The following is a 57671-nucleotide window of genomic DNA, read 5'->3' as shown; positions in this document are numbered from 1 at the left end:
GCGACGGCGGCGTCGAGTTCGTCGTGGATTTGCTTGAGGATGCCGATCAGCGCCCGCTCGTGGAACGCCCGTTCTTTTTCGGTCAGCGGCTTGCTCTCGCTCGCGGCCCTCACCCTGGCCTCCGGCCGTCCCTCTCCCATAGGGCGAGGGATGTTTTCCTCCCCTCCCCCCGTGGGAGAGGGGCTGGGGGCGAGGGCTCTTCCGGTCGTGAGCGCTTCTTGCCCCCCTCTCCCCATGGGAGAGGGGCCGGGGGTGAGGGCTTCCCCTACCAACACCAACGCACCGGCCAAGTCGTTTTCCACTTGTTCTGCCGTCAATCGCAAAACCCGCCAGCCCAAGCTTTCGAGGAACTCCTGTCGAACGAGATCCGCCTCCCGCTGTTGCTCGTGAATGGGTCCGTCAACTTCCACGATTAGGCTTTTCTCGTGACAGAGGAAATTCACAATGAACGGATCAACAGGGGCTTGCCGCCTGAATTTGCAGCCCATCTGTTTTCGGTTTCGTAAAGCCTGCCAAAGAATCGTTTCCGATTGCGTTTGGCGTTTTCGTAAAACCCGTGCTGCTTCGATTAGTATCTGAGAGGAAAACCGTTTTTCTTCGTCTCCTGCTGTCGCGGCCCTCACCCTGGCCTCCGGCCGTCCCTCTCCCATAGGGCGAGGGATGTTTTCCTCCCCTCTCCCCGTGGGAGAGGGGCCGGGGGTGAGGGCCCGCAACCGCGCCAGCGCGTTGTACATGGCCGTAAGCGTCGCGCCCGGAAACTCGGCCTGCACGCGCTTGCGATGCGCGTCCAGCCGCTCGCCCAGTTCGCGGATACGCGCCTTCTGCTCGTCAGTGCCGTCAGGGAAGGGGAATGGGTCGAAACAAGTGTTGTTCCGGTAACGCGGCCGGTCTTCAAGGGTTGCGCCTACATTTAGAGACCAAACATGGTGATAACAACTCGACACGACTGCGAAGTAGAAGGCGTCCTCAACGGCGACACCGATAGCGCCGTGTTCGATGAGGACATCAATGTCCATAAAGATAAACGGCATGTGCTTCGAGGTCTCGGGGATCGCGATGTAGCGGCGAAGACCCTGAAGCGCTTTCCGAAGCCCCGGACGTTTCTCCCCGAACAGCCACCAGTTTACTTTAAGAGCTTTTCGACGGTTGTTGTCTCGTTCCGGTTTCACGTGGTCGAGGAGGTGCTGATATGGCTCGGGGTAGCGTTGTGCGGCCTCATCGGCCGTTAGACCGAAGAAGTCGATGACGTACAGGCCGCGATCCTTCTGGACGATGTCGCGCGCGTTGACCAGGCGCTTCAGTACCGGTGCGTTTCGTCCGCCGCAGAGCAGGTCCCGGTACTCGTCCTCGGTCAACACGAAGCCGCGCCCTGCCAGCATCATCCCGAAGGAGGAGAGCCCTTGGTTGGCCTTCAGGGTCACAGTGGAGGTCAGGTCCGCGCCTGCGGCGAGGTTGGCGTGGATGCGGTCGACTCTGCGGTACTCGATGTCCACGCGCCTAGCCTGCGGCTCCTTGAACTGTTCGCGCTCTTCATAGGCGATCCTGCCCAGTAGGGGCTTGGCCGCGAGCTGGTCTGCCCGTGTGCCCACCGTCATAGCGATCCGCACGTCCGCCCCGGCGTCCACCCACGGGTGATCCGGGATCGTCCACGCGACGGCTAGCGGGTCGTCCTTCGCGTTGAGGCGACGATCCAGCACGCCCCGGTTGAAGGTCTGGGTGACGCTGTTGGTCGTGATGAAACCGAATCGTTTCAACTTGCCCTCGCGCACCAACCCGGCGGCCTTGTCCCACCAGTACATCACGAGGTCCGAGTGCCCCATACCCGGGAAGGTCGCGCGCAGGGTCTCCACGTAACCGTCCCCGAGGGCGAAGCGCATCATCTTGTCGCCCACAAACGGCGGGTTGCTCACCACGTAATCCGCCTCGGGCCACTCGGCAGGGCGGGGGTTCACGTAATCGTACACAACCACACGGGCGGTTTCGTCGGGTACCTCCTTGCCGGTGACCGGCGAAACCTTGTGCGTTCGCATGTCCCAGACAGTGACGGGCTTGCCGTTCTCGTCCAGACGCGGCGTGATGTCGTCGTAATCCAGCACCGCGTCGCGGCACTCGATGTTCTTATAAGGCTGCAAGATGGGTTCGGCGGGCGTCTTCTCGCCAAACGTGCGCCGGTGCCACTGCAGGTAGCCGATCCACAACACCAAATCCGCAATCGCCCGCGCCCGCGGGTTGATCTCGATGCCCAAAAACTGGCCGGGGTTCACCGTCACGCCCTGCATTTCCAACAACGCCTGCGTTTCGCCCAGGTCGGTCAGTTCGCGCAGCACCTCGGCCTCGATCTCCTTGAACAAATCCAGCGTCACATAAAGGAAGTTGCCGCTGCCGCACGCCGGGTCGAGCACCCGCGTATGCACGAGCCGCTCGTGAAATTCCCGGATCACCTTCGCCGCTTTTTTCCGGTCGGCGTCCGTGAGTTCGGCCCTCACCCTGGCCTCCGGCCGTCCCTCTCCCAAAGGGCGAGGGATGTTTTCCTCCCCTCTCCCTGTGGGAGAGGGGCCGGGGGTGAGGGCCCTTTCAGGGGTGAGGGCCCTTTCAGGGGTGAGGGCCTTCTCCAAAATCTGCCGCGCTTCAGCCTGGGCGATCTCCCATTCGACGCGCAGCGGTTCGATGACCGTGGGTTTCACCAGCCGCTCGATGTACTCGCGCGGCGTGAAGTGCGCACCCAGCTTGCGGCGCTCGACCGTGTCGAGGGCGCGTTCGATCAGCGTGCCGAAGATGGCGGGTTCGACGTTGCCCCAATCGCACTCGGCAGCCTCCAAAAGCATGTGCAGTTGGATTTGGGTCATCGGCAGCGACTGCCACGTTGTAAACAGGCCGCCGTTAAAGCGCAGCAGCTTGCCCACGAAGCCGAAGGGCAGGCCGTCTCTCATCGCCTTCCAAAGCTGCTCGACCCCGCTTTGAAAGACACCAGGATTAGGAATCCAGTGCTCGCGGATGGCGTTAGTGAACAGGTTCTCGGGCAGCAGGCCGACATCTTCGCAGAACATCGTGAAGATCGCCCGCATGAGAAACTGGGCGACCAACTCGGGGTCGTGCTTGTCGGCCTCCAGCGCCCGCGCCAAGTCCGCCAGGTGCCCGGCGACCTCCCGCGTCACCCGCTGTGCGTGCCGCGCCGGGTCGAGTTCCCACGGGTCGGTGAAGATTTTGACGAAATAGTCGAAGACCTCGGGGTCGGCGAGCTGCGAAAGCTCGATGGTGCGGCGTGCGCCGTACCCGCCGTAGTCGCCGGAAAAGCCCGTCCAGACCTCGAACACGTGCCCGATGTCGCAGGTCATCAGGAATGGCGGTTTGCCCTCGGGCAGGTACGAAGCGTATTTCAGCGCCTGGCCGAACGCCCCGCGCATGGCCTTGTCCCATGTCGCTGTGCCGCGCCTGGCGGTGCCAACGGTGCTATCGCCGGACACGCTGCCCTGCTTGGCTTCGAGGGTGAAACAGCCTTTCCGGTAGAAGTCGGCGAACTGCGTGGTCGAGCGACCGTCCTCATGAGCGATTACAACCGGCTTTTCGAAACAGTAATCGGGCCGCGCCTCGGCCGAGGGGTCCGGCCGCTCCACGCCCAGCAGATCGCACAGTTCGACAAAAAACTGTTGGTACACGGCGTGCTCGGCGGCGCTGCTGGCCGCCCAGCGGTCGACAAACGCGGCGACCCGGGCCGGGTCAAAGGCGGAGGATGTCGTCATACGTCCAACTTCGTGGTGATGGGGTGCGTGTTGATCTTTCTATTCGAATTGGTTGCGCCTTGGCAAGTAGCCCTCACCCTGGGCTGCGCCTGGCGACGTCGTTGTCACCGCGACCGCTCCCGTTGGTCGCTCGGCGGGCCCGGGCAAGGTCCTGGGGTAAACCGTGACGTCCCGTTCGGGTTTTCCACGAAGACAAATCGGAAATCCGACAGTTGCTTGATCGCGGGTTAATGTGTTTAAATTCTCTTGCCTAGTCATACCGCGCAGCACAAGCGCCTTTCTCGAATCACTAGACGGAGATTCTGTCCGTGAAAAAAGCAACAGTTGCACTTGTCGTACTCTTAGCTATCGGACTGTTTGCCTCCTTTCTTCTACTCGATCTATCTAAGCCTCAAGAACCGGTTAGCCTTAACGAAGACACCCCTCTTAAGTGCGACCTCCTTGCTTCGCAAGAAAAACGTTGGGTAAACAAATGCCCGGTCGGTGAAATCAGCCGTCAGTATCTTGAAGTGGAAAAAAGACTCTGGGCGAATCCCCTGTGGAGTAATGACTGTCGCTTGGCTTACGAGGCATTCCGTTGGCGAGAGTGCGAGTGCTCACAAGGATATCTCGATTTCCTAAAAACCGACTACGCCCGTAAACACGGCCGACACATTTCCGAAACAGAACGACAAGAAATATTCCGGCGCGCCGCCCATCCGGCTTTTCAAGTTTCCACTCCGGATACGCTGCCTAATCGCATTGCCTCTTGCCTCAATGTATCAGGTCTCATTGAAAACGTAGAACTATCCGATTGCCGCGTTCAGGAAATCTACGCTGTAGAAACAAAAAACTTTCGGCAAACCGAATTCATCATGTCGAACACATATACCGGTGCAAGTCGCGCAATTCTCCTTGAACCGAAAACCGGAGTGTTTGACACATTGGTACTATGCTTGCCCGGCCACACGCAGAAACCCGAAGAGTTTCGCGATGCATACCTTGCCTCATTCGGCAAACTGGACAAAGTAGCTTTCCTGATAATCGCCTGGCGGGCCATGTGCGCCGACGATCGCGAAGAAAACGTGTCAAAGACCCTGTTCATGCATGGACACAAAATGCTCGGGTTACAGGCGTGGGAAGTCTTCCTTTGGCGACAATATTGGAAGAACAAGCAATTCAAAAAATTCGCGCTCATGGGACATTCCGGCGGAAGTGTCATCGGCTCCGTTCTCTTCTGGTTGGACCCCGAATTCTCAACCATCGTCGTAGATGAAACGGCCGGCCAATATATCGGCGGAAGCTCGTTCTATCACGACAAGGCACCCTGCCTGTGGAAGATGAAAGATGAAATCTACGACCTAGAAAAAAGCGGAAGAGATACGTTGAGAGTGCCCTACGATTACGATTCAAACGGTGATCGCCGGAAGATACTCAATGAGGTAAAGGCATTCTGGAAAGAAAAATTGCTTGACTAAGAAGGCGGCTATTCGGGACTTTGCCCGTACGATGAAATCCGCCGACAAAAAAACCGACGTACCTCGCGCAGCATTCTCTTGCCGTTTACCGGGCGGCGCTGGTAGCGTGGGGGCATGAGCACATCGCGGCGGCAATTCATTGGTCGGGAGGTCGAGGTGGAGATGGGCGGCGACCCGCCCAAACCGGCCCGCGTGCGCGACGGCAAGCGCGAGTGGATCGTCGCCGAAGTCGAGCGCGTCTGGTTCGACACCGGCCACGGCGGCATCCCCACCCGGGCCCGCACCTGGCGCACCCGCCGCCACCGCAAACGCTTCACGCTCCTGGCCGAAAACGGTGACCGCCTCGAACTCTACTTCGACTACGCCCGCGACGACCGCCCCGTCTGGCAATTGGTCACCATCGACACGGCCCGGTAGCCCTCACCCTGGGCTGCGCCCGTCCCTCTCCCATTGGGCGAGGGATGTTTTACTCCCCTCTCCTTGTGGGAGAGGGGTCGGGGGTGAGGGCTTCACTCAAAAATCTTTTCGCCGTCGGCGTCGGCGTTTATGGCGTCGGCTTCGCTGTCTCGTTTGGCGGCGCGTTCGGCTTCGATTTCCTTGAGGTATTCGTGTTGGATCAGCAGGTTCATGATTTCGTTCGTGCCGGTCCAGATGACGGTCAGCCGGGCGTCGCGCAGCATGCGTTCGATGGGGTAGATGTCGGTGTAGCCGATGCCGCCCATGATTTGCATGGCGTGGTTGATAGCGTTCCAGCAGGCGGTGGTGGCCATCTTTTTGGCTTCGGAGACCATGCGGCGCGCGTCGAGGCCGGCGTCGATCCGTTTGGCCGCGGCCCAGACGAGGGCGCGCGCGGCGTCCAGTTCGCTCACGGCGTCGGCGATGCGGAACGAGACGCCTTCGAACTTGATGATGCGTTTGCCGAAGGCTTTGCGCTTGGTGGCGTAGTGCGCGGCGATTTCCAGCGCGGCGCGACCCAGGCCGAGCGCTCCGCCGGCGCTGGTCATGCGTTCGGGGATCATCATCCGGTTGAACACGATGCCGCCGCCGTCGAGCGGGCCGATCAGGTTCGCGGCGGGCACGCGCGTATCTTTGAAGACGATGCGGCCGGTGCCGCCGCCGCGGGTGCCCATCAGGCCGTAGACGTGTTCGACCAACACGCTCTCGTCGCGCTCGACGATGAAGGCCGAGAGCGACTTGTGCGGGTGGGCGTCGGGCGCGGTTTTGGCGTAGACGAGAAAGATATCCGCCCCTTCGGCCCCGACCACGAAGCGTTTTTGGCCGTTCAAGATGAAGTCGTCGCCATCGCGCACGGCCTGCGTCGTCGCGCCGAAGAAATCGGAGCCGCCGCGCGGTTCGGTGAGCGCCTCGGCACTGCGGATCTCACCGGCGATCAGCGGCCTGAGCCATTTTTCCTTTTGCTCGTCGGAGCCGAAGGCGTGTAGGCCTTCGCCGACGATCGAGGGCATGGAGAAGTGGCAGCCCAGGCTCATGCCCAGAATGCCGATTTCCTCCAGCGCGCCGACCTCGGCCGTCCAGCCCATGCCGTGGCCGCCGTATTTCGGTTCGAAACGCAGGCCCAGCAGCCCCTCGGCGGCCAGGTCTTTGACGAACTGGTGCGGGTACTGCACTTCTTCGGCGTCCATTTGCATCAGCAGTTCCTTGGACACCTTTTCCTTGGCGAAGCGGCGGGCGCGTTCTTGGACTTCGAGTTCTTCGGGGCTCAGCAGTTCGGGAAACATGGCTCACTCCTCGTCGGGCAGGTCCCAAAGGGGCAGCCCGGTTTTCGGTTCGACGTGGCGCACGAGTTCCACGTCGTCGTAAGCGGTGATGTGAAATTCGCACACGAACACTTCGGCGTCGACCAGGTGGCCGGAGATCATCTTGACCTCGTCGCCGATGTGGTAGCAGGCGTTGATGTGCAGGTGGCCGAACAGCTCGCCGTCTTTTTGCGACAGGTTGCCCTGGAGGCTGAGCACTTCGGTCATGCCCTCGCGGGCGATGGGTTCCTTATACTGTTGCGCGGCGAGGTCGAATTCGGTGACGCGCAGCTTGGTCACCCCGCCGATCGCCCACACTTTGCCCGCGTGCACGCCGTGTTTTTTCGCCACGGCCAGCAGGTCGTCGGGCAGGCGGTCGAAGCGTTCCAGGCGCCCGACAATGTGCCTCACGGTGCCGGCTTCGCGGCTTTTCATGACTCGCCTTGCTCCTCACGCAGCGTGAAGCGCCAGATGCAGGCCGTTTCGCCGCAGTCGTCGGGCGGACATTGGATGCATTCGGTTTCGATACGCGGGTCGATGGTGCGCGCGAAGCCGCCGTATTCGACCATGCCGACGGGTTTGCAGGGAAAATCGGCCAAGCCCTTGCGCCGCCGGGCGGTCTGCACGCGGCAATCGCGCATGTGGTAGATCAGCGCGTCGCCGTCCCACGAAATTTCCTGCTCGTTGACGCAGGCGTAAAGCCGGTAGCTAACGGCCTTCTCCAGCGCCTTGAGGCCGCCGCCGGGGGCGATATCGAAGGTGCGCATGATGCGCTTGGCCTCGGCGACGGTGAATTGCCGCCACGACTCGATATCCAGTTCGATGGCGGTCTCCAAATCGTCGCGGTTTTCGCACGCCAGAAACCAGCATCCGTCGTGGGCCAACCAGTTGTGAGCGTACACGGAAAGCAGCTTGAGCAAGCCCTCACGATCCAAATGGGCGAACTTTTGTTGCAGTTTTTCTTGTGACATGAAATCTCCAATGGGGTGTAAAATCCGCCTTTGTTTGTAACCAAACCAACCCCGCAGCGCAAGCCCCGGCGGCGATATTGCCCCAATAACAAAGGCTTTTCACATTGACACCGGCCCCTTGCGGCGGTAGTGTACGCCTCGAATTTTTAGTCGACGGAGTGTGACATGCAGTTCAAACATTTGCTCGTGGTAGTCGTCTTGGCGGCTTTGGCAATTTTTCCCGCGGCTTGCGAGCCCAAAGGGCCGATGGCTCAAGTGGAAACGGCCGAGTTCGATTTCGGATCCGTGGATCAGAACGACAGCGTCTCCCACGTATTTCAGCTAAAAAACATCGGCGATCAGGAGCTGGAAATTACGCGCACGCGCAGCACCTGCGGCTGCACCGTGGCCAAGCCCAGCAAGAAGAAATTACAAGCCGGCGATGTGTCGGAAATCAAGGTGACCTTCAGCAGCGGTCGGCGGCGCGGCGCCCAAACCAAGCGGGTCACCGTGTACACGAACGATCCGAATAACGACGCCATTGTGTTGACGTTGACCGGCACCGTGCTCGAACGCTTGAGCTTCGAGCCCGCGCGCCTCCGCGTCAAAGGCGTGGCCGTGGGTGAAGAAACCGACGTGGAGACCGTGGTCACCAACGCCGGCGCCGCCCCGGTGACGGTCAAAGAGATTCGTTTCTCCGAGAAACACGCCAAAACCCTCAGCGTGGCAAAAACCGACGACGCCGCTCCGTTGACGCCCTTCACGTTGGCGCCGGGCGAGAAAAAGACCCTGCGTTTCGCGCTGAAACTTGCCGAAGGCCAGAACTTCTTTCACGGCAAAGCCGAATTTGTTTTGGACGGCGTTAAGGCGCCGGCCTATTACTACATCTCGGCGAGCATGAAGGGCGCGATCAAGACGATCAAGCAACCCAGCGGCATCGGCGGCAAGCTGAAATCCGGCAAACAAGGCGCGGACATCGTCTCGGGCATCAACAAGAAACTCCACCAGGGCGTGGTGAAGGTCAAGAAGAACGCGGCCGATAAAGCGGGCGAGTAAGAGGGTCGGGTTCGACCACCTGCTTAGGTCGTGAAATTGCTGTCGCCGCAGATCGGGCAGCGCCGGCGCAGCCGCGGCACTTCGCCCTTCCATCCGCACGACACACACTCCACGGCCACGGTGTCCACCACGTCCTGCGCGCGACTGCCGCGGCCGAGCGTGAAAGCCTTGAAGGTCGTGAACACGATACCCAACGCTATCGTGGCCATCGCCGCGTACCAAATCATGTGGGGAAGACTCATGGACTCCATAGCTGACCTCTCCTTCGGCGATATCCCGCCGATATTGTGCGAACCGCGTGCCCGGCTGTCAAACCGTCGGAGACTCGCTTGAGACCGGTCACCGCGATTGCTACCATGCGCGCCATGAGAACTCTCGCCATCATGATGATCATCGCGCTCGCTTGTTGTTTGACGGCCTGCGAAAAAACCCCCGAACAGGCGCTTGACGATTTGGGTGCCGACGACGCCGGCGTGCGCGCCAGGGCCATTGAAACGCTGGCCCGCGACGGCAAGGATTTCACGGCGCAACTGACCAGCGCGCTCTCCTCGAACAACCCGCAGGAATTGGAAGCAACCTTCGAAGTCTTACGCCGCCTGGGCGAATCGGCCATGCCGGAGATGCTGGCGAAGATCGGCTACGTGTGGCGCAGCAAAGATGTCCTGAACGGTTTCCGCGAATATTTCGAAAGCCTCGGCGACAAGGGGTACGAAGCCCTGCTCGCGGAATTTCAGCGGCTGGGCGAGGCGGTCGGCAACGAAGCGACGGCGGACGGCTCGATGGTCAAGATGGAAGGCCTCTATCACCAATTCGAATCGGTCAGCCTCGTGGCCGAAACCATGCAGAGCCGCAAGGATGTCGGGAACGTGCCGGCGCTGCTGCACAACCCCTACTCCCGCGTACGCGCGCGCGCCGCCTACGTGCTGTGCCTGAAAGGCTGGTACCCGAAAGACAAAGTCGACCACGTCATTTTTCTCAGTCACCTGGCGGCCACCCTGGAATGCTCGCAGATACCCGAGCCGGTCGACGATGCCGCGCGCTTGGCGGCCGAGGATCTCGCGCTGTTTCTCGAAACCGACAAAAAGTATCCGCCGCCGTCGAACGCGACGTATCAAATCCTCGCCGCGGCCGGCACCGAGGAAGTAGCGCGTCACGTCTACCAAGAAGCGCGCAAATCGAAAAACGAGTTTCTCGTGTTCAATCTCTTCGGCGTGCTCAAGAAAATGAATAACGAGATCGGCCATCAGTACGCTCGCAAACTACTCGCCGACCCGAAATTGGGCCGCAGCATTCGCTCCATCGATCCGCAAGCCGTGGAAGACCTCTAGAGATTTATCGCCTGGTCAGGATGAGGGCAACTGAATCAAGAACTGCGCGCCGGCGTGTTCCGCCGCGTGGTAGAGCAGGTTGCCGTCGTGTTCGCGGAAGATTTGGCGCGCCACGGCCAACCCGGCCGAAGGCCCGGTCAACGTCGGCGTAAACAGCTCGGCGGCTTCGATCTCCGTTTCCTCGCCGATGGGCGCGGCGATGAGAAACTCCACGTCCTCGCCCGCTCCCCGCGCGTGCGCGGCTACCTGCCCGCGTTCGCCGACTTCCTCCAGAGCGCTGAGCAACACCACAATCAAGGCGTAGGTAAGATTGCCGACGTTCCCGGCAATGGCCGGTAGGTTGTCCCGGATGTGTAGTTTCAACGGCGTGTGTTGGCGATCGAACGCCGGCTGCACGATTTGCGCCGCGTTTCGCAGCAGCGTGCCCGGATTGATCCGCGACGGTTTCGCCGCGGGCGAATTGAGTAAATCGTCAAGCTGCCCCGTCATCGCCAGCGCCGCGTCCAACTCGGCAATCCCCTCGTGACCGGACGTCTTCTTTCGCAGCGCGACGAGGCGGTCGTTCAACTCCGGCAGCAAGCTGGCCCCGACGCGCCCGAATTGGTAAAGCCGATCTTCTTCGTAAAACGGCCCTTCGGTTTTTTCGGCCCGCTTCTCGGGCGTCGCGCAAATCAGCCACCCGGCGCCCAACGGCGTTACGTCAGCGCGGAAAAAGACATTGCGCCCGTCGGAAGTGCGGGCCGACAGCGCCAACCCAAACGCGGCTTCGTCACTGCGGCGCGTGCGGTCGATAGCCCGCCGCAACGCGGGATCACAATAGTTCTTGTAAGGTTGGCTCCACACGTGATTGCGGGCCAGGACAAAAAAGTCCAGCCATTTGTTGTTCAACGCGACGGTGCGGCCCTTGACGTCGACGATCACCGCGGCTTGCGGCAAGGCCTCGAGCACCAGGCCGGAGTCGGGCATCCCGCCTTCGTCCACCACGCCCCGCAGTCGCGCTATCGTGCGCAGCATCGCCCAAAAAGCCACAAAAAAAGAATAGAGGAGCGTCGCGCCGCCGTAAGCGAAGAGCGCCGGACGCGGGGCGGATAAGAAGGCCAGTGGTACCGCCACGCCGATCCACAGCAAGATAAACAACACCATGATTCGCGTGGGGGTCAGCCGGGCGATGCGGCGCAATAATCTTCGCAACAGCACCTCTCGTATGGCGGGTTTAGTGAACTCCGGGTGGGATGTCCCACACCAAATCGACCTGGCCTTCGATGCCGGTCACCCGCAGGGTCACCGTGCCCGACTCAGTCACGAGCGGTTGGCCGTCCGGCCCCTTACGCGGGAAAATCACGCGGTACAGCCGGCTCCAACGGTCGTAATGCGGAAAGAAAAAATATTCCTTCTTGTGCCGAACGCGCAGCCGCTGGATCCTCGCCGCGTCGACCTTCGCCCCCTTGGCGTCGATCAACCACAAGCGCCACGAACTACCGCTTTTGCTCAAGTCGTTGTGCTGCACCTTCGGAGTGTAGAAGCTCAGTACGAACTCGACCCGGTTTTCGGCAAAGGAGATCTGCTCGGCTAGGATGCGTTGCCGCTCCTCGGGCGGTAGATCGAAAGCGCGTGACCACTCGGCGGCAAAGACGCGGCGCATCGGCAGCGACATGTACGTGGCCGATACCAAACCGTGCGTGCCGAAATTGCGGTAGACCTTGCCGGTGCGCGTCCAGTTGTCGGCGATTTTTTCATAGCTTTCATACGAACTGCGATACGTCATGTCCGGCTTCACGCTGGTCCCCGAACACGCCGCCAACGCGCATACGAGCGCCGGCACCAACAGATAGATCGGCAAACGTCGGATCAAGTTTGTACCTCCAGCAAGTGCGATCAAGCTACCATCTGGATTTCCGCCTCGCAAGCAGCCGCTACCGGAGATGCTCCCAATGAACCGTCACTTGACGGCCTACCGAAAGTTCCGAACCGATGCCGTAAGGGCGGTGAGTCATGATGTTGCGCCGGGGGTCCAGCGGCGCCAGGCCCGGCTCGGGTTCGTGGCTGAAAAACAGCATCCGGTGACCGGACCGGCCCACCGACGTATCGGGCTCGAACTCCGCCCGGCGCCGGCCGGCGGTGGTCTCCACCGGAACCCAGCCGACCCGCGGCAGGTACACTTCCACAATCTTGTGATACACGCGGTCGTAGTGGTGCCGCGAAAACGTCCCGGTCTTCACTAGCGATCCCGCCATGTAACGCACCGGTAGGCCGAGGCTGCGGGCCATGCCGATCATCACAAAAGCGTGCTCGGTGCAACTGCCGTGACCCCATTGCAGCGTCGTGCCCGCGTCGACTTTGCGCCCGTCGAGAATGTAGGTCAGCGATTGGTGCACGTAACTCAGAATGCGCGTCATCATGAAGAAGGGACGCCGCTCATCGCCCACCGCCTCGCGCGCCGCGGCCTGCACCACCGGATCGTCCATGCCGTAAAAGGGGCCGTCGATGAGGTAGTCTTCCCGCACCTGGGCGGGGATCTCCGACAAGTCGCCCACCTCCTGCGGGTCGACCGACCAGCGGATTTTCCCGACCGACACGTAGGCGTCGTAGCGCAGCGAAAACTCCCGGCCGCGAGCCAGCGGGCCGAAATCAAACACGGCGATCTGGTAACCGTAGCGGCTGTGCAGGATCTCCACCGGCGCGGGCTGCATGCGCGACGTGTACACGCGCTGGTAGGCGTCGTCGGCCGGCAGCGGCAGGTAGACGCGCACGTTCTCGCCCCGCGGATTTCGGCGCACGGTAAAGTAACCGTCCACGCGCACCATGTACCGCTGGCTCCAGTCGACCGTGCGTTCGAACGTGGAGGCGCCGGGAAAAGGGTCGGCGGCGCGGTACCCGAGCTTCCAGAAGTCGGCAATCGCCGCCGCGGCCGTCGCCGGGAAGGCGACGCCGATCACCAAGAGTAGTAGGACCGCGCCTCGTTTCATCATTTCAAGGTGCGACAGCGCGGCGCGGCGGTCAACCGTTTCGCGTTAATCGTCGCAGCGAATTTCCTCGGGGTTCTCGACGTTGAAATCCGCCGCGTAGAACTTGTCGCGGGCCTCGAACAACAGGTAGACGGTCCCACCGGCCACCGCGATACGCGCGTCGCTCATATGCACGACGCCGGACGAATACTCCTCCGGGTTCGCCTCGCGCAAGGCTATTTCCTGGGTTTCCCATCCGCCGCTTGCGTTGGTGACGTGGAACACGCCGTCTTCATGATCTTCCGACTCCGCGGCGAACACCACGTGAACGTTACCCTCGGCGTCCAGCGCCATGTCGCCGCCGGCCAGGTAATGTCGCAGGCCGGAAACGGAGGTCGATTCCCACTCGCCCGATTCGTTGGTCACGACGTAGAACTGCTCGTCGTCCCAATTGTCCAAAAACAGCGCGTAGATGTCGCCCGCCGCCGTCATGGCCATGGTCTGCAGCCAGTTCGTTTCCGGCAGCGGCACGGCTTGCGACGTCCACTCTCCCGAGGCGTCGGTTAGGTACGTGAAATCCCCGAAGCCGCCCAGGAGAATGTGCAGGGCGCCGAGCCCGTCGATCGCCAGTTGCGTGTTCTTGTCGGCCAACACCGCCTCGCCGCCGATTTCCACGGCTTCCCGTGTCCACTCGCCGCTTTGCAGGCGCGCCACGTAGAGCGGAATCGGCTGGTTTTCACCCAGGCCGTAGACGATAACCGGCCGACCGCTCGGGTCCAGCGCAATCGGGCTTTGCCAGCCGATGTAATCCGTGTTTTCGACAACCTGGCTGCTCGGGCCGGCGGGATCGGTCGTGCCGTAATATTGATCGCACGCTGGGTAGTTGCCCTTTCGGTAGGAAACATGCAGGTAGCCGGCGTCGTCGACCACGCTGAAAAACTGCGAGTTGTCGCGGCTCAGGGTAAGCCAGGGTTCCAGCACCCAATCGCCGTCGAACAAGCCGCCAGTATACAAGGTGCGCGAGCCGCCTTCGAGGGTCTGCAGCAAAAGCATCGCCCGCACGTCCTGATGGCTGTTCGTCTGCAAGGCATACGCCCCCGCGTTCCATTCCTCCGGCGCGAAGAGAACTTCGCAATGGGCGGCGTTGTTGTCGTCATCATCGTCGTCGTCGCCGCACGCCGCGACAAAACAAGTAACCAACAAGAAAATGAAAGCGAGAAAACTGATGGTCCTGAAATTTCGCATCGTGTACCTCGGTCTGTAAAAAAAGGGGCTATTCTAATCCGCGACTGATTTTCTATAGCATACCGTCGCTGCGCGACCAATCTGTTCCCCCAAATTTGCGCCGCCGGCCTTTTTGGTTGACGCTTCGGGCGCGTCAATCATATTCTGAGGCAACCAACACTTCGTGAGGCACTATGCGAAAAGTCGGAATGGCCGCCATATTGCTACTTTGCGCCACGTCCCTGGTGTGGGCCGGCGGTGAAGGCGGCGCCGACTACGCCTATCCCTTCGCGGCGGGCGCTATTTTGCAGGAACACCTCGGCGCCAACCCCCTGGCCACCGTCACCGTCGTGGAAATCACCGGCGCGGACCTCGTGGCCCAAGGTGCTGAGACCGCCGCCGACGCCCTGGCCCTGGCCCCCGGTGCCTTTTCCTATCAGGCCGACCGCTGGCCCGGCCAAGGTGGACGCCATGTCCGCCTGCGCGGCGCGGGCCCCCGCGGGCTGGTCGTCTACGTCGACGGCGTGCCGCTCACCCACGGCTACCTGGGCGCGGTCGACCTCAACGCCATCCCCGCCGATCAAATCCGCCTGATGCGCGTCTACCCCGGCCCGGCCCCCTTCGTGTTCGGCGCTGAAAGCGGCGGCGGCGTGGTGGAGATCCTCACCCGGCAGGCCGGCGACCGCATCAAGACCCGCTTTGACGGCCGCTTCGGCGACCGGCGGCGAAAACTTTTCTCCTTCGGTATCGGTGGCGACCCGGAATGGGCGTCGTATTGGGCCTCGGCCTCCTACGACGGCGTAGCCGGTGTGCCGCTGCCGCTGGGCTTCGACCGCACGCTGAACGAAGACGGCGGACGCCTCGACGGCTCCGGTTACGCCCGGCACCACTACCGCGCCCGCTTCGGCGGACGCATCGGCGAAACGGGTGAAGTGCACGGCTCGGTGTTTATGGACCGCACCGACCGCGACGTGCCCTACGACGTGGTCAACCCGCTAAACGAAGTGCGGCGCTTCCCGGAAGACCAGCGCCTCGGCGGCGTCATCAACTGGCGGGCCGGCGGCTTCGGACCCTTTCACGCCGGCGGCGAGGCCTACATCGTCGAGTTTTTCGAGCGCCGCGAAGATTTCGCCGACCGCGACTACCTCGCGCTTCTGCGCGAACGGCGCTACCGGCACGTGCGCAGCGGCCTGGGCGTGACGCCCTTCTTCGACTTCGGCCAGGAAAGCCGCGTCACCACCCGCCTGAGTTTGCGGCAGGATGAAATCGAAGCCTTCGTGCAAGACCTCGACGCGCCCCGCGATCGCTTCACGATCCAACGCTTCGAAGCCCTGCTCGGCGACGACATCGCGCCCCTGCCGTGGCTGCAACTCAACTTCGGCGGCGGCTTCCGCTCGGTCGACCCGGTCCGCGCCACCAACTTCGAGCCCGGCGATCCGGTGACCGGCCCCTTCGCGCGGGCGGGCCTGGGCTTCGGCCCCTTCTCCGGCCTCGCCTTGCGCCTGGCCTACGCGCAGCATCCACAATTCCCGACCGTGGAAGAGTGGTTCGACGAAGACCTCGGCAACCCCGACTTGGACGCCGCGGTGATCGATAACGCCGAACTCGGTGCCACCTGGAAAACCGCCGGCAAAACGCGCGTCGATCTCGTCGGCTTCTGGCGGCAAACCCGCGACGACATCGTCGTTGTGCCCGACGAACAGCGCGACCGCTTCGCCAACGATCTGAACTGGGTGACGCTCGGCGCGACCCTCACCGCCTCCACCGCCCCGCTCAAGGGGCTGTACCTCGGCGTGCAGGGCACCTTCCAAGATTTCGACGACCCCGACGCCGACGAGAACATGCAGTTGATCTACACGCCCAACGCCTACGGCGCCTTCGACGCGCGCTATCGCTTCGGCTTCGGCCTCGGCGGCGCGTTGCAAGTGCAGGTCGTGGGCGAGCGCAGCGATTTCGAGGCCGGGCGCGACGTCACGCTCGAAGCGTATTCGCTGACCAACCTTCGCCTCTTTTACAGCTATCGGGATTGGGTGGAAGTGTACGCCCAGGGCAAGAACCTGTTCGACACGGCCTACGAAACCAAGCGCTTTTTCCCCGAACCCGGCCGCATCGTCACCGCGGGTTTGAAGCTCACCTACTAGCTACTGCACCGTCTTATTGAAGCGCAGGCTCGCCAGGCCGAACAGCGCCGCGCCCAGCGCGAAGAGCATGCCGAATTGCGGCGCCAGCACGGCCCACCCGTTTCCTTTAAGGATCACGCCGCGCACGATAACCAGGAAATAGCGCAGCGGGTTCAGGTACGTCAGGTACTGCACCGACTCAGGCATGTTGTCGATGGGAAACATGAAGCCGGAAAGCAGAATCGCCGGCAGCAGCACGAGGAACGAAACGAACAGCGCCTGCTGCTGCGTGTGCGAAATCGTCGAGATATACAGCCCCATCCCCAGCGTCGTAAACAAAAAGACAATCGACGCCAGGTAGAGCAGCGGGATCGAACCCACCAGCGGCAGGCCGAAATGCCCGGTCGCCAGCGCCAAGATCAACGTCACGTCCACCAGGCCCACCAGCGCGAACGGCAGCATCTTCCCCGCCAAGAGTTGATAGGGTTTGATCGGCGTGACCATAAGCTGCTCCATCGTGCCCACCTCGCGCTCCCGCGTGATGGCCATGCTGGTCATCATCATCGTGATCACCAGCATGATCATGCCCAGAATGCCGGGCACCATGTACCACGCCGATTTCAACTCCGGGTTGAAGCGAAAGCGCATCTCGGCCTCGACCAGCGGCACGGTGCGGCGCGCGCCGCCGCTTTTGATGATCAGTTGCTCGACGCGCCGGTCGACGAACTGCGAACTCTGCGCGACGAATATCTTGCTCAGGTACCCCACGGCGACGTTGGCCGAATTCGACTCCGCGCCGTCCAGCAGTATTTGCAGCGGCGCCGACCGGCCCGCCGCCAGATCGTCCGCGAAACCCGCCGGGATGACCAGCACGACGTCCGCCGTGCCGCGCATCAACGCGCGCTCGATGTCGGCGTCGGAACGAAGCATGCCGGTCGAGACGAAGTAGCCCGAGTTCATCACCGCCTCAATCAAGGCCCGGCTGTTGCTCGAGGCGTCTTGATCCATGATGCCGATTTCGATGTTGGTCACGTCCGTGGTCACCGCGTAGCCGAACAAAAAGGTTTGCAGCAGCGGCGCCAAAAACAAGATGGCGATCATGCGCGGGTCCTGAAAGCCCTGGATGAATTCCTTGCGGGTCATATGCAGGATGCGACGCATCGTCCTCTCCTAAAGCTTCTTCTTGAAGGCCTGCATGGCGCACGCCGATACCACGACCGCCACGATGAGCAAAAGTCCCGTCGGCGCCAGCAAGCCCCAAAGCGACGTGCCCTTGAGCATGATCGCCCGCGAAATCTGGATGAAGTAACGCGCGGGCACCGCGTAGGTGATGACCTGCACCCAGCCCGGCATCGACTTGATGGGAAACATGAATCCCGACAACAGAAAGCTCGGCAGCATCGTGACCAGAATGACGATTTGATTCGCGAGCATCTGGTTGTCCGACATCACGCTGGCCACCATGCCGATCCCCAAGCCCGTGAACGTGAAAATCAACGCCGTCAGCGAAAACGCCAAAATGCTCCCGGCGAAAGGCACGCCGAATACGAACACCCCGATGCCCGCCACCAGCGCCGTGTCGGCCATGGCGATCACCAGGTAGGGTATCGTCTTGCCGATGAGAATCTCCTGCCGCCGCACGGGCGTGGCGAAAAGGCCCTCCAGGCTGCCGTTTTCGCGCTCGCGCACTACGGTCAGGCTGGTAAGCAGTGCGGCCATCATTACGATGATCACCGCCACCAGGCCGGGCACGATACTGGTCGGCGAGTCGGCGGTGGGGTTGAACCACACCCGCACCCGCACGTCGAGAGGCGGTAGGCCTTCGGTCGAAATCCCCACTCGCGCCATCGTGTCCTTGAGCAGGTCGAGATTGTATTGCTGCACCACCGCCGCCACGTACCCGCTGCCGATGGTCGCCGTGTTGCTCTCCGACCCGTCGATGATGACCTGAATCGTCTCCGGCTCGTTTCTCTCCAAGGTCTTCGCGAAGCCCTCCGGGATCGCCAGCGCCACCTGCGCCGTCCCGTCTTCCAGCAGCCCCGGCAACTGCTCGGGGTGATGCGGCCGCGCGGTGATGACGAAGTACTCGCTGGCCGACAGCCGCCGAATCAAATTGCGGCTCGCCTTGCTCTGGTCTTGGTCGGCCACCGCCACGCGCAGGTTTTTGATGTCGAAGGTAATCGCGTAGCCGAACAGCAAAATGAGAATCGTCGGCATCACGAACGCCATCGCCAGCGTGCGCCAGTCGCGAAGAATGTGCGTCATTTCCTTGCGTGCAATGGCGGGGATGCGGCTTCTCATCGCGCCCGCCCCCCTTCGGCTTCGATGCGGGCGTCTTCGCGCTCGATCAGATGGATGAACGCGTCTTCCAACGTGGCGCGCACCGGCCGCACCTTCGCCTCCGCCAGCGCGGCTTCGGCCAGCAGCGCGCGAATTCGGCTCTCGCCCGCGTCGCCCGGCTCGGTCGATACCCGCGCGGCCAGGCCGAAAATCTGCGCGCTCTCGATGCCCGCCCGCTCGTTCAAGGCGGCCACGGCGCGTTCGGGATCGACGCCGGAAACTTCGAACATCGCCCCGGCAAGCACGTCGTCAACCAGCCGCCGCGGCGACGCCTCGGCGATTTTGCGGCCCGAATAAATCAGCACGAGTTCGTCGCAGTTTTCCGCCTCGTCCATGTAATGCGTGGTCACGAAAATCGTCGTGCCCTGGCGTTTCATCTCGTCGATCAAATCCCAGAACAAGCGGCGGTTCACCGGGTCCACGCCCGCGGTCGGCTCGTCGAGAAACACGATCCGCGGCTCGTGCATAATCGCGGCGCCCAGCGCCAGGCGCTGCCGCACGCCGCCGGGTAACTGCGCCGCGCGCCGGTCCGCCTCGTTCTCCAAGTTGGCGATGGCCAGCGCGTGCGCGATGCGCGCCTTGCGCACCCGACCGGGAATGCCGTAAATGCCGGCGTAAAAATCGAGATTCTGCCGCACCGTCAAATCGCCGTAGAGCGAAAAGCGCTGACTCATGTAGCCGATGCTTTCCTTGATCTTCTCGGTCTGCTTCCGCAGGTCGTAACCCAGCACGGTCGCCTCGCCCTCATCGGGCACGAGCAAGCCGCACAACAGGCGGATCATTGTGGTCTTGCCCGCGCCGTTGGGGCCCAGAAAACCGAACACCGTGCCCGCCTCGATCTGAATCGACACGTGGTCCACCGCCGCGAAATCGCCGAAGCGTTTGACCAGGTTTTGCGCCGCGACGACCGTCATGTCCGTTCCTCCACGGCGGCTAGAAACACGTCTTCAAAATTCGGCTGCACCGGCTGCAGATACGTCGGCTCCACGCCCGACGCCCGCAGCCAATCACGCACCTGCTCGCCCCCCGTGCCGGGCGGCACGGCGACCTTGAGAATGTCGCCGGTCGGATACACGCGCCGCACCTCGGCCCGCGCCGCCAGCGCCTGCCGCGCCTTGGGTTGGTCCTCGACGTCAACGGCGAACAAAGCGTCGGCGTATCCGGACAAAATCGCGGCCGGTTCGTCCACCGAGAGCATGCGGCCCGCGTGCATCAACGCCACCCGGTGGCAGCGTTCGGCTTCGTCCATGTACGGAGTGGAAACGACGATCGCCACGCCCTCGGCGGCGAAGGCGTAGAGGATCTGCCACAACTCGCGGCGGGAGAGGGGGTCGACGCCGTTGGTGGGTTCGTCCAGCAGCAGCAGGCGCGGCGTGTGGATCATGTTGCACGAGAGGGCGAGCTTTTTGTACATGCCGCCCGACAGCTTGCCCGCCGGCCGCTTCGCGTAGGGTTCCAGGCGCGAGAACTCGAACAGCCGCTTCATGCGCGTCTCGCGTTCGCCCGCGGGCACAAAATACATGTCGGCGAAAAAGCGCAGATTCTCGGCCACCGTCAGGTCGGGGTAGAGGCTGTATTGCTGCGGCATGTAGCCCAGCATTTCGCGCACCGATTCCGGGTCGTGCGCCACGTCGATGTCGCCCACGGTCACCGCGCCCGCGTCGGGATCCATCAAACCGACGATCATGCGCAGCGTCGTCGTCTTGCCCGCGCCGTCCGGCCCGATCAAGCCGAAAATTTCCCCTGGCGCGACGGCGAAGTCGATGCCGGCTACCGCCGCAACGTCGGCGAAGTTTTTCTTCAGGCCGGTGACCGTCAACAAACTCATTTCGTTACTCGCTCAAGAAACGGACATCCACCGGCATGCCGATTTTCAGCACGCCCGCCGGGTTGGGGATATCGACCTTGATCTTGTAAATCAAGCGCACGCGCTCGTCCCTGGTCTGCACGTTCTTCGGCGTGAACTCGGCCGTGTCGGAAACGTGGCTGACCGTGCCGAACATCGGCTTGCCGGGGTCGGAATCGTGAAACACTTCGACCTTCTCACCCAGCTTGATGAGCCCCAGCATCGGCTCGGGCACGTAGACGTTGATTTCCATCGACGTCATGTCGGCCAGCACCAGCAGGGCCGACCCCGGAAAGGCCGTCTCGCCGACTCGGGCGTGGGTGCGCAACACCGTGCCGGAGATCGGCGCCGCGATGCGCGCCATGTCGATCTGCGTCTGCACGACATCGGCGGCGGCTTGGGCTTGCTTGACCTGCGAGTTGATCGCCTGGTTCTGCGCCCGCAGCGAGTCGGCCTGGGTCGTCAGCATGTCGTACTGCATGTCGGTGGCCGAACCGGTCTCCAGCAGTTTCTTGGTGCGCTCGAGTTCTTTATTGACGCCCTTGAGATTCGCGGCGACGACCCGCTTCTGGCTGTCGGCCGCGCGAGCGCCGGCTTCGACCTGCCCCTTCTGCGCGGCGTAGGGCGTATCGTCGATCCGCACGAGCAAGTCGCCCGCCTGCACGATCTGCCCCTCGCTGACGTTGAACTCAAGAATCCGCCCGGCCACCTGGGCGCTGATCAGCACCTCGTCGGCCTCCACGGTGCCGTAGTGGCGGTCGTCGAGCTTGATGGCTTGCGCCTTCTGATACGCCCGGTATCCGAAATACCCGATGACGAGAATAATCAGAACGGCGGGGATGACACGTTTCATCTTCATTACCTCCGAATCGCTTGCCGGTCGCCCATGGCCGCGGCGTAGCGCACCTTGGCGACACGGTAATCGTACAACGCCTCCAAATGAGCCAACTGCGCTCCCGTGGCGGCGAGTTGCGCGTCGATGACATCCAAACTGGTCAACGCCCCGTAGGCGTAGCTTTCCTGGGCCATCCGCACCATTTTCCCGGCCCGTTCGACGTTGGCGCGCGTGGTCGTGATGCGCGTTCCGGCTTCGCCCAGCGCCAACACCGCCGACCGGATCTGCGTATCGATATCCGCCGCGATACGCTCACCGCTCAGGCGTGTTTGCTCCGCCCGCGCCAGGTTGGCCCCGCGGCCGCGCCAGGCTTTCAGGCCGTCGAAAAGCGGCACTTGAATGCCGACGCCGACAGTCCAGTTCGTGTCGCCCTCTTCGTCGAAGAAATACGGCTTTTGATACCCGTACGAGCCGGTGAGCATCACCGCGGGGAGCATCTCGCCCAAACGGCTTTTGGCCAGGCGCTCGTACGCTTTCGTGCCGGTCCGCACCACGTCGAATTCGGGCCGCTGCCGCTGCGCCGCCTGCCGGGCCGCCGCTTCATCCGCGAGCAGCGCGGTAGTCTCCAATGTGCCCTGAACGGCCACCGGCGCATCCTCCGGCAAGCCCAGCGCCCGCCGCAAACCCTGCTTGGTCAAGGCCACGGCATTGGCGGCTTTGGTAACCGCGGGTTCGATGTTGTCCACCTCGACCTGCGCCCGCAAAAGCTCAAAGCGCGAGGCCGCCCCCGCGTTGTGGCGGTTTTGCACGTCCGTCAAATGCGCCCGCGCCCGGGCCAGCGATTCCTCCTGCGCCTTGTGAACCTCGGTGGTGATCAGCACACCCAAAAACGCCTCGGCGGTTTTTTGCGCCACCATCAGTCGAGCGACCTCGGCTTGCTGCTCGGTCGCCTCCACCTGCAACGACGCCGCCTGGTGCCCGTAGTACACACGGCCCGAGGCAAACACGAGTTGCTCCAGCGCCACCGACGCGCTCCAGTTGTCCTCGTCGCCCATTCTGATATCGCGTTCGATTTTGATCGGTGGGATGTTCGGAATGGGGATGTCCGGCGTGAAAGACATTTGGATTTCCGGCACGTTACCGATGTACTGGTAGCCCGCCGTGCCGGTAAGCTTAGGCAGAAAATTGCCGAAGACCTCGCGCCGGCTTTCCTCAGCCACGGCGGTCTGCGCCCTCACTTCAGCCAGGTCGGGATTGTGCGCCAGGGCGTAATCGATCGCCGCGTCTAAGGTCCACGCATCAGCGCCAAGTGCGGCGCCCGGCGCCATAATAATGAACAAAATCAACACGATGAGAATCATTTGAAGTGGTGACGGGAACTTGCCGTTCATCATTCGTCCTCCTCGTGGCATGCGCGCAGCACGCCCTCTAAAACCAACACGCTCAACGTCGAGGCCACGTCCTGCAGGTTCATGCCCATCGCGGCCGCAGCTTGCGGGTTGGCCACGGCGCGGAAGATCGTCTCGATCAATCGGGCGAAACGCTTGGCGGGCAGGTTCGGGTTGACCGTCCCTTCGGCTTGGCCGCGCCGGATCAAATCGCCGACGAATTCCACGATAACATCGCGCCGCTGCTCGATCTCAGCCCAAAATTCCGGCATCAGCGTTTGCAAGTCCTCAAGGAACAGCTGGGTGACCGAGACGAAAAAGCCGTTGATAACATAGTCGAAATGCCGTTGCAGAATCTCGGGGACGGGCAAATCGGACTGAAAATTCTCCACTATGCGCCGCACGTGCGGAATGACCGTGTGAAAAAAGACCGCCCGCACCAGTTCGTCGCGATTGGGGAAATATTTGTAGAAGGTGCGTTTGCTCATCGCGATCCCGGCGCACAGTTCCTCGACCGTGATGCGCCGAAATCCGCGTTCCATGAAAATCCGCGTGGCATGGGTGATGATCCGTTGCTGGGTCTTGTTGCCCGGTGCCTGGGTAATGCCTGCCAAAAAGTGTTGCATCACAATTCCCTATGTAAACGTAATTCGTTTATCACGTTTACATTGTACTAATCGTTTTCGCCGTGTCAAGGAAGTTTTTCAACCGATTTTCAGTGCTGCAAGGCCCACGGCTATCTCAATAAGAGCGCATTATTGGTGTCCGAGGGTCACCGATTCTCGGTGATGAGACGTAGTGTTGCGGTCGTTTCGACACTGTTGGTGACGGTTTCGACACCAATTTGCGACGATTTCGACGCTAATTTACGACCGGTGACACTAAAATGATGCGCGGCAGGAAGCCGTTTCGTCCACTTCGAGGCAGGTTTCGTCCGGGAAAAACAGGTGGCCGGCCAAGGCGGATTCCCCATAAATTTGCTCGCAGCCGGTTTGACATTCGGTCTCAAAACCGACGCTCCAGCACCAACCCCACAGCTCCCCTTCGGCTTCGTAGCAGCAGGCGCAGGCGCCGGTCGGTTGTTCCGCCGGCGGGTCGTCGGCGTCGTCGTCGTCGTCGCCGTCGTCATCGTCGTCATCGCCCGCGCAAGCCGCCGCGACGGCCAGGATGGCGGCCAACATCGCCGCGATCAACCAGAGGGCTATTTGGCGATCAGTTCGACGTAGATGTAACCCCACAACGCCTCCGATTCAACGCGCAGCACGTGGTGCGGCGCATCCTTTTGGATCCAGACGGTGACGTCCTTGACCTTCTCGGCCTTGGCGTCGTCGTCCTTGCCTTCGGATTTGATCAGCTTCGGTTTGATGATCCACGTGTCGAAAGTCCCGACCTTGGTTTCGAGTTTTTTTTCACCGATGCAGCGGTACTCGGCGAGATGTTTTCGCTTGCCGTCGAACACCTTGACCGTATGCACGACGCCCGGTTTGAACTCGACGCGGCGCACGACCATCAAGGATGTCACCGGGTCGAAGTGGTCGCCCGGCGCGTCTTTGGGCCGCAGTTGCTTCGTCCCGCTTTTCTTGTAACGGGTTCGCTTGCTAACCAGCTTGTTTTGGGCGTTGTCGTAAGTGATTTCGGTATCGAGCTTGAACGCGCCTTCGCGCTGCGTGAAGAAATAACGGAAGGGCCGCAGGTCCTTGGCGCGCGCGAGGGTGTCGATGCGATCGCGCACCCGCCAAATCCAATCCAGTGCCGGCTTGCCCTTGATATCGAGCGTCACGGCGTAGCTCGGCTCACCGGCCACGGTCGTGTTCTTGACCCTGATATCCAGCGTCGCGGCGCTGATGTTGCGCCAGCCGAATTCGTAGGTGACTTTTTCGCCCGCGAAATCCACGGCCCACGCCGGCCCGGCCAAGCACAAAACGATTACCGTCAGGCACCCGAAAATCAAACGTTTCATGTTCCCCCCGTCACGGCGCTTGCTGCGCGAAGTCGCTTAGATCCCGATATCGTTTTTGCGTTTGCTCGACCCACGAGCCGCTCACGTTCATTTGCTGCGCCAGGTCCAGGTTGCGACGGTAGGCTGCCAGAGCTTTGTCGAGCAAGGGCTTGAGTTTCTCGGCCAGTTTGTCGCGGTAAGCGCGTCGTTCGTTCGCCGTCAGTTCGGCCGGGTCCGGCGCGGCCAGTACCGTGCGGTAGAACAACTCGTAACCCATGCCGATGCGAAACAGCGAAGAGACCACGACTCCCGGTTCGTAAGTTCGAATCGCGCGGGTGTAGTGCTCGCGGGCGATGACAAAGGCTTCGGCCTTTTCCCGCAATGAGCGTGACAGCATGGCCGTGTCGCCGGCCAGTTCGACTTGCTCGAAGCGGCGAAAATAAATCTCGCCCATCACGAAATAGCCTTGGCCGAACGCGGCGCGGGCATAGGCGACGCCCCGCTCGGCGTTGATCTCGTATTGGGCCAGCGCTTGCGATAGGTAATGCTCGGCGAGCACTTCGCGCTCGTTGTGAAACGCCGCGATCCCCAGACGCACGCGGGCCTCGTTGTATTCCAGCGGCGGCACGCCGAACTGCCGCAGCACGCTTTCGAATACGGCCTGCGCCTCGTCCCAGCGTTTCAAGCGGCTTAGGCAGATGCCTTTGCGCAGCCGCACTTCTTCCAGGCGCACGCCCTTTCCCGGCGGCATGCCGAAGCCTTCGTAGACCGCCAGCGCGTCGCCCCAGTTTCCCTGACGTTCGTTCACCAGCGCCAGGTTGTAGCGAGCCATGGGGGCAATGTCGCTTTGCGGATACTCGCGCAGCAATCGCTCGTAAAGGACCTGGGCGCGGGGCCACTGGGCCTGCACAAAGGCTTCCTCGCCCCGGTCGAAGAGTTCGTAGGCGTCGTAGATGTCGCCGCGCAAACCGTGGGGGTCGCCGACGATGGTGGTAGGCGGCAGCACCAAGCGAGCGCCCACCGACGTGCTGCCGCAGCCGGCGGCAAGCAGCCACACGGCGAGCACGACGAAGCACAATGCGGCCTGGTTGCGAGTTATCCGGTTCATCCGCTCACCCTCGTTTCCCACATGGTCAACGGTAGTCTAACCATTTCGGTTGCCGGGCGTAAACGCGGGGGTTCGCCGCTATCAGGTTGTCGGCACGGCCGGAAGGAACTTATTTCTTGAAAGTAAACGGGAACGTGACCTTTTTAGACGACCCCGAGGACGCCGGGAATCTCATGAACGAGACGCGTCGCACCAGGCACTGCTCCACCGCGGCATTGCTCATCGACGAACTGGCCACATGGGTGCCGGTCACGCTGCCGTCGGGATTGATGGTAAAGCCCACCTTCACCGTGCCGCTGGCTTCCGGGTTTTTCGCAAAGCAGAATTTGACCCGGCCCATGTATTTGGCAATCGTCGCCCTGATGGTCGCGGGGGTCAATTTCGTCAGCGGTTGCGGCGGTACGGGTTCGATTCCCTTGACCGGCGGCACGATACCCACGGGCTGCTTGCCGGCCGGCTGCGGAGTCGCTTGCGGCCCCGGCTGCGGTCCCACTCCCGGCTTGGGCCCGGTCGCGACCTGGATGCCCTGTCCCTCGCGGGCGATACGCGCCATCGCCTGCCGAGCTTCTTTGTTGCCCGGATTGACGATCTCGGTCACGCGGCTGAACATATATTTGGCGTTGTCGTAGTCCTTCTTGTTCAAGAAGGCGCGGCCGAATTTCATGTAGTAGTCTTCGACTTCCTGCACGCCGTCTTTCGCCACTTTGTTTTCCGGATCGATATCCAACACGAAGGTGTAAATGCCGTAGGCCGAGTCGTCCCGCGGGCTCGTGATGCGGTTGGTCTTCATGTAGGTTTCGGCCTGGGTCAACATCGCGCCGATCATTTGATCGAAAGTCGGGCCGCCCGGCTCGGGCTGAATCGTAATACCTTCCAGGTCGAAGGTATCCTGATCCACCAGCGGCGTGGGCTGCGGCTGGGGCGTGGCGGGCGGCAGAATCTTATCCTGGAACATGAAAAACGCCACGACCAACCCAATGACCACGATCGCCGCTGCCACCAGCGGGGCGACGGCCGGACCCTTTTTCTCCTCACGTTTCAGATGGGGAATCCGAACCTCGGGCTCGGCGGGCAGTTCTTCGATCGCCTCTTGGGCGGGCGCTTCGGGTTCGGCTTCCGGCAGCGGCAGTTCGGCCTGCTCGATCGGTTCGGCCGGCTCGCTTTCCAGGAAGAAGTCTTCGGCAAACACTTCTTCCACCGGTTCGGCGGTGGTTTCGATCTCCGGCAATTCGCCGGCATCCTCATCGACGAGTTCTTCGGCGACGACTTGCTCGGCAAGGGCTTCGGTGGCGCTTTCCACGGCGGCGGCCAATTCGTCTTCTTCGGCCCGCGCTTCGGATTCGTCTTCGAAGAAGGGCTCTGTCGCTCGCGTCTCGTGATAGGCCGCTTCGTAGGTGCCCATAAAGGCGGCGGCGTTGGGCGGGCGCTCGGCCGGGTCGTGGGCCGTGGCCTCTTCGACGAGCGCGAGCAGGGCTTCGGGATGCCCGCCCTTGATCGGCCGGTGTTCTTTTTCGCCGGTCGGTTTTTCAAGGGTGAGGATGTATTCGAGCAAACGCCCGAGACTAAAGACGTCGGCGCCGGCGTCGACGATTCCTTGATCGAAGGTTTCGCGCGCCCAGAACTCGCCGCCGGTCATGGCGCCGAAATCCGCCTCTTGGAGGGCGGAACGCACGGCGGCCAGCACACCGATATCCGACACCTTCACACCTTGCTTGCTCATGAAGATGTTCTGCGGAGTCAGATTGCCATGGGGAAGGTCGGGAAATTCGGCGAGCAATTCGGTAACCTGCGCCAACAGGTTGTTCATTTCCTCGCTGGGAAAACCTTGTTCGGGCGCGTTTTTCCGGACGGCGCTCACGAGGCGTTTGAGGGTCATGGCGCTGACGAATTCTTCCACGAAGAAGATCAAATCGCCGTCTTGCCCCACCTCGAACACGCGCACCAAATTCGGGTGCGTAATTTGAGCCAGGGCGTTGCCTAGGTCCAGCAGTGCCTTGGCCACGCCGGGCCGCTCGGTAATGCGCTCGTAAAAAGTTTTGAGTGCCCGGGTTTTGCCGGTCGTGGAATCTTTGACGCGGTACACGAAGCCAAAGTTGCCGCGTCCTACGACGCGCTCGACTTTGAACCGCTCGGCGATGGCGTCGCCCACACCAAAGGTGCGAACCGTCATCGTTTGATCTATTGCCCCGTCAATCGAATCCAGGACGTCGTCGGAGAAGATATCGCTCAAGTGTTCCGCCCCTCAGCGTGTCGCACCGGTGTTCTAGGTTTAAGGATCTCCCACGATTTCACCTGTTCGGCGGTGAAAATTTACAAGCTTACCCGGCAGGAACCTCGTCCGGTAATTATTAATCAGTCGAGACCCGCCGTCAAGAGTTTGTGTTCGAGGATTTACAAGCGTACGACAACGGTGCGCGACAGCTTGTCGTGCCACCCCTGCTTGTTGCCGTCCAGGGCGATCCAAAATACACCCATGCCTAACAATCCCGCTGAAAAACAAGTAGTTACAAACCGAAAAAACGCCGTCAAGAAGCCCAAGTCGCCGCCGTGAGTCGTCATCACACGCAAGCCCAGCAAGCGTTTACCCAATGTTTGGCCGTACACGCCGTGCATGTACGTGAAGTAAGCGGCCGACAACATTAGGAATACAATATAGAAAGGGAGACCCAGGGTGCCGATGGCACCGAGCATCCCTTTGCCCGAAACGCCGGTGACAAACAAGCCGATTCCCAGGAACAGCCCCACGACCATCGTCAACAACATGATGTCGATCAGCGCCGCCATCCCGCGAAACAAGAAGCCGCCCTTGGGAACGTAGGCGTCCTGTTCGTGATCCTCGTATTCGACGATCACTTCGCCTTCTTCTATTTCGACGGACTCGAATTCCCGGTCCTGAGAAAGTGGCGGCGTTTCTTTCGCCTTCCCGGACGGGACGCGTCGCTCGCGAGGGCGACCATACAATTCCAGCAGATCCTCGGCGCGCGCGGCGGGCTTGGACAATCGCTCGACGATTTCCGCAGCGCGGTTGGGCGGCGGCACGGCGGCCGGAAGTTCCGGCGTGGCGACCGGTTCCGGCGTTGCGACCAGTTCCGGCGTTGCGACCAGTTCCGGCGTTGCGACCGGCTCCTGTATTGCGACCGGTTCCGGCGTTGGCGCCGCGATGGTTTCGGCCGCTTTCCGTCGCGAGCGCAAGATGCGATCTTTCTCAGCCGCCAGGCGCTGCAATTCCAACCGTTCGCGTTCTTCCTGCAAGCGTTGGGCGGCTTCAAAGAGCAAGCGTCGCTCGGCTTCGAGTCTTTTGACTTCCGCCGCTTGCTTGGCGAGCTGCTCGCTTTGTCCGTTGACTTCGGCTTGTCGCCGCCGGGCGTGATTCAGCTCCTCTTGCATGCTGGTTTGAGCTTGCCGGGCGGCGGTGAGATCCTGCTCGATTTCATCTTGTTGCTTGAGGGCGGTATCCAGTTCGCTCTGGATGCTCGATTGCGCTTGGGTCGCCTCCTCCAGTTTGCGCTGGGCCTCCTGCCGCGCGCTTTCGGACTCGCGCAACTTGGCTTCCATTTCCCCGCGCAGTTCCTCGGACTTGCGCCTTTCCTCTTCCACGGCGCGACGCTCGACTTCAAGCTGCCCGCGGATACGCTTTTCCCGCGTTTTATGCTCGCGCTCCATTACCTCGATGCGGCGTCGAACGCCCGTGCGTTCCCGGTCAAGTTCGTCGAGTTTGGCGCGAATGGCGCGGCGTTCGGCAACCGGCGCCTGCTGGTAGGTGTGCCGGAGTTCGTCGCGCATTTGTTCCAGTTGATGGTCGTGGGCCTGCAAATCGACGGGGTTGGCAGCGGCGGAATCGCTGCCGCTTTTCTTGGCGTGTAGCGGCGGGGAAATGCTGCGGGCCGGAGCTTGTTTCTTTTCGGCGGTGGCGGTTGCGACAGCTTCTACTTTGGCGGCGGCGGCTTCCACTTTTCGCGACCGCAGTCGGGAAAACCATGAACCCGTTTTTTTTCTTCCGCCCGCGCGGTGCGCCACCAGGTCGTAGCCGCACTTCTTGCAATCGTCCAAGTCGTCAAATGAGACAAATCCGCAGTTTGGACAACGCACGCGACCATTCCCCCCAACCGAGTGTTCAGCGGCAAACTCGTAACACGCGCCCCGGAGAGCGTCAAGCAGTTTGAGCGCGTGGAAGCGGCGCGGAACTCGGAGCGTTCACGGCTTCGAACCCCGCCGCGCGATTGATTCTCGACAAAATCCTTCGGTTTTCCGTTGATTTTTCACGTATGGCGCGCGGGCTCTCCGCGCAGTCTCGACCCGCGAAGCATCAAGAGTTTTGAAAGCTGGCCTTTTCGTCGCTTCCGGTTGCCATCAATATGATATTACTACTGTTTTGTGCTTTTCGCGCGGCCCGGGTCATTTTTTCGCTTGCTAGACCGATCAAGGTATGCTAACTGCTTTTGCTGAAGCTGGGGAACGGGTGGGTTCCTCAGTCGGAGGATCGGTTATTCGTAAGTTGTGTTTGTCCTGACGCCGCTTTGGCGCGCTGTTGACATTTGCATGGCGCAGTAACAAGCCATACCCGGGTCAAATTGTGGAGGTTCGGGACAAAAACCAACAACAGGAGGAAACTTAGAAATGAAGCTATGGAACCACAAAGTATTTATGTTGATGCTGGCGTTCGTGCTCTGTATGGGCTTGAGCGCCGCCCTTGTCGCTTGCGACGATGACGATGACGACGACGACGATGATGACGACACGTTCTTCACCGACGACGACGCTACCGACGACGACGCTACCGACGACGACGCTACCGACGATGACGATGACGAAACTGATGACGACACAGTCGATGACGACACCGTCACCGACGACGACGACACCGGCGGCGGCGGCGACACCTGCGCCGACATCGCTGACGGCATGCTCAACATCTGCGGGCTCACGTTGCTCGATGGCGACGGTGTGCAGCAGGATGAGGCCGGCCTGGAAGAATGGTGTGGCCTGAGCGAAGACCTGTATGCCAAGAGCGCTTCGGTGTTCTGGAACTGCATGGGCACCTGTGTGTACGACGAATTCTGTGATGACGGTTGCTTCGACGACTGCCTCGCCCCGGCCGCCCCGGCCGAAGGCTGCGGCCTGACTGTGAACGGCATCTACAACTGTGAAGTCGTGTTCTTGTTCACCGACACCCGTTACTGGATTCCGGAACTTGACATGCACAACACGTGCGAACTGTTCAGTGATCCTTGGGAATGCTACGACACGTGCATCGCTTCCGAATGCGATGGCGGTGGCTCCCAGGGTCAGGACCTGATCGACTGCATGACCGATAACTGCGGCAGCTAATCGATCACCGTTAGTTATGTGAAAAGCGGGAGGCTTTCCTCCCGCTTTTTTTTTTGGCTTTCTGCCGCCTTGACCGGTCGAAAGCAAAAGTGCTAAAGAAAGAAACTCAGTCGACGGCCCGGTGGCTGTCGCACGTCGCGTCCGTTGGCGCGCAGAATGGTCAAGGAGGGATTCGATGGTCCGGCAATTGAACTGGTCGCAACTGGGAATGTTTGTCTTTATGTTGTCGCTGGTGGCGGCGCTCGGCTTTATCGGGCCGGTCTGCCACGAAGATGGCGTCGAACTCGATGAAGGCGACACCGGCAACTTGGAAAAAGTCGACGACGACACGCCAGGCGACGATGACACCGCCGGCGACGATGACACCGCCGGCGATGATGACGACGACGACAACGCCGATGACGACACCGCCGATGACGACACCGCCGACGATGACACCGCCGACGACGACACCGCCGACGATGACACGGCTGACGACGACACGACTGACGACGACACGGCAACCGATGACGACGACGATGACGACGACGATGATGACGACGACGATGACGACGACACGGCAACCGATGACGACGACGACAACGACGACGTGACCCCATAAAAACGGTCCTGATCGCAAAAAACAAAAGGCCGGGCGGCAAGCCCGGCCTTTTTTACGTCTTAACCGCGTTGGATCAGAGGTAACCGAGGTTCTTGAGCTTCTCCCGCAGGTCCTCCGGGATATCGTTGGACATCACACGGGGCGGATACTTCACGTCATACGCGCCGCGTTCCGCCAGCTCACGATAGGCGGCGACCGCATTGGCGTCTTTCTCTGAGTAGATGTCTTTTTTCTCGTCGGGGTCGACCGCAAGATTGTATTGCCAACGCTTGCCGTTAGCTTGCTGGATAAACTTGAACGGCCAACGCACGAGCGCCGAGTGTTTGGCCCACGGCACGTCGAGGTGAGAGAACAGGTCCCGCGGCGCGGCTTTCTTGCCGGTCCAATGCGCGACCAAGCTGCGACCGTCCCAATTGCCGGTGGGGCCGCCCACGACTTCCATCATCGTCGGCAGAATATCCACGAGCGAGACCGGGTCTTTGACCCGCAATCCGCCGTGTGCGCCTTTGGGGAGCTTGACGATCAACGGTACGTGAATCTGGGTTTGCATCAGGTTGTTGCCGTGGATCATTTGTTCGTGCTCGAAGAATTCCTCGCCGTGATCCGAAGTGAGAATCACCAGCGCATCGTCGAAGCCGGGCAACTGGTTGAACACGTCCCGCAAATGCGCGTCGAGCGCCGCGACTTCCGAGTCATACATGGCTCTGGCTACGACGACGGCTTTCGGATGCTGCTTGAAATAGCCGTCGCGCCACATTTGCACCATGTCTTTGCCCAGTAACGCTTGGCTGGGCTCGAGATAGTTGGGGTAGTACTTCGAAATGTAGGGTTCGCGCGGCACATAGGGGTGGTGCGGGTCGAAATAGAAGAGAAAGGCGAAGAAGGGCGAACCGAAACGGTATTCACCGGCGATTTTCGCCGCCATGCCCGACCAACTCGACGTCACCGAGTCCATGCCCTTGAAGTCGTGAGTGACGAACTCGTCGAACCCCTGCGTAAAGCCGTATTGTTCGGCGAGGTGTCCGTTGCCGCTCACGCCGTAGGTTTTGTACTCCATTTGCTTGAAATACTCGGCGACGGTTTTCCAGCCGCTCGACAACGTTTGCTGCGAGAGCACGTGACCGCTTTCCTGCAGCGCCTTTACCGTGCCGTGGTGGAAGGGATACAAACCGGTCAGCAAACTGGCCGTGCTGGGAACCGTCCAGCTCGACGGGGCGATGCAGTTTTCGAAGACGACACCTTGCGCCGCGAACTCATCCAGGAACGGTGTGGGCCACTTGCCGCCATAGGTGCTCAGCGCGTCAGTGCGCAAGGTATCGATGACAATCAAATACACCGGCGTGGGAACGGTTCCATTCCGATTGCTGCAACCGGTAAGCGCCAAAAGCGCCAAGGCGATAAACAACAGGCCAAACACTGTTTTTTTCAACACGGTTCCTCCAAGTTCAATCACTCCATTCCAATGCCCCGGGTAACGCTTCGACAGCCAGGTCGGCCTTCGCCGCATCACCGGCAGGGTTGGTGTGCACGATATCCGTAAACAACGCGCACCGTTCATCGAGCGCGGCCGCCATATCCACGAATGCGGCGGCCTGCGCCGCGCGAATCACCTTTGTTACCATAGCCATTCCGCGTTGCACAGTCTGCGACGGGTCGAGCGCGACCCCATGCGTGGCGCATATCGGCTGCGTCGTCCAGACGCATGCGACACCGTGTCGTTCGCACACGGCGGCGATGCGTTCCAGGTGCGCGGCGATCGCCGCGGCAAATTCGGGCCCGAAATTCCCGTCGATGGGCTGCCCCTCGGGGCGGTTAGCCAGGGCGTCCAGACGGGGCGGCGTCGGCATAGGTTGGCCGGTGGCGCGCGCCAACCAAGCGGCCAGCCGACTGACGCCGAACAGTTGGCGGCGGCGTTTGATGAGTCGGTAGGCGCTGCGCTTCTGCCCGAAGGTCGGTTGTCGCCAATGACCGTAATCCGGCCGGAATCCCGCCACCATCGCCGCGCCCAGGTCGTTGACCCCGGCGTGCACGATGACGGCATCGGGCTCGTAGCGCGGGACCAGCGTCTCCACGGCCATCGCCACTTCCCGCAAACTCCAACCCGGCACTGCCGCTTGGGCGACCTGGATGTCGCGCCCCCATCGTTGCCGGGCCGCTTGCGGCAGACGCATCGCCCAACTGTGCTCACCGGCGACGGTGGAATCGCCAAGCACCACGATACGAGCCGCGTCAGTCGCACCGGGCTTGGCGGGGAGCGGCCCGAGAAAACCCAATTCGTTAACGCCCGCTTCCTGCGAATCGTAGGCGTAAAAATAATCGGGATGCGCCGCGAAATGCGCCGCGGGCGGCAAGTGGGGACCGTCGATCCATTGCCGCAAGGCGCGGCTGTTTTCCGGCAAAACGAGCGGATAACCGAGGCGAAAAAGGGTTTCGGCAAGCACCAGGGCGGCCACGGTCGCGATTCCGGCCCAACCGAGGCGGCGAAGCACAGCGCAGCCTATTTCGCGGAATCGTCAACCGGCGGCGGGGTCGCGGCGGGCGTACCGTCGGTCGGCGTGTCGTCGGTGGCGGTCGGCGTGTCGTCGGTGGCGGGCGGTGTGTCGTCATCGGCGGGTTCAGCGGCATCGGGCGTGTCGGATTCCACGTCCGGCGCGGCGATTTCCGGAGTCGGCTCGGCGGCCGGTTTGAGGGTGTTGAGGTCCAGGCAATAGCCGCCCATCTGGCTGGTGAAGCAAAGGCGGTCGCGAATCGGATCCATCATCAGGTAGCGCACGCGCCGCCCGACTTCCATGGACCACGCCTTCTCGGCCGTGCCGTCGGTCGCCACGGCGAACGCGTCGAGTTGGCCGAAGAAGAAGTTGCCCGCGTACAGCAGGTTGCGGCGCGCATCAAAGTGCATGTAGCGCGTGCCGCGCGAGGTGCGAAACGAGCCGATGGTGGCCAGCGTGTCGGCGTCCAGAACGACGATTTCCCGGCCGAACAGCGAGCTGACAAACAACCGGCGCCCCGTTTCGTCCAGCGCCAGGTTGTAGATGAGCTTGCCCACGTCGACCTCGCCCGTCGCCCGCACCTCGAAATTGCCGCGCTCGTTAGCCGCGGTGCGCGTGACCGTGCCGTCCTCGGAAACCACGAGCACGGCGTGGCCGCCGGTCCGGTCCACGGTCATGTCGCTGACGGGGTCGGCGAGTTCGACGCGGTCGAATTCAGACAGGTTCGATGCGCGCAACACGTAGAGGAAGCTCTTGTTCGAAGCGCCGACGAACAGGCGGTTTCGGCCGCGATCCAAGCGCAGCAGATTCAAGCGCGCGCCTTCGAGTTGCTCTTTGGCGACGACGGTTCGCGGGTCGCGCATGTTGAGAATGTAAACCTCGCCGCTGCCGGAATTGCCGATCACCAAGGTCTGGGAGCGGCAGTCGATGACCATGTTTTCAGTGATGCCGCCGCGCAGCGGGACTTTCATCGCCACTTTACGGAACTTCGGCGAGGCGGGATTGATGACCATCAGCGCCGAACGCGAACCTTTCTTGGTGCCCACGTAAAAAAGGTCGCCCCGGCATGTCGGTGCCAGAAAACGCGGGTTGCCGCCCAAGACGCGCGCCCAACCGCGTCGCTGTCCGGTGAAGCGAAACACTTCCCCGCCCGCCGCGTGTTGCGCGATTTCCGCGTCGCCGCCGACGTCGAAATAGAATCCGCCGCCGTGGGCCAGCAACAGGGCCATAATCATCGTGACGACTACCGGCGGCAGGGGGAAGTTGTCGCGGTCGGGCAGCAGAAAAAAGAGCCCCACCAGCGCCATGCCCACCAGCGCCATAATCACCTGCACCGCGCCCAGCGGGATAATGTGGTAGAGCAGCAGCAAGCCGAACACGCCGAAGGTCCACGGCTTCCACCGCTCGCGGTTCAACACGACGAATCCCACCGCCAAAGCGTACGTGATGATCACCCAATAGCGGAAGAAGATGCCCATCACGACCGTAGCGATCACCACGCCGATCACGCTTGCCACGGCGGCGATCGTGCCGACCCACCACGCGATCCGCGGCTTGCGGTGTCGCAGCCAGGGGTAGCCGAAGGTAAGCAGCGCCAGCAACACGACCGCGATCGGGGCGCGTCCGGCGCGTCGCAAGAACATGAGCAACACCGTCGGCAGCAGCGGCACGACGAGCATCGCCACACTAAAGGGCAATGCCATGAAATACTGCTTCACGGTCAACCGCGGGGGCTTTTTCTTCTTTTCAGCCAAGGTGCGCGACTCCTTCGGACTCATTGCGCCGCAAGGGTAGCTTGCCGGGGCCGGGCAAAGCAAGGGTTGTTATGGGCGGGCGGGTTCTTCCACGACCTGCACGGTGATGGGAAACCGGGCGCGAACCCGCGCCGGGTCGGCGGCGTCGACCCGTTCGGCAAACAAGTCGATGGTTCCCGGTCCCACGGCGCGAAAGGTGGTGATCTCCACGCTTTTGCCGCCGGTATTTCGGGTCTCTACGCCAAGGCGTTTGACGACCGTTTCGTCGATCGCCGGCCACGTCCAGCGGCCCCCCGCTTCGGTTTCGAGTTGCACCCGGAAGGTGTCGCCGATGTGGAAATGGAAGGTCTTGCCGGCGTCGAAACCGGCGATGGGCGGCGGCTCGGCGACGGCGACGGCGGCCAGGAGGCATAGCGGAAGAATCAGGCATAACAGACGCATGGGCGTACTATGGCACGAGTCGTTCAGTCCGTAAATGTGCGCGGGGCGACGGCGGCCCCCGTGTGACGGGCTTTTGCCCGGCGCCCGAAATACTTATCCTAGTCGGGTAGGAGGTAACGAAGCTGATCGATTTGAATACCGCCTTGCGCCTCGTGGGTATGCGTCTGGGCGACCGCGCCCTGATCGGCCCGCAGATCGTGCAACTGGATTTAACCGACGCCTGCACCAACAACTGCCTTGGCTGCTGGGCGCGCAGCCCCATGCTGACCGACGAGGACAACTACGACACGCTCGAGAAAGGCGCGCTGGACCTCGCCTTTGTACGGGCGTTGCTGCCGGCGTTGGTCGAGCAGCGCGTCGCCGAGCTGTTTCTGGGCGGCGGCGGTGATCCGCTCTGCCACCCGGATTTGTTGGACGTCATCCGTCTGGCCAAGGACGCGGGCCTGCATGTCACGCTCAACACGAATTTCACGCTGGCCGACGGCGACTTCGTCGAGAGCTTGATCGACGCAGGCCTCGACCTGTTGATCGTGTCGCTGTGGGCCGGGACGGCGGCGACGTACTCGCGCCTGCACCCCAACAAAACGCCGGCCACGTTCGCGCACCTCACGCAGTTGCTCAGTCACCTGCGGGAAACCAAAAAGCTACGCGGCCGCGACGTGCCGCGCGTCAAGCTGTATCACGTGATCAATCGGCTCAACTACGAGGAAATCCCCCTCATGGTCGAGCACGCGCGGCAGACCGGCGTCGAAGAAGTGGAACTGGCGGCCTTCGACCCCATCCCGCGCCGCACCGATGTGTTCACGCTCGGCAAAAAGGAAATCGAACGCACGCTGGAAATTCTCGACGCCCTGCCCGACGACGGGCCGCCCTTCGTGCATCGCGACCTGTTCATCCGGCGGCTGGGCAACATCGACGCGGCCAAAGGCGTGTTCGACAACGGCATCGTCGCCTCGATCCCCTGCGCCGCGGGCTGGTTCTACAGCCGCGTGACGACCGTCGGGCAGGTGCACGCCTGCTTGAAGGCGCACCGCGTGGCCGTCGGGGATCTGCGCGAACACGACTTCGGCGCCGCGTGGTTCGGCGAGGGCATGAAGACCTTCCGCGAGCACACGCTTCACCTGGATTACAACGACCCGTGGCTACGCAACATCGGCCACGATGTCCATTTCGCGCTGCCCGGCTGTTTTCGGATTTGCGACAACCTCGGCCACAACCAGCACGTCATGCGGCTGGCCGGCGGCCTGACCGAAACCGAAAACCGCCTGCTGGACAACATGGAAACCGCCGCTCGAAAGGGCGCATCGCTTCTCGAGATCGAGGAAGTGTATCGCACCCACTTGTCCGAAGCGGCGAGCGCGGCACGCTCCTTTTCGCCGCCGGTCGAAACCAAACCCGCCGCGCTGGTTCTGCACGGCGACAATGAATCGGTGCACGGGCTGGGTCACGAAGCGGGCGAGTGGAACGACACCCTCGACGCCCTGCGCGAGTTGCCGCCGACCGCGCCGATCCTCGTGCCGGTCACCGTTTGGAACGTGGCGCGTATCGATCGCATCCTGGCTCTGATTCGTGACGAAACCGGCCGCGCCGTCGACCCGGATTGGGCACCGTGGCAGCCGCAGCCGTTGGGCGATCTGCACCGCCGTCAGCCCGCCCTTCTGGCCGCCGCCAAAGAGAGGGCCGCTCGCGAGCGCGTGGTGCTCGAACTGGACGACGCGGCGTGGCGCGACACGTTGTGGCGGTTCGCGGGCGCGGTCAACGAAGAGAACGAAGCCGAATTGCGGCGCGCGCTGGGGGCGCTGACGGGTGTGGCGACGATCGGCCCGCGCACCTTTCACCTGGACGTCACCAATCGCTGCGAGGCCGATTGCGCCTATTGCTGGTTCCACAGCCCGCTGGCCGAGGCGCGCACCGATCCGCATCGGTTGACCGACGAGAACCGCGACGCCGCCATGCCGTGGGAGATGTTCGAGCGACTCGCCGACGACCTGGTGGCGCTCGAGGCGACGGAGGATGTCGTGCTCTCGGGCAAGGGCGACCCGCTGTGCCACCCGCGCATCGCCGAGATGATCCGCGGCCTGAAGCAGCGCGGCCTGAACGTAACGCTCTTCACCGGCGGTCATCGCCTCGACGAGACGATCATCGAAGCCTGCCTGGACGCCGAGCTGGACATGCTCTACGTGTCGCTGTCGGCCTCGAGCGAAGAGGTGTTCGCCCGCCTGCACGACCGCCTCGCGCCCGAAGCGCATGGGCGCATCGTGGCCGCGGTTCGCCGCTTGCTCGACCTGCGCCGCGCCAAGGGACTCGACAAGCCGCGCGTGGTGCTCGTGGACGTCATCACGGCACGCAACCATGAGGATATCGTCGACTTTGCCGGGCTCGCGGCCGAACTCGGCGTCGATCACCTGCGCTATCAACTGGCGGCGATCGAGTCGTACAACACGCCGCTGGCCCTGGCCGACGAGGACTTCGCCGGGCTGGCCGACAAGCTGACCGAGGCGCGGCACATCGCCCAAACGGCGGGCGTGGAGGTTGTCGACAACATCGATTTTCAGACGGGCGGTCACGGCGCGGCGGCCAACTGGACCGAGGACCGCTACGCGCGGCTGGGGTGCCTGGCCGGCTACGTGTTCGGGCGCGTTTGGGCTGACGGCACGCTTAGTTTCTGCTGCGCCCCGCGGCCGATCGGCAACCTTGGTGAAAAGAGTTTCGCCGACTGGTGGCGCGATGACGCCTACGACCGCGTGCGTCTGGCCGCGCGCCGGCTGGGTCAACATCGCGACCTGCCGCTGGCCGACGGCACAACACTGTGGACCGACGTCTGCCGCCGCTGCCCGAACTACGAGGGCATCGAACGGCTGCGCGACGTGCTGGACGGCCTCGGCCTGCTGGAGCTGTTGCCGTGAGGCCCTTCGCGGCGGAAAAGGAGCGCAACGCGGCGCTGCTGGCCGAGGACATCGCCGCCGGGCGTGAGCGTTTCGCGGCCGGTCCGAGTCAACTGGTGCTCGAGCCGACCAATCGGTGCAACGGCGCCTGCCCCATTTGCGCGCGGCACTTTTGGGACGAGGAGGCAAATCCGCCGGCCGATATGCTGCCGGAGGTGCTCGACCGCCTCGACGACCTGATGGTCACCGCCGACACCGTTTTCGCCTTCGGCCACGGCGAGCCGACGATCGCGCCGCTTTTCTGGGACATCGCCGTGCGCGCCAAGGAGAAAGGCTGCCGGGTGGAGATCACCACCAACGGCCTGATCCTCGACGAAGCCTTCATCAACCGCCTCGTCGCGGCGCAGGTGGACATCGTCAACCTGAGTCTCGACGCGGTGGAACCCGCCGATTTGAAGCGCCGGCGCGGCTTGGATATCACGCAAGCTGAGAAGGCATTGGCGTATCTCACGCGGCGCAAGTACGAACAGGGTTCAACGCTGCCCGAGGCGGGGCTGACGGTGGTGGTCGATCGCGACAACTTGCGCGAACTGCCGGGGCTGTTTCGTTTCGCCGAGAAGCTCAACGCGCGCTCGCTGCTGGTCAATCATCTGGTGGCGTGGCACGAATCGCTGCACGAGAAAAGCGCCTACCATGAGCCGGAGCGACTTGCCGCCGCGTTCGCCCAGTTGCGCGAGGCGGCCCGCGACTCGCAAGTGGAAGTCGTGCTGCCTTTCGAGGCGATCGAGCGCGGCGTGTGCCCGCATCCGCTGCGGATGTTTTTCGTGCGGGCCAGCGGCGAAGTGTGGCCCTGCTGCAACGCGGCGTTTCGCAACGACCGTTACAGTTTCGCCGTCGGCCACGTGCTGCGCGACGCGCCGCGGGACATTTGGAACGGCCCGGCTTACCGCGAGTTACGGCGCGCGTTTCTGCGCGGCGAGCCCTTGCCGGAGCATTGCCGGACGTGCCCCTTGCGCGTCGACTCGTTGGAAAGCCATTTGCGGAGGCTCCGTTGAAATAACTCCGCCGATGTGGTTTTCTTGGGAACGCAAGGTTGATTGTGTCTCGCTTCGTATGCCGGAGCGATCGAGGTAGACGATGAAAGTGATCCAATGCCATGAATTGTTCGTCAAGGCTCCCGACACGTTGGGGGTCGGCGCGTGCGTCTTCGCGCGCCTGGTGGGCCTGGGCGCCAACGTCCTAGCGTTCAATGGGTGGGCCGCGAAAACCGAAGCACAGTTCGTGATTGTGTTGGAAGACGAACTTCCCAACGCGTGTCGTTCGTTGGAGGAGATGGGCTGCACGGTCGAACAGCGCACGGCGATCACGGTGGATCTGAGCAATCAGCCGGGTAGTTTGGTCGCCCTGCTGCGCACCCTGGCGGACGCGAACATCGACGTACTGCGTTCGTACGCCACGTGCACGACGTCGACGCAGACGCGGGTGGTGCTGCAAACCTCCGACAATCAGATGGCGCGGCACGTTATTTCGACGATTCCCGGCCGCGCGTAACGGTGTTTTTTTTGGGAATTATATACTTGACTCCCTTATCTTTCCGTGCTATATTTATGGCAGGAAGTGAGGGACAAATGAACGACAAGGTAACAATCAGCACGTTTCAACTCTTCGAGATGTTCCCCGATCAAGAGGCTGCCCGACTCTATTTAGAAGGTCGCCGCTGGCCGAATGGCGCAGTCTGTCCTAAGTGCTCCAAAAAAGACCGGATTACCAAACGCAAGGGCGGATATTATCGCTGTAACGCTTGCAAGGTGGATTTTACGGTTCGCACCGGCACAATCTTTGAGCGGTCGCACGTCCCGCTTCACAAATGGATTTACTCCATGTATCTGCTTGTCACATCGCGAAAGGGCGTTTCCTCGCTTCAACTATCCAAGGAGATCGGGATCACACAGAAGTCGGCGTGGTTTGTCTTGCAACGTCTGCGCGAGGCTTGTGGTAATGATCTGACCAAGTTGCGCGGTCTTGTTGAGATCGACGAGAGTTACTTCGGCGGCAAAGAGAAAAATAAGCACGAATCGAAAAAGCTACATGCCGGACGTGGAGCGGTGGGGAAGTCGGCGGTGCTGGGGATGCGGGAGCGTGGTGGGCGCACTGTGGCAATGCCCGTCGATAGCACCAACAAGGAGGGCTTGCAAAAGGCAATTCGTGATAACGTCGAGCCTACGGCCACGATCTACACCGATGAACACGCGGGCTATAATGGTCTGAGCATGGATTTCAGTTGTCACGAAAGAGTCAATCATATGGCTGGGGAGTATTCCCGTGACGGCGTGAGCACCAATAGCGCCGAGAGCGTTTGGGCGGTGATGAAGCGCGGCGTCTATGGCGTCTACCACCACGTCAGCGCCAAACATCTGGGTCGATACGCGAGCGAGTTTGCTTTCCGCCTGAATGATGGTAACGTGAAACGGCACACGCTGGACCGGCTTGACAGTCTCGTAGATGCGACCGTTGGGCGTCGGATCACCTACAGGGAATTGACCGCATGAAAGAGTTATTGGAAACGTTGGATAGATTGATAGACAAGATATTTGATTATAAGCCAGTGAAAAAACGGAAAAAGAAATCAGAGAAGAACAACATTGTTTTAGGTAATAGAATGAAAAAAGGAGAGGAAAGGAATGACTGCGGGTAGAACAGTTAATTCTTCTAGTCACCATTGGGGCACACCACATCATTATATTGAGGCTGTTCTGGAAGTGTTTGACTACAAGATTTCTTTGGACCCATGTTCCAATAAATATTCGGTTGTTAATGCCGATACAGAATATCAGCTTCCCGAAGTTGACGGGCTTCACGCAAGATGGGATTTTCCCACGATATATGTCAATCCACCCTATGGTGCGGACAGGGAAAGAGGCACAACAATCAGAGATTGGCTTAAACGGTGTGCAGAAAGCCACCACAAATACGGGTCACAAGTTATTGCCTTGGTTCCAGTAGCAACCAATACCCTTCATTGGAAACGGTATATATGGAGTCAAGCTGCCGCTGTTGCTTTTCTTTATGATACTAGACTAAAATTTTTAGTTGATGGGTTGAATGGCGGCAAGGGTGCTCCAATGTCGTGTGCTATGATTTATTGGGGGAAGGATATGCCGAGATTCTTAGATGTGTTTTCGGAATATGGAGCAGTTATTGATTTGAGCACCGCCAAGGTATCAAAATACGAGAAAACCAGAAACCCAAGACAGACAAACCTGCTTAATAATTAATATCTAAAGGAGGTTCTAAGTGCCTATTGAGCACGACCCAAGAATTTCAGAAATATTCTATTACTTTGAAAAACACACAAACATCAAAAGCGGCAGAACCGTTGGGCGAAAAATTGGGGTTGTGCAAGAAATCATTATTAAAAAATTTCTATTAACAGATACCAATATCCGCGATTGTCTAATATATGAGCCGAAATTACGAGGCAAATCGGGTGCTACTCATAAAGTTGAATTTGTCCTGTTCTCCCCGATAGTTGTTGCTAACGTCGAGGAAGGTGCCGATTTCCGTATACTTGATCCTTCGGTTAAAGTGACACTTAGGAAGTGTGATACCAAATTACAGACCGCGCATATTAGTGTTTTGACTGGAGAGAAGATAACAAATAAAACCCTGAAAATTGAACAAGCATTTCATTTTGTTGTAGTATGGGATGGAATTCCGCGTATCCTTTTTGTAAAACTTGTGCAAGTAAATGGGAATAAATGTCGTATTTCCATTCTCAATAGTGCGCTTCCACTTGCGTCACTCGAAAGCAAGCGTGTTGGAGCGCAACGTTTTTCCAGTTCGACAAAATTAGGAAGCGGTATTCAAACAATAGAGAAGGCCAAACAAACATCACTAGTGGCTATTGATTTTGATCTGCAATTTAATGCTTCCATGTTGGCGTCTTCTCCGTTTGGGAGTCTTCGTCCTTTCCGCAGCTTTGCATTATTAGGAAATGGGGTGCATTGGACCGACCATGATTTGTCTGTTCTGCAAACCTATGTGGATTACACCTTTCAAGTCGGAGATGAGGCAATTATCCGATATGCTGAATTCGTAAGAGTTTTAGCCAAAGGTGAAGAACAGCCGTTTTTTCATTACTTTATGAAATACTTTCATGGAATGACAGTAACTCCACCAGATGCGTTTGTGGTTACAAAAGATGATTTTTTGTTGCTACGACCGACAAAGGGGCCTTATGCAAAATCCACCCTGATTGATCTAGTACGAGCGCAAATACCAAAGTACACCATTGAGGAAGTTAAGAGGAAATAGTGGGTAAGGGAGTCAAGTATATAATTCCCTTTTTTTTGGTGATTCGTAACAGTAGGATTTCAACATGACTACGCTTACTTTTTTGGGCCTGGTGGCCGTCGCGGTTTTTCTGATTCTGCTTCTCTTTCGCTTGTTCGGGCAAAGCGGCGCGGAGCCCGTCGCATCCAGCAGCTACCGTCACACGGCGCGCGACATCGCGTCGAAACATGCCGGCATGGCTGATTCGTCCTACCAGGAAGTACTCAACCTCGCCAACATCGTGCTCGAAGAGGGCGAATACGTATTGGTCGGCTGCGGGCAGCGCGGTGAAATCGAGTCGGTATTGATGGCGACCAACCACCGCGTATTTTTCTTTTCCCGGCGTTACGGCGCCAGCCAATACCACCAGGAGCTGTTCGATTACGCCAAAATGCACCCGCTATCGCTGGGTCAGGCGGTGATCGGCGAGAGAATTCGGCTGCTGCAAGGCGACCGCATTGCCGAAATGACCAGCCCCGGCGCCGAAAGCTGGCTCGACTCGGCCGAAGACACCATCAAGGTCGTCAACGACCGCATCCGCCGCGCGCGAATGGATCAGTAACCGACCTCACGACGTCCGCCTTGATGTGAATTAAAAACTGCCGGAATTTCTATTTATTGTCCCCGGAAAAGGGGAGTAGGCCTTGTGGGATGACGTCACTAATTAAGGTTGGTGTCCCTTAAATTACCCATTACTGAAATTGCGGATGCCCCTACTCTTGTGTAGTAACTTCCCAAGTAACTTCATACTCATAACCTCCGAAAGTGCGACGACCAGTTTCCGCGCAACTGATATTTACGGTAGTGATTTTATCTTTCTTCGTAGAAACAATAATGATAAAATTCTTTCGATCTGGATTCCACATTCGACCAGGGTAAGCATAACCTTCCAGGTCCAATTCATGCGATCCGGGCGGCAGCACAAAGGTCGGTTCCTTTCCCTTTTTGGGTTTGATAACGGCAAGACGCCACGGCGTAAAGGTGGATTTGTCATCACACAATATGTTTTTCGGCGCGACGGTCATCTGTAAACCGCTGATATTGGATGTTATCTTAACATAACTCTTGTCCGTGCTGAACGGGACTAAATCGACTTTCGAATAACCGTCCAACGCATTTAAGGCCATCCCGCCCTCCACCACGTCATTATCATTGAAATAAACCTGTGCATAGGAAAACGTATACGTATATGAATGGCTATGAGAAGAAAATATATATATCCACATATCCCAGTTGTGGCTAATACAAGTCGTCTTCCAGTTGGGCTCTCCAAGAATCGAAATTACGTCTGTCTTGTTTGATATTCCAGAATGAATATTGGTTAGTGAGCGGCTGAAAATTGTCTTCAGTTCGTTTTTGGAATAAAATTTATTGCATGCTGTCAATGCGATGGTAATAAATACTATTATATATATCAGATGGGTTGTTGGCTTCTTTTTGTTTGTTTTCATCTTTGCATTCCAAATACCACACGATAATTTTGGCTTACCAGGCAATGCGTCCTAGAAAAGCCACCGTTAATCCTGGATTCCCCTTATCGACCTGTAAGCAGACATTCCCCATATCAAACGGGGAAAGCGGCTGACCTGACGCCGGGCTCCGGAAAAGCCGTTTTCGAACTCGCGAGTATGCGAAGATCTTGGTGCAATAGGCATTTATACTTCTTCTCTCGCCTGGGAGTCAACCGTAATGTAAGGTAGTTTAAGGGTGGTTTAAGAGACACCATACTTAAATATTGCGGCTTTCGCGGGTCTTTCGGGCCACGCTTTTTCGTCAGCAGATCGCGTCCGAGGAGCCGGCCGATTTCCGAGATGAACGTATCGTCGCCGGCCGGGCGGCCGAGGCGCCTCGCCGATCGAGCGTCGCAGGGCGTCGGCGTTGGGCGGCACGACGTTAATAATTAAGTATGGTGTCCCTTAATTTAATGGTGTTTCTTAAATTTATTCACGGCCTAGTGACTAACGCGCACACCACGCGGGGTTTTCGACGTCGGTGTAGTCGCTGCCGACGTAGCCACTGTAAAAATTGACGGCCCACGCGAGGGTGCCGTCGTCCGTGACCGCCGAGGACGACCAATGCCAACCAATATTGCCGGACATTTCATTCGGCCAGTAAGCCCCATCCAATCCGGGACCCTGCCCCTCCGCACAGCCCGCGCACGGATCATTCCAGCAACCAGAATCCGTGCAACCGTCCGTCACGGCGCATACGCCGCCCGTTACCGTTGCGTCGCAGCCGCGGATCAGGGACCGAAGTTCACTGATCGTGGGCAATCGCCAATCGTCGTGGCCGCCAAGACTCAAGTTCTCGCAGTAGGATATGGCTTCTTCCCAGGTCATCCAATCGCTCGACGGGGTTACCGACCACGTCAGGCCCGAAGAAGAATCCGTCCACGTATCGCCAGACACGTCGTCATCCCCCGAAGTGTCATCATCGCCGGTATCATCGTCAGTTGCGTCATCATCGACAGCGTCGTCATCATCGTCATCATCATCGCCGCTTGAGCAGGCAACGATAACTACGCAGGCGGTGAACATAATAAGAGCAAGAAAAAACACGGTTTTTGAATAGGACATTGTGGCCTCCTCGGGAACCATGTGAAGCAACATATAATCCCCGGTCGAAAAGTGCAGCACGTCGCGGTTGAAAAGAGCAACATCTGGGTCAAAGTAAAAGCTCCCTCTCTCGTTCTGTCAATCTTCCTTTTCAAGGAGTGTTTATGATTTTTCCTCAGAGCCCCCCCTAGGGCCCCGAGTATTTATTATGATATGGCTTTCAATCTAAGGGACACCATACTTAATTATTGTGGCTTTCGCGGGCCTTTCGGGCCACGTTTTTTCTCCAGCAGATCGCGTCCGACGAGACGCCCGATTTCCGAGAGGAACGTATCGTCGCCGGCCGGGCGGCCGATGCGCCTCGCCGATCGAGCGGCGCAGGCCGTCGGCGCTGGGCGGCACGACGTTGAGGTGCACGTCGTCGGGCATCAGGCAATAGGCCCACACCTTGACGCGGCACTTTTTGAGCTAGTGGGCCATCAGATAGAGGTAGGCGCGGTATTCGTCACCGAAAAAGGTTTGCCGGCGGCGATTGCCACGCTGCGTGACGTGGTGCGGGATGTCCGGAACAACAACGCAGGCGATTCGAGGCATAAATCTACGGTGCACCAAAACGCGCGCGACGTCAATAATTAAGGATGGTGTCTCTTAAAATACCTAAATTAGATGATGTCCCTTAAATTAGGTGTCCCTATAATTAAAAAAGTGCCACGACTTCTCAGAATGTGTATTGTACGAACTATCCAACCAAAGATAGGAAGACACAATGTCCAAGAAAGCAATCGCGGTTATATTTGTGCTCATTCTCGCGGCAGTTTGTATCTATTCTTTAAACAAAAATGATCCCATCGATCCATACGGGTTCAAGTTCCCCCTTGGAACGAAGAACGTGGATGAAGTAAAGAACATGGGAGATGCAGTAAAAATGCTGAAAAAAGAAGAGCAGGAATTGATAGCAAAATTCCTGTCCAGGAAAAAGAGCCTTTCGGAGTTCGAAAAGGTGGGAATCGACCCTACGTGCTCAATTTCTGAGGCCATTGCGGACCAGATAAAGGTCGATCGCAGGGGCGGGCTTCTCGATCTAGGTTTGTAGTAGGAAGGGACGCCATGTATTTTAAGTAATTTAAGGGACACCATTGTAATTTAAGAAACACCATACTTAATTATTACGGCTTACGCGGTTCTTTCGGGCCGCGTTTTTTTCAGCAAATCGCGTCCGAGGAGGCGGCCGATTTCCGAGATGAACGCAGGATCTCCGGGGACAGTTTGTCGAAGCTTGATGCTGAAGAGAATATTGAAAAAGCGCTTTCGACGACAGCGTTCGGAAGTGCTACGCTTATGAATACAGGCAGGAGGCGAGCATGAAGAATTTTGTATTGGCGCTGATTGCGACGGTCGTTTTCCCGACACTGGTTTTGGCGGGCGGGTTCATGACGTCACCCTTTGTGACCAACGCGACGCCCACGTCGGTGGATATCTGTTTTCACTCAGACGAGCTGGCGACGGCTGCCGTTTTGTACGGTGCGACGGACGATTACGGCCTCGAGGTCGCGGTGAACGGCGAGTTATACGAAGCGCTTTGGGGTGAGTATCCGTTGTTCCAGGACCCGGTTTACGAGCTTGTCGACCGGTACGCGTACTGCGCGCGGATCGACGGGTTGGAGCCGGATACGCTGTATCATTATTCCGTTCTTTTGGGCACAGATGAGTCGCCGGACAGCGTGTTCGCCACGGCGCCGCCGGTCGGATCGCCTTTCGTGTTCGCCGTATACGGAGACAGCCGTTCCGACCCCCTGTATCCATTAGGCACGCCCAATATTTTCCATGAAAACGTCGTTCGCCAGATGGCGCGGCACCCCTTCGATTTCATATTGAACATCGGCGACATCGTCCATGACGGCTACGATGTTCACTTGTGGGAAATCGCGATGGAGGAAGTGGCGCCGATCTCTTCCGAAGTCGCCTACTATCCGATTTTCGGAAACCATGAGGATCGCAATGAGGAAGGGGTACGCGGCGAGAATGTTTTCTCGATGCTCTTTTCGAATCCCGGCGAGGCCTCCGGATCCAATAACGAGCTTTACTATTCCTTCGACCACGGCAACGCCCATTTCACGGTGCTGGACACCAACACGGACATCGATCCGGAGTCGGTGCAGGGGCAATGGCTGCGCGCGGATTTGGAAACGGCCACCGCCGATGAGAACATCCACTGGAAGTTTCTCCTTTTCCATCATCCGCCCTATTCCGCGTCTTTGGTCGGCATCGGTGACGAACGGTCGCGGGTGACCAAGCAATACATTCCGCCGATCGCGGAAGAATTCGCGGTGGACATCGTGTTCGCCGGGCATCAGCACAGCTACGAGCGGAGTTTCAAAAAGGGCGTGTACTACATCGTCTCGGGGAACGCGGGCGCGCTGCCCTCGTTTTTTGAGGCGCCGGTATTGAACCCGTACGGCCAGTTTTTTGAAGGCAATCCGGATTTTCGGCACTTCGGCTTTTGTGTGCTTGACGTGACCGCCGACTATCTTTCGCTGCGCTCGATCATCGCCGACGGCACGGTGATCGATACGCTCGAAATCGATAAAACGCCCGCCGATGACGACGATGACGATGATGACGACAACAATGACAACGACGACGATAACAACGATGACAACGACGATGATGATGATGACGACGACGACACGGGCCACGGCTCCACGGGCGATGATGACGATGACAACAACGACGGGGCGTGCGGCTGCTAGAGAACCGGAACCCCAACCTATCCAATCAGCACGGCAATAAAAATCCTACAGCGCGAATCCAGGGCCGCTTCGCTTAGGCGCGGGGGATGGCCAGCATGCGGTCAAGCGAGCGCTGGGCGCGGGCGCGGATATCTTCGGGCACGGTGATGCGGTGCGCGTCGATCGCGAGCATGGCGCTGTGCACGTCTTCCATGGTGGTGAGTTTCATGGTGCCGCAAATCTGCACAGTCGGCTCGACGGGGATCAATTCCACGTTCGGGTTGGCGCGGGCCAGCGGGTGCAGCATGCCGATTTCGGTGCCGATCAGGGCGCGGGTCGCGTCGGTGGTTTTGATCCACTCGAGCATGCCGGAGGTGGAGACGACGATGTCGGCCAGGGCGGTGACTTCCGGGCGGCATTCGGGGTGCACGAGCACGACCGCGTCGGGGTATTTCGCCTTGGCGGCGCGTACGTGTTCGGCCCGCACATGGTGATGCACGTGGCAGTACCCGTCCCACCACTCGACGTGTTTTTGCGTGTGGGCGGCGACGAACTGCGCGAGGTTTTGGTCGGGCACGAAAAAGATGTTGTCGGTTTCGACGAACTCGGCCACACGCGGCGCGTTGGCGCTGGTGCAGCAAATGTCGCTTTCAGCCTTCACGGCGGCGGTGGAGTTGACGTAGGTGACCACGGTGTAGGAGTCGTCGAGTTCTTTTTTCTTGGCGATGAGCTGCGCGGCGTCGATCATGTCGGCCATGGGGCAGCCGGCGGCGTGGTTGGGCAGCAAGACGGTTTTTTGCGGCGAGAGGATGGCGGCCGACTCGGCCATGAAGTGCACGCCGCAAAACAGGATCAATTCGGCGTCGGTTTTCGAGGCCTCGAGCGACAGGCCCAGCGAGTCGCCGGTGAGGTCGGCGGCGTCTTGAATTTCGGCGCGCTGGTAGTTGTGGGCCAGCCAAATGCCGTTGTGCTTATCGAGCAGTTCGCGGATTTCGGTAACCATCGCGTGCAGGTCCATGGCGTCTCCAAACGGTGAATGAACTGGTGCGACGGTAGCGAGAAGCGCGGTGGGGGTCAAGGAAGGGGCGCCGCGCGGGACGCCCCCGTTTGGTTAAGCGGTGTCAGTAGGTGATCAAATCCCAGCCCATCAGCGGCTCGCCGCCGGGTGTCAGATCGGTCCAGGAGTCCCCGTAGAAATTGAGAACGCTGGTTTGGTTGAGCGTAGCGACGCCCGCCCACAACTCGCCGTCGGAATCGACCATGATGTCTTCTTCCATGAACATCATGCCCCACCGCGTGTCGCCGTCGGGCAAAAACGAGAGGTCGGCCACCAACCAGGCGCCCTCGTCGAGCGTCAGGAAGAAGGGCGCACGCACATCCTCGGAGACGAATTGCTCGCCCCACACGAACACGCGGCCGTCGTCCATGCCCAGCACACCGCTGAAGCGTACGCGGGCGTCGCTGAGCGGCAGTTCTTCCTCAACCCACGCGCCGGAACGGTTACTCGCCAAGAAGGTGTCGTAGCTGTCGTCCAGGTCGACCGTGGCGACGGCGAACGCGAGGTTGCCGGGCGTGCAGTACACCTCGGCGAATTCCCATTCGTCGGCGGCGTATTCGAAGCTTTCCTGTGCCCACGTGCCGTCTTTTTTCAGGATGAGTCCGGATTCGGTTTCGTCCTCTTCGCCCACGGCGAACATGGTGCCGTCAGGGCAGAAAGCGATGTCGTTGATCCGCCAATGTTCGCCGACTTCCGGCAGATTTTCTTTCCCCCATCCTTTGCCGTCTTGGGTGAGCAGGAAGGTTTCGTCGTTTTCCGCGTCGCAGCCGCGCACCCAGACTTGCCCCTCGGGCGACACGCTGATTTGCGGGTTAAAGCTGTAATTGAACCACCAGTCGTCGCTGATCGTCGGCAGCGTCTCGATCTGCCAACCGCTTTCGCCGCGCTTCAGGATGAAGTCCTCACCGCTTTCATCGTCGGACGTGTCCTGACCAAGCACGAAGGCGTCGCCGTTATTGTCGAAAACCGGCCCCTCGAAGAGGTAGTAATCGAAAGTGATCGCCGGCAGCGATTCAGGCGACCAGCCGTCCGCGTCATGCGCGATAATATCGCGGCAATCTTCGTCGCCGCCTGATTCCACGCCGGCAATCGCCAAGCCCAGGCCGTCGTGAAACGCCACCGGTCCGACATAGATGAAATCGCCGTCGATGGTTTCCTTGCGCCAGGTATCGCCGTCGAAATGAACAATCGCCTTGGGCTCGATGTATTCGCCGACCGACTCCCACGCGTTGGCGTAATCCGGATGCGAGTCAGCGAACATGAGGCCGATCGCCCCGCCCGCGTCAACGTTTTCCGCGTGCCAGTCGCCATCACGGAACGCCGTCACGAAGAAATCGCCCGCGCTGTCATAGGCGCTAAGCCGCACTTGCGGTGTCGCACCCGAAGTATCGTCGTCATCATCGTCACCGGCGGTGTCGTTGTCGTCGTCGTCGTCGCCCGCGATATCGTCGTTGTCGTCGTCGTCGTCGTCGTCGTCACAACCGCAGACCGCAACCAAGGTCAACACCGAAATCAACAAAATAAGAGTGGCGAGGATTCGCGTACATTTCATCATGGTTTCCTTTCATGCAAAAAAAAGGGTCCACCTGATTCGAAGCGGTGAAAAATCGAGATGATCGGCCGAGAATACATGACAACTGCGCATGTCGCAAGAAAACCGACCACGGGCGTCGGTTTGTCGCTGTTTCCACCATGTTGCCGTTGTTATCTTCTTCTCTCAGTGAGACAAAAGTGGCGTAAACATTGATAAATAAACGTAAAAATGAAGATTGACAATTATTGTTCTTGACTAACAGGGCGTATGTGATAAACTCCATTTTGGAAGAGTGTAAGACGGGGACCGGGACCAATAAGACAAATGCCGGTTCAAGGCAACATAATTAGTGGTGTGAAAAAATGCGGGCAACAGTATTCGATGTAGCTAGATACATTCTGGGAAAACGTGGTTCGATGACGGCCTGGAAACTTCAGAAGCTCGTCTATTATTGCCAGGCTTGGTCATTGGTGTGGGATGAGCGCCCGCTTTTTAGTGAGAAAATCCTTGCGTGGGCCAACGGTCCAGTGGTTCGCGAACTTTTTCACAAGCACCGCGGGCAATTCGTGGTCAGCAATATACAGGGAGACCTGAGACGACTTGACAACAACGCACGTGAAACGATTGATGCCGTTCTGAAACATTATGGGAAAAAATCGGCACAGTACTTGGCCGAGCTGACTCACCTTGAAAAACCATGGAGGGAAACAAGGGGGAACTTGGCGCCCGGCGAGCGGGGCGACTCCGAAATAACACTGGTAGCAATGGCAGATTATTATTCCAGCCTTTAGGGCTAGTCTTAGCCGATGGCCCGCAAGAAACACAACGCTCAAAAAAAACCGAAACAACGCGTAAAGCCACTGGAAAAGAAAACCCCGCAGCAATCCCATAACCCCGACGATTTCCGCGAAAAACCGTTTTGTTGGCGCGTCAATAAAAGCTACATAGACTTGGACGGGCCATACGGTTGGAAAAATGTTTCAACGGACGCACTTCTCTTTGAAGTCATAAAATGCCTACAGGACCATGAGGCTCGCCAATGGAAGGAAGTTCTCAACGATCACGACAGTAAGGGTCACAAGAAGAACCACGATATGCCGGTAGACAAGTTGGTTACGCTGGCGCAAAAACGGCTGCAAGAAATTAATAAGGAGGAAGAGGACTCTTTATTTTCTCTGCGCGTTTCTGGAAAACAGAGACTTTGGGGAATTAGGAAGAGCAGTACATTATATCTTCTTTGGTGGGACCCCGATCACAAGGTCTATAGTGTCAAAAGAAGGCATACTTGACTACAATCGCAATCAGGCTGCTAGACCCTCTTCTCCAACAGCACAACCACTTCTTCCAAATCCCAAACTTGATCGGTCACTCCAGCTTCCATGCCGGGTGTGACGCGCCGACGTCGCGGCGGCGCGTCTCAGAAGCGAACCGCCTTGTACATCGATTGGCTGCGGGCCGGGGCCTCGGGGCCGGTCGCGTGGATGGTGTCGATTCGGCGCAGCTCCATGGGGCTGATGATCGGCTGCGCCTGGGTGTCGGTGTATTCCATCACCAAGGCCGACGTGCTGCTTTCGTATACGAGATAAGCGCGGCCGTCACGCAGCACAATGCCGTCGAAGATGCGTGGGCGCGGGTCGTCGATTTCCATCTCGCGGCACGCCCATTGCCCGGCGCGGTACTCCAGGAAATGAGATTGTGCCGACGGGGCGTTATACAGATTGTTGTAGAAATCGAAGGCCACCATGTGGCTGCTCGAGCCGCGCAGTTGGTCGAAGAAGAAATCCGTCGGGCAGCCTTCGGGCAGCGGCAAGACTTCCCATTGCTCGCCGTCCCAGTGCGCGATGCGCGAGTGATCGGCCTCGTAGACGGAGACGAAAAGGTCGTCGCCTTCGCCAAAGACGATGTTCGAGATGATTTCGTCGACAAAGCCCGGCGGATTGTCGTACTCGCGCCACTGCACGCCGTCGAAATACAACCAGTAGCCCGTCCGGGCCAGGACCAAGCGGCCGTCGTCGGCCGATTCCATGGCGGTGGTACGGGTGTTTAGATAAAAATCCTGTCTCACGATCGGCTCGTTATCCTCGTACTCGAACAGGCTTTCCGTGCGCTCCCAACTAAAGCCGATTGTGCCCGAAGTGAGGTGATAGGTTTCGGCCAGGACCCACAAATCGCCGGCGCTTAGGCCGTAGAACGTGGCTTGGTGATTCTCGCCGGTCGTTGGGGGCTCGTCGTTCAAGAACCAGCCGGTGTCCGGTGTCCACTCCATCCACGTGTAGCCCTTGGACATCCACTCGCCCCACCAGGGTTGTTGGACTTCGACGGACACCGCGTTCCAGACGCCGATGACGTGGTCGCCGTTGATCATGAGTGTGGGGCCCGGGTACCACGAGAGTGCGGGTTCATCATAGGGATCGGGCATGGTTTCACGGGTCCAGCCGGCGGCGGTTTGCTGATACACGTCCCTGTTGTCGATCAGCATCAACCCGGCCGGGGCCGTGTCGTTGTCATCATTGTCGTCATCGTCGTCGGTCGTGTCGTTGTCATCGTCGTCGTTATCGTCGTTATCGTCGTTATCGTCATCATCGTCGTCATCGGCGGCGACATCGTTATCATCATCGCCGTCGACGTCGTCGTCGTCATCATCGTCGAGGCAGCCGACCGACACCGCGACCACCGCCAGCAACATGAGAAGCATCAGGCAACGCAGTTTCCATTTCATGTCGAAACCCTTCTTCTTAATACGCGCCGTTGCCGACCTGTTGCCGGGCCGGCGCCGAAGCTCCTAAGGTAACCAACCGCCGGATCGTGGAGACGCCTTCCGGCAACGGAATTTCGACCAGGTCGCCGGGCAGCACTTCGTAAAGCCGCTGACCGGCCTCGTAGGAGCCGGCCGCCACAAAAGCCCGCCCGTCGGCGAAGGTTGCTGCGGCCGTGACATTGATGCTGTCGCCCTGCGAGGGCACGGTTCGGCATGTCCACTGTCCGTCGACGCGCTCGGCGAATTGATCGTGCACGTGGTAGGGGTCAAAAACGACAACGTGCGCTCCGACGCCGTCGAGGTAGTAGGGCCTGAATTCGCCGTAGCTCGTCTCGCATCCGGCGGCAGGCAGGTCGAGTTTCGTCCAGGTGTCGCCCTCGATTTCGACGATCCACCGCGCGCTGGTGTTGTATTCGGCAAACACGGCGACCGCCTCTTGCGGGGCGAGCACGCGCAGATCGGTCACGTAGCCCCAATTGAATCCGGCGGGCATGACGGCTTCGCTCCACTCCGCGCCGTCGAAGGCCCAGACGCCGTTGGCTCCCGGCAAGTAATTGTGCGTCACGGCCAGGCCAAACCCTTCGCCGGACATATCCAGCCCCTTGACCAGCCTGTTCCCGAACGAGACGGCCGTTTGCGGCGAGTTGCCGTCGTAGGAAAAGAGGGCGTCGTTATGCCGATAAATATGTTCCTCGGGAAAGCCGTAGCTGTTGTATTCAAAATCCCACCCTGATTCAGCCCACAACGCGCCCGTTTGATCCATGCCCAAGTGATGCGCGATGTGACGTGGGGCGGTCATGGCGAACTCGTTCGCCAAGCGCCAACCGCTGCCGCGCGTGAAGCGCAGCCAATGGTGGCGCACGGTCCAGGAAGCGTCGGAGCGGAAGAAAGAGATCCAGACGTCCACGTTGATCGCAGCGTACATTTCCCGGCCGTCGACGGCGAGCATCGGGCCGACGTAGCTTCTCTGGAGATCGGCCGTGAGGACATCGGGTATCGGGCTGCGAACCCAGCCGCCGGCGCCGCCGTGCCAACTGGCGCTGCCGCTGTCGTCGGTGGCGACAAAGAGCAGTTCGTCGGTTGTATCGTTGTCATTGTCGTTATCATCATCGTCGTCGTCGTTATCGTCGTCATCATTATCGTCATCGTCGTTGTTGTCGTCGTCGTTGTCGTCATCGTCGTTGTCGTCATCGTCGTCATCGGCGGCGGTGTCGTTGTTGTCGTCGTTGTCGTCGTCATCATCATCGAGGCAAGCGCAAAACATGGTAAGAAAACCGAGACATAAAAACAAAACAATGCACAAACGCCAGCGTTTCATATCCATCGCTCCTTTAATAACCCCACTGAGAATCGGGGTGCTCATAATTACGCGGCAGAGCGTGTTCGCCAAAAACGTGCAGCGCGTGGACGTCGGTAAGCCCGGGCGGTAGCGGCTCTTTGACCAATCCGTCCGCCTCCACGCGTAACATGATGTACCGGTTGGCATAGGTGTAGCCGCGAAACACCAGAAACGCCGTGCCGTCGTCCAATACCTGCGCCGTGAGGATTTCCTGCCGATTGTCGCCGATGTCGTAGGTGCGGCACGACCACTCGCCGTCGCGGTATTCGGCGAAACGGCGCTCCATGGCGTCGGACTTGGTGTACGCGATCAAGTGCTCGGCGCGGCCGGTGATGCGGGTCCAGTTCACCGGTGCGGACTCCAGGCAAGCAGCCGGCATTTCCACACGGGTCCACTGATCTCCGTCCCATCGTTTGACCGGGTGGCCGGTCAGCACGTTGTCGAACAAGGCGTACCCGTGGTCGCGGTCAAAAAACAGCAAATCCTCGATCAGGCCGACACCGACGTTTGGCGGCATCACGCGGGAGGTCCACTGCCCGCCGTCGAACTCCAAGAAATGGACGAGGCCCGCCGTGCTGATAGCGCAGCCGACGCCGAAATCAGCCTCGGGCATCACGGCGGCGACGACCCTTTTGGACCCCCAGTCTCCGGCCAATTCAAACTCGGACCCAACGGCGTGGAAAAAGCCTTCCTGGTGCTCGTAACGTTCGCCGTGGGGAAATCCGCGGCTGAAATAGCTGTAGGAATGATACGCGTCCAACCAAAGCGGGCCGGTCGCGGGCAAGGCCAGCCAGCCGACATTGGCGCCGCCGGCCACGGGCTCGTGCGCCTCGTCGAAGCGCCAGCCGTTGTCGGGATCGAAGTGCAGCCACCGATGACGATCGGTCTCCTGCCAGGCGAAACTTGGGCCGTTGACGTAGGACCGGACATTCCAGACCGAGGTGAGGTACTCGCCATCCACCACCAGGCTGGGGCCCGGCGACGCGTGTTGTACGGGGCCGAGCAGCGGCTGGGGCATCGGCATTTCTTCCCAGCTATCCTCGCCGCTTAACCACGACGTGATTTCGTCTTGCGATTCGCCGATCAGCAGCAAGCGGGTTGGCGCGGGCGTGGTGTCGTCATCGTCGTTGTTGTCATCGTCGTCGTCGTCATCGAGGCTCCCGGGCAAATCGTCGTCATTCTCATGGTCGTCGTTGTCGTCGTCGCTCACGGCGGGATAGGGTTCGTCGTCGTCATCGCCCGAAGAGTCGCAGGCGAGCATTCCCGCCGAAAGCATCAGCACGGCCAGGAAGCACACAAACAAGATTCGTCGCCTGATGTTCATTGTTCAACTCCGACAGACACGACTTCTGTTGTGCATGGCTGGGAACTCTTGGTGACATTTCAGTATATGCAAAATACGCGCCACGCGCTCGCGGGTTTTAGAGGCCAAAATCGCGGGATCTCACCCGTATTCGTTCCACAAAGCGGCTCTCGGCATCGGTTTTCTGACGGCGGATTTCAGAAATCTCAGGGATCGGGGACGTTTTTTCGCTCTCGGCTCGACTACGCCGATCCGCAGCCGCCCTCTGAATCATCATCGTTGTTGTCATCGTTGTCGTCATTATCGTCGTCATCATCGTCATCATCGTCATCATCGTCGTCATCATCGTCATCATCATCGTCATCATCATCATTGTCGTCATCGTCATTGTCGTCGTCATCATCGTCGTCGTCGTTATCGTCATCGTCGTCGTCATCGTCGTCATCATCATCATTGTCGTCATCGTCATTGTCGTCGTCATCATCGTCGTCGTCGTCGTCGTCATCATCGTCGTCATCATCGTCGTCGTCATC

General features: G+C 59.9%; 52 protein-coding genes (1 of these 52 running past the window's edge). 19 read left to right on the top strand and 33 right to left on the bottom strand.

The genetic code is table 11. The annotated features are described in order from the left end of the window. A protein-coding gene (locus tag P9L99_07890) for a DUF559 domain-containing protein (protein MDP8223263.1) crosses the window boundary here: on the bottom strand, positions 1 to 3740 show its 5' portion. The gene continues 430 nt to the left of window position 1, outside the view; only the first 3740 of its 4170 coding nucleotides appear in the window; the start codon lies at positions 3738 to 3740; the stop codon falls past the left edge of the window. Positions 3741 to 4048: 308 nt separating this feature from the next. On the opposite strand from P9L99_07890, the gene P9L99_07885 reads away from it, so the two are divergent. Then, complete coding sequence (locus tag P9L99_07885; protein ID MDP8223262.1) at positions 4049 to 5197, top strand: hypothetical protein; 1149 nt, start codon at positions 4049 to 4051, stop codon at positions 5195 to 5197. A gap of 114 nt (positions 5198 to 5311) precedes the next feature. Continuing rightward, entirely contained in the window at positions 5312 to 5614 is a 303-nt protein-coding gene (locus P9L99_07880; GenBank protein ID MDP8223261.1) for a hypothetical protein, read from the top strand. A gap of 92 nt (positions 5615 to 5706) precedes the next feature. Here the strand turns inward: P9L99_07880 and P9L99_07875 are convergent, their stop codons facing one another. From P9L99_07875 to P9L99_07865, 3 genes are read right to left on the bottom strand one after another with little or no spacing between them, the layout of a single operon-like run. Further along, the gene (locus tag P9L99_07875) at positions 5707 to 6936 is read right to left on the bottom strand and encodes an acyl-CoA dehydrogenase family protein (GenBank protein MDP8223260.1); all 1230 of its coding nucleotides are present in this window, start codon (positions 6934 to 6936) and stop codon (positions 5707 to 5709) included. Between the two features lie 3 nt (positions 6937 to 6939). Further along, positions 6940 to 7389, bottom strand: a complete 450-nt coding sequence (locus P9L99_07870) for a DUF296 domain-containing protein (GenBank protein ID MDP8223259.1) — start codon at positions 7387 to 7389, stop codon at positions 6940 to 6942. Continuing rightward, positions 7386 to 7925 (bottom strand): DUF6125 family protein, encoded by a 540-nt coding sequence (locus P9L99_07865; GenBank protein MDP8223258.1) that lies wholly within the window; start codon positions 7923 to 7925, stop codon positions 7386 to 7388. Before P9L99_07865 ends, P9L99_07870 begins: the two co-directional genes overlap by 4 nt. A gap of 165 nt (positions 7926 to 8090) precedes the next feature. Between P9L99_07865 and P9L99_07860 the strand changes: the two genes are divergently transcribed. Further along, a complete protein-coding gene (locus P9L99_07860) occupies positions 8091 to 8960 on the top strand; it encodes a DUF1573 domain-containing protein (protein MDP8223257.1) in 870 nt (289 codons plus the stop codon). A 23-nt stretch (positions 8961 to 8983) separates the two neighbouring features. Here P9L99_07860 and P9L99_07855 read toward each other — a convergent pair whose 3' ends face one another. Then, positions 8984 to 9211 (bottom strand): hypothetical protein, encoded by a 228-nt coding sequence (locus tag P9L99_07855; protein MDP8223256.1) that lies wholly within the window; start codon positions 9209 to 9211, stop codon positions 8984 to 8986. A 78-nt stretch (positions 9212 to 9289) separates the two neighbouring features. On the opposite strand from P9L99_07855, the gene P9L99_07850 reads away from it, so the two are divergent. Beyond that, positions 9290 to 10288: a hypothetical protein gene (locus P9L99_07850; protein ID MDP8223255.1), complete on the top strand. Its 999-nt coding sequence runs from the start codon at positions 9290 to 9292 to the stop codon at positions 10286 to 10288. Between the two features lie 15 nt (positions 10289 to 10303). On the opposite strand, the gene P9L99_07845 is transcribed toward P9L99_07850, so the two are convergent. The 4 genes from P9L99_07845 to P9L99_07830 form a co-directional block, all read right to left on the bottom strand. Continuing rightward, positions 10304 to 11479, bottom strand: a complete 1176-nt coding sequence (locus P9L99_07845) for a hypothetical protein (protein MDP8223254.1) — start codon at positions 11477 to 11479, stop codon at positions 10304 to 10306. Positions 11480 to 11501: 22 nt separating this feature from the next. After that, on the bottom strand, positions 11502 to 12140 hold the full coding sequence (locus P9L99_07840; protein MDP8223253.1) for a hypothetical protein: 639 nt from the start codon (positions 12138 to 12140) through the stop codon (positions 11502 to 11504). Positions 12141 to 12201: 61 nt separating this feature from the next. Next, positions 12202 to 13257, bottom strand: coding sequence for a transglutaminase family protein (locus P9L99_07835; protein ID MDP8223252.1), 1056 nt, complete (start codon positions 13255 to 13257; stop codon positions 12202 to 12204). A gap of 42 nt (positions 13258 to 13299) precedes the next feature. Next, a complete protein-coding gene (locus tag P9L99_07830; GenBank protein MDP8223251.1) occupies positions 13300 to 14478 on the bottom strand; it encodes a hypothetical protein in 1179 nt (392 codons plus the stop codon). Between the two features lie 188 nt (positions 14479 to 14666). On the opposite strand from P9L99_07830, the gene P9L99_07825 reads away from it, so the two are divergent. Next, on the top strand, positions 14667 to 16598 hold the full coding sequence (locus tag P9L99_07825; protein MDP8223250.1) for a TonB-dependent receptor: 1932 nt from the start codon (positions 14667 to 14669) through the stop codon (positions 16596 to 16598). On the opposite strand, the gene P9L99_07820 is transcribed toward P9L99_07825, so the two are convergent. From P9L99_07820 to P9L99_07765, 12 genes are all read right to left on the bottom strand, one after another. Further along, positions 16599 to 17738, bottom strand: a complete 1140-nt coding sequence (locus P9L99_07820; protein MDP8223249.1) for an ABC transporter permease — start codon at positions 17736 to 17738, stop codon at positions 16599 to 16601. A gap of 9 nt (positions 17739 to 17747) precedes the next feature. Continuing rightward, the gene (locus P9L99_07815) at positions 17748 to 18878 is read right to left on the bottom strand and encodes an ABC transporter permease (GenBank protein MDP8223248.1); all 1131 of its coding nucleotides are present in this window, start codon (positions 18876 to 18878) and stop codon (positions 17748 to 17750) included. Further along, a complete protein-coding gene (locus tag P9L99_07810) occupies positions 18875 to 19831 on the bottom strand; it encodes an ABC transporter ATP-binding protein (GenBank protein MDP8223247.1) in 957 nt (318 codons plus the stop codon). Before P9L99_07810 ends, P9L99_07815 begins: the two co-directional genes overlap by 4 nt. After that, positions 19828 to 20745: an ABC transporter ATP-binding protein gene (locus P9L99_07805; protein ID MDP8223246.1), complete on the bottom strand. Its 918-nt coding sequence runs from the start codon at positions 20743 to 20745 to the stop codon at positions 19828 to 19830. The genes P9L99_07810 and P9L99_07805 overlap by 4 nt, the downstream gene beginning before the upstream one ends. A 4-nt stretch (positions 20746 to 20749) precedes the next feature. Beyond that, on the bottom strand, positions 20750 to 21616 hold the full coding sequence (locus P9L99_07800) for an efflux RND transporter periplasmic adaptor subunit (protein MDP8223245.1): 867 nt from the start codon (positions 21614 to 21616) through the stop codon (positions 20750 to 20752). A gap of 5 nt (positions 21617 to 21621) precedes the next feature. After that, positions 21622 to 22989 carry a TolC family protein gene (locus P9L99_07795; protein ID MDP8223244.1) on the bottom strand — a complete coding sequence of 456 codons (1368 nt, stop codon included), beginning with the start codon at positions 22987 to 22989 and terminating at the stop codon, positions 21622 to 21624. Beyond that, positions 22989 to 23612 (bottom strand): TetR/AcrR family transcriptional regulator, encoded by a 624-nt coding sequence (locus tag P9L99_07790; GenBank protein MDP8223243.1) that lies wholly within the window; start codon positions 23610 to 23612, stop codon positions 22989 to 22991. The genes P9L99_07795 and P9L99_07790 overlap by 1 nt, the downstream gene beginning before the upstream one ends. 255 nt (positions 23613 to 23867) lie before the next feature. After that, positions 23868 to 24167 carry a hypothetical protein gene (locus P9L99_07785; protein MDP8223242.1) on the bottom strand — a complete coding sequence of 100 codons (300 nt, stop codon included), beginning with the start codon at positions 24165 to 24167 and terminating at the stop codon, positions 23868 to 23870. A gap of 20 nt (positions 24168 to 24187) precedes the next feature. Next, complete coding sequence (locus tag P9L99_07780; GenBank protein ID MDP8223241.1) at positions 24188 to 24946, bottom strand: DUF3108 domain-containing protein; 759 nt, start codon at positions 24944 to 24946, stop codon at positions 24188 to 24190. A 10-nt stretch (positions 24947 to 24956) separates the two neighbouring features. Then, entirely contained in the window at positions 24957 to 26033 is a 1077-nt protein-coding gene (locus P9L99_07775; protein ID MDP8223240.1) for a tetratricopeptide repeat protein, read from the bottom strand. A gap of 109 nt (positions 26034 to 26142) precedes the next feature. Then, positions 26143 to 28263 (bottom strand): TonB family protein, encoded by a 2121-nt coding sequence (locus tag P9L99_07770; protein ID MDP8223239.1) that lies wholly within the window; start codon positions 28261 to 28263, stop codon positions 26143 to 26145. A 161-nt stretch (positions 28264 to 28424) separates the two neighbouring features. Beyond that, entirely contained in the window at positions 28425 to 30122 is a 1698-nt protein-coding gene (locus tag P9L99_07765; GenBank protein ID MDP8223238.1) for an RDD family protein, read from the bottom strand. Between the two features lie 528 nt (positions 30123 to 30650). Between P9L99_07765 and P9L99_07760 the strand changes: the two genes are divergently transcribed. Together P9L99_07760 and P9L99_07755 are read left to right on the top strand one after the other, a co-directional pair. Then, complete coding sequence (locus tag P9L99_07760; GenBank protein ID MDP8223237.1) at positions 30651 to 31361, top strand: hypothetical protein; 711 nt, start codon at positions 30651 to 30653, stop codon at positions 31359 to 31361. Positions 31362 to 31536: 175 nt separating this feature from the next. Beyond that, positions 31537 to 31962 carry a hypothetical protein gene (locus P9L99_07755; protein ID MDP8223236.1) on the top strand — a complete coding sequence of 142 codons (426 nt, stop codon included), beginning with the start codon at positions 31537 to 31539 and terminating at the stop codon, positions 31960 to 31962. Positions 31963 to 32035: 73 nt separating this feature from the next. Here P9L99_07755 and P9L99_07750 read toward each other — a convergent pair whose 3' ends face one another. The 4 genes from P9L99_07750 to P9L99_07735 all read right to left on the bottom strand — a co-directional run bounded on the left by P9L99_07750 (position 32036) and on the right by P9L99_07735 (position 36646). Beyond that, positions 32036 to 33394 carry a sulfatase gene (locus P9L99_07750; GenBank protein ID MDP8223235.1) on the bottom strand — a complete coding sequence of 453 codons (1359 nt, stop codon included), beginning with the start codon at positions 33392 to 33394 and terminating at the stop codon, positions 32036 to 32038. Positions 33395 to 33407: 13 nt separating this feature from the next. Beyond that, a complete protein-coding gene (locus P9L99_07745) occupies positions 33408 to 34451 on the bottom strand; it encodes a GDSL-type esterase/lipase family protein (protein MDP8223234.1) in 1044 nt (347 codons plus the stop codon). 8 nt (positions 34452 to 34459) lie between these two features. After that, positions 34460 to 36205, bottom strand: coding sequence for a hypothetical protein (locus P9L99_07740; protein MDP8223233.1), 1746 nt, complete (start codon positions 36203 to 36205; stop codon positions 34460 to 34462). A 69-nt stretch (positions 36206 to 36274) separates the two neighbouring features. Further along, on the bottom strand, positions 36275 to 36646 hold the full coding sequence (locus P9L99_07735; GenBank protein ID MDP8223232.1) for a hypothetical protein: 372 nt from the start codon (positions 36644 to 36646) through the stop codon (positions 36275 to 36277). 131 nt (positions 36647 to 36777) lie between these two features. Between P9L99_07735 and P9L99_07730 the strand changes: the two genes are divergently transcribed. From P9L99_07730 to P9L99_07700, 7 genes are all read left to right on the top strand, one after another. Next, entirely contained in the window at positions 36778 to 39552 is a 2775-nt protein-coding gene (locus P9L99_07730) for a radical SAM protein (GenBank protein MDP8223231.1), read from the top strand. After that, on the top strand, positions 39549 to 40586 hold the full coding sequence (locus P9L99_07725; protein MDP8223230.1) for a radical SAM protein: 1038 nt from the start codon (positions 39549 to 39551) through the stop codon (positions 40584 to 40586). Before P9L99_07730 ends, P9L99_07725 begins: the two co-directional genes overlap by 4 nt. A gap of 82 nt (positions 40587 to 40668) precedes the next feature. Next, on the top strand, positions 40669 to 41082 hold the full coding sequence (locus P9L99_07720) for a hypothetical protein (protein MDP8223229.1): 414 nt from the start codon (positions 40669 to 40671) through the stop codon (positions 41080 to 41082). A gap of 77 nt (positions 41083 to 41159) precedes the next feature. Continuing rightward, positions 41160 to 42080 (top strand): IS1595 family transposase, encoded by a 921-nt coding sequence (locus P9L99_07715; protein ID MDP8223228.1) that lies wholly within the window; start codon positions 41160 to 41162, stop codon positions 42078 to 42080. 132 nt (positions 42081 to 42212) lie between these two features. Continuing rightward, positions 42213 to 42806: a DNA N-6-adenine-methyltransferase gene (locus P9L99_07710; protein MDP8223227.1), complete on the top strand. Its 594-nt coding sequence runs from the start codon at positions 42213 to 42215 to the stop codon at positions 42804 to 42806. Between the two features lie 19 nt (positions 42807 to 42825). Next, on the top strand, positions 42826 to 43845 hold the full coding sequence (locus P9L99_07705; protein ID MDP8223226.1) for a hypothetical protein: 1020 nt from the start codon (positions 42826 to 42828) through the stop codon (positions 43843 to 43845). A gap of 64 nt (positions 43846 to 43909) precedes the next feature. Then, the gene (locus tag P9L99_07700; GenBank protein MDP8223225.1) at positions 43910 to 44425 is read left to right on the top strand and encodes a hypothetical protein; all 516 of its coding nucleotides are present in this window, start codon (positions 43910 to 43912) and stop codon (positions 44423 to 44425) included. 151 nt (positions 44426 to 44576) lie between these two features. Here P9L99_07700 and bamE read toward each other — a convergent pair whose 3' ends face one another. Together bamE and P9L99_07690 are read right to left on the bottom strand one after the other, a co-directional pair. Then, positions 44577 to 45314, bottom strand: coding sequence for an outer membrane protein assembly factor BamE (gene bamE, locus P9L99_07695; protein ID MDP8223224.1), 738 nt, complete (start codon positions 45312 to 45314; stop codon positions 44577 to 44579). A 507-nt stretch (positions 45315 to 45821) separates the two neighbouring features. Continuing rightward, positions 45822 to 46439, bottom strand: a complete 618-nt coding sequence (locus tag P9L99_07690) for a DUF1566 domain-containing protein (GenBank protein ID MDP8223223.1) — start codon at positions 46437 to 46439, stop codon at positions 45822 to 45824. 333 nt (positions 46440 to 46772) lie between these two features. Between P9L99_07690 and P9L99_07685 the strand changes: the two genes are divergently transcribed. The 3 genes from P9L99_07685 (at position 46773) to P9L99_07675 (ending at position 49168) form a co-directional block, all read left to right on the top strand. Then, positions 46773 to 47054 carry a hypothetical protein gene (locus P9L99_07685; GenBank protein ID MDP8223222.1) on the top strand — a complete coding sequence of 94 codons (282 nt, stop codon included), beginning with the start codon at positions 46773 to 46775 and terminating at the stop codon, positions 47052 to 47054. 130 nt (positions 47055 to 47184) lie between these two features. Next, positions 47185 to 47511, top strand: a complete 327-nt coding sequence (locus P9L99_07680) for a hypothetical protein (GenBank protein MDP8223221.1) — start codon at positions 47185 to 47187, stop codon at positions 47509 to 47511. A 268-nt stretch (positions 47512 to 47779) separates the two neighbouring features. After that, positions 47780 to 49168, top strand: coding sequence for a metallophosphoesterase family protein (locus tag P9L99_07675; GenBank protein MDP8223220.1), 1389 nt, complete (start codon positions 47780 to 47782; stop codon positions 49166 to 49168). A 73-nt stretch (positions 49169 to 49241) separates the two neighbouring features. Here the strand turns inward: P9L99_07675 and nadA are convergent, their stop codons facing one another. Further along, complete coding sequence (nadA, locus tag P9L99_07670) at positions 49242 to 50165, bottom strand: quinolinate synthase NadA (protein MDP8223219.1); 924 nt, start codon at positions 50163 to 50165, stop codon at positions 49242 to 49244. A gap of 103 nt (positions 50166 to 50268) precedes the next feature. Further along, positions 50269 to 51756 (bottom strand): hypothetical protein, encoded by a 1488-nt coding sequence (locus P9L99_07665; protein ID MDP8223218.1) that lies wholly within the window; start codon positions 51754 to 51756, stop codon positions 50269 to 50271. Positions 51757 to 52154: 398 nt separating this feature from the next. Here P9L99_07665 and P9L99_07660 point away from each other — a divergent pair, with 398 nt between their 5' ends. After that, positions 52155 to 52529 (top strand): DUF4065 domain-containing protein, encoded by a 375-nt coding sequence (locus P9L99_07660; protein MDP8223217.1) that lies wholly within the window; start codon positions 52155 to 52157, stop codon positions 52527 to 52529. A gap of 15 nt (positions 52530 to 52544) precedes the next feature. After that, on the top strand, positions 52545 to 53027 hold the full coding sequence (locus P9L99_07655; protein MDP8223216.1) for a hypothetical protein: 483 nt from the start codon (positions 52545 to 52547) through the stop codon (positions 53025 to 53027). 128 nt (positions 53028 to 53155) lie between these two features. On the opposite strand, the gene P9L99_07650 is transcribed toward P9L99_07655, so the two are convergent. The 4 genes from P9L99_07650 to P9L99_07635 all read right to left on the bottom strand — a co-directional run. Then, entirely contained in the window at positions 53156 to 54457 is a 1302-nt protein-coding gene (locus P9L99_07650; protein MDP8223215.1) for a hypothetical protein, read from the bottom strand. Positions 54458 to 54473: 16 nt separating this feature from the next. After that, on the bottom strand, positions 54474 to 55814 hold the full coding sequence (locus tag P9L99_07645) for a hypothetical protein (protein ID MDP8223214.1): 1341 nt from the start codon (positions 55812 to 55814) through the stop codon (positions 54474 to 54476). Between the two features lie 13 nt (positions 55815 to 55827). Beyond that, positions 55828 to 57159, bottom strand: a complete 1332-nt coding sequence (locus tag P9L99_07640) for a hypothetical protein (GenBank protein ID MDP8223213.1) — start codon at positions 57157 to 57159, stop codon at positions 55828 to 55830. A 221-nt stretch (positions 57160 to 57380) separates the two neighbouring features. Continuing rightward, on the bottom strand, positions 57381 to 57671 hold a 291-nt coding region (locus P9L99_07635), incomplete at its 5' end, for a hypothetical protein (GenBank protein ID MDP8223212.1).

The sequence above is a fragment of the Candidatus Lernaella stagnicola genome (assembly GCA_030765525.1).
Lineage (GTDB): Bacteria > Lernaellota > Lernaellaia > Lernaellales > Lernaellaceae > Lernaella > Lernaella stagnicola.
Note: the sequence above shows the minus strand (reverse complement) of the source record. Positions and strands in the feature narration are given on the sequence as shown.

What these genes read in the sequence shown, in the direction of transcription:
- P9L99_07825 (MDP8223250.1), top strand. Translation starts at nt 14,667, where the DNA reads ATGGCCGCCATATTGCTACTTTGCGCCACGTCCCTGGTGTGGGCCGGC.
- P9L99_07755 (MDP8223236.1), top strand. Translation starts at nt 31,537, where the DNA reads ATGGTCCGGCAATTGAACTGGTCGCAACTGGGAATGTTTGTCTTTATG.
- P9L99_07815 (MDP8223248.1), bottom strand. Translation starts at nt 18,878, where the DNA reads ATGAGAAGCCGCATCCCCGCCATTGCACGCAAGGAAATGACGCACATT.
- P9L99_07875 (MDP8223260.1), bottom strand. Translation starts at nt 6,936, where the DNA reads ATGTTTCCCGAACTGCTGAGCCCCGAAGAACTCGAAGTCCAAGAACGC.
- P9L99_07805 (MDP8223246.1), bottom strand. Translation starts at nt 20,745, where the DNA reads ATGAGTTTGTTGACGGTCACCGGCCTGAAGAAAAACTTCGCCGACGTT.
- P9L99_07860 (MDP8223257.1), top strand. Translation starts at nt 8,091, where the DNA reads ATGCAGTTCAAACATTTGCTCGTGGTAGTCGTCTTGGCGGCTTTGGCA.
- P9L99_07830 (MDP8223251.1), bottom strand. Translation starts at nt 14,478, where the DNA reads ATGCGAAATTTCAGGACCATCAGTTTTCTCGCTTTCATTTTCTTGTTG.
- P9L99_07835 (MDP8223252.1), bottom strand. Translation starts at nt 13,257, where the DNA reads ATGATGAAACGAGGCGCGGTCCTACTACTCTTGGTGATCGGCGTCGCC.
- P9L99_07800 (MDP8223245.1), bottom strand. Translation starts at nt 21,616, where the DNA reads ATGAAACGTGTCATCCCCGCCGTTCTGATTATTCTCGTCATCGGGTAT.
- P9L99_07880 (MDP8223261.1), top strand. Translation starts at nt 5,312, where the DNA reads ATGAGCACATCGCGGCGGCAATTCATTGGTCGGGAGGTCGAGGTGGAG.
- P9L99_07660 (MDP8223217.1), top strand. Translation starts at nt 52,155, where the DNA reads ATGACGGCCTGGAAACTTCAGAAGCTCGTCTATTATTGCCAGGCTTGG.
- P9L99_07870 (MDP8223259.1), bottom strand. Translation starts at nt 7,389, where the DNA reads ATGAAAAGCCGCGAAGCCGGCACCGTGAGGCACATTGTCGGGCGCCTG.
- P9L99_07685 (MDP8223222.1), top strand. Translation starts at nt 46,773, where the DNA reads ATGCGCCTCGCCGATCGAGCGGCGCAGGCCGTCGGCGCTGGGCGGCAC.
- P9L99_07640 (MDP8223213.1), bottom strand. Translation starts at nt 57,159, where the DNA reads ATGAACATCAGGCGACGAATCTTGTTTGTGTGCTTCCTGGCCGTGCTG.
- bamE (MDP8223224.1), bottom strand. Translation starts at nt 45,314, where the DNA reads ATGAAAACAAACAAAAAGAAGCCAACAACCCATCTGATATATATAATA.
- P9L99_07710 (MDP8223227.1), top strand. Translation starts at nt 42,213, where the DNA reads ATGACTGCGGGTAGAACAGTTAATTCTTCTAGTCACCATTGGGGCACA.
- P9L99_07720 (MDP8223229.1), top strand. Translation starts at nt 40,669, where the DNA reads ATGAAAGTGATCCAATGCCATGAATTGTTCGTCAAGGCTCCCGACACG.
- P9L99_07775 (MDP8223240.1), bottom strand. Translation starts at nt 26,033, where the DNA reads ATGAACCGGATAACTCGCAACCAGGCCGCATTGTGCTTCGTCGTGCTC.
- P9L99_07735 (MDP8223232.1), bottom strand. Translation starts at nt 36,646, where the DNA reads ATGCGTCTGTTATGCCTGATTCTTCCGCTATGCCTCCTGGCCGCCGTC.
- P9L99_07715 (MDP8223228.1), top strand. Translation starts at nt 41,160, where the DNA reads ATGAACGACAAGGTAACAATCAGCACGTTTCAACTCTTCGAGATGTTC.
- P9L99_07665 (MDP8223218.1), bottom strand. Translation starts at nt 51,756, where the DNA reads ATGAAATGTACGCGAATCCTCGCCACTCTTATTTTGTTGATTTCGGTG.
- P9L99_07855 (MDP8223256.1), bottom strand. Translation starts at nt 9,211, where the DNA reads ATGGAGTCCATGAGTCTTCCCCACATGATTTGGTACGCGGCGATGGCC.
- P9L99_07780 (MDP8223241.1), bottom strand. Translation starts at nt 24,946, where the DNA reads ATGAAACGTTTGATTTTCGGGTGCCTGACGGTAATCGTTTTGTGCTTG.
- nadA (MDP8223219.1), bottom strand. Translation starts at nt 50,165, where the DNA reads ATGGACCTGCACGCGATGGTTACCGAAATCCGCGAACTGCTCGATAAG.
- P9L99_07700 (MDP8223225.1), top strand. Translation starts at nt 43,910, where the DNA reads ATGACTACGCTTACTTTTTTGGGCCTGGTGGCCGTCGCGGTTTTTCTG.
- P9L99_07690 (MDP8223223.1), bottom strand. Translation starts at nt 46,439, where the DNA reads ATGTCCTATTCAAAAACCGTGTTTTTTCTTGCTCTTATTATGTTCACC.
- P9L99_07655 (MDP8223216.1), top strand. Translation starts at nt 52,545, where the DNA reads ATGGCCCGCAAGAAACACAACGCTCAAAAAAAACCGAAACAACGCGTA.
- P9L99_07680 (MDP8223221.1), top strand. Translation starts at nt 47,185, where the DNA reads ATGTCCAAGAAAGCAATCGCGGTTATATTTGTGCTCATTCTCGCGGCA.
- P9L99_07790 (MDP8223243.1), bottom strand. Translation starts at nt 23,612, where the DNA reads ATGCAACACTTTTTGGCAGGCATTACCCAGGCACCGGGCAACAAGACC.
- P9L99_07865 (MDP8223258.1), bottom strand. Translation starts at nt 7,925, where the DNA reads ATGTCACAAGAAAAACTGCAACAAAAGTTCGCCCATTTGGATCGTGAG.
- P9L99_07810 (MDP8223247.1), bottom strand. Translation starts at nt 19,831, where the DNA reads ATGACGGTCGTCGCGGCGCAAAACCTGGTCAAACGCTTCGGCGATTTC.
- P9L99_07820 (MDP8223249.1), bottom strand. Translation starts at nt 17,738, where the DNA reads ATGCGTCGCATCCTGCATATGACCCGCAAGGAATTCATCCAGGGCTTT.
- P9L99_07760 (MDP8223237.1), top strand. Translation starts at nt 30,651, where the DNA reads ATGAAGCTATGGAACCACAAAGTATTTATGTTGATGCTGGCGTTCGTG.
- P9L99_07785 (MDP8223242.1), bottom strand. Translation starts at nt 24,167, where the DNA reads ATGTTGGCCGCCATCCTGGCCGTCGCGGCGGCTTGCGCGGGCGATGAC.
- P9L99_07675 (MDP8223220.1), top strand. Translation starts at nt 47,780, where the DNA reads ATGAAGAATTTTGTATTGGCGCTGATTGCGACGGTCGTTTTCCCGACA.
- P9L99_07650 (MDP8223215.1), bottom strand. Translation starts at nt 54,457, where the DNA reads ATGAAATGGAAACTGCGTTGCCTGATGCTTCTCATGTTGCTGGCGGTG.
- P9L99_07795 (MDP8223244.1), bottom strand. Translation starts at nt 22,989, where the DNA reads ATGAACGGCAAGTTCCCGTCACCACTTCAAATGATTCTCATCGTGTTG.
- P9L99_07645 (MDP8223214.1), bottom strand. Translation starts at nt 55,814, where the DNA reads ATGAAACGCTGGCGTTTGTGCATTGTTTTGTTTTTATGTCTCGGTTTT.